This is a genomic window from Prauserella sediminis (assembly GCF_014195435.1).
GTDB lineage: Bacteria > Actinomycetota > Actinomycetes > Mycobacteriales > Pseudonocardiaceae > Prauserella > Prauserella salsuginis.
Genome location: NZ_JACIBS010000006.1, coordinates 1 through 57,671, shown reverse-complemented (window position 1 = coordinate 57,671; position 57,671 = coordinate 1). Strand labels below are relative to the sequence as shown.

The window sequence follows — 57,671 nt, the reverse complement described above, 5'->3', positions numbered from 1 at the left end:
AGGCGGGCCAGCCCTACGGCATGCGCCCGATCGGACCGTGCCACATGCGCCGCATCGAAGCGGGCATGCTCGCCTACGGCTGCGACATCACGCTCGACACGAATCCGCTTGAGGTCGGCTACGACTACCGGTGGATGGTCGACCTCGATCAGGAGGCCGACTTCATCGGCAAGGAGGCCCTCACGCGGGCACGGTCGGAAGGGATCTCACGTCTCATGGTGGGCGTGGAGATCTCCGGCGAACCGCTCGGCACCTACAACGACGGGTCGATGATCGAGCCGTTCGACGTCTACGCCGGGTCGGACACTCCGGTCGGCCGGGTCACCAGCGCGTGCCGGTCGCCACGGCTGGAACGCAACATCGGGCTGGCGATGGTGCCGATCGGGCTCAGCGAACTTGGCACGCCCCTGCAGATCCACACACCGTCCGGCATGCGTGAGGGAACGGTCGTCGAGAAGCCGTTCATCGATCCGCGGAAGGAGACCCCGAAGCGATGAGGCGCAGGCGGGAGTCCGGGAACGCGCCGGTGCCGACAGCGGCACCGGCGGGTGTCCTGGCGCGCCCGCGCTTCGAGGTGCTGCCACTGCGCGGGGTGCTCGAGGAGACCGGCACGCTGCCGGAGCACACGGTCGTCACCGTGACGGCCTCCCCGCGCCGCGGCACCGAGGCGACCGTCGAGCTGTGCGAGAAGCTCGCGGCGCAGCGACTCCGGCCCGTGCCGCACCTGGCCGCCCGGCAGCTGACCGGGCGCAGCGAGCTGATCGACGTGCTCGACCGGCTCGCCGGTGCCGGCGTGGACGACGTGTTCGTCGTCGGCGGCGACACGCCGGAACCGGCGGGGCCGTACCCGGACGGCGCCGCGCTGCTGCGGGAGATGGCCGATCTCGGCCGGCTGCCCGCCGAAGTCGGTGTGCCGTCGTACCCGGAGGGGCATCCTTCGATCGACGACGCGACGCTGTGGGCGTCCCTGCGGTCCAAACAGGACCTGGCGACGTACACGGTCACCCAGTTGTGCTTCGACCTGGCCGCGATCCGGGAGTTCCTGCGGCAGGCCGGTGAGCACGGCATCACCCTGCCGGTCGTCATCGGCGTGGCGGGTGCCGTCGACGTCACGACGCTGGCGCGGGTCGGCAGCCGGATCGGGGTCGGTGACTCGCTGCGGTTCTTGACGTCTCACCGGTCCATCGTCGGACGGTTGCTCCGTCCCCGCCGCGGACGGGACGCCGTGTTGCGCGGCGTGGTCGACCTGGCCGCCCGGCCCGGCGAACCCACTCCTGCGGGGGTGCACTGCTACACGTTCAACAAGGTGCGGGCGACCGCCCGCATGATCGCCGACCTGTCCGCCGCGACCGGCGGTACGGGTGGGCCGGCGTCCGGCCCAGGAGGGGAGGGGTGAGTCATGCCGTCGATGCCGTCGGACCTGGAGATTTCCCGGGCGACGTTGCGGAAGCCACTGTCGGACGTGGCCGGGGACATGGGGATAGAACCGCGGCTGTTCGAGCCGTACGGGCATGCCGCCGGCAAGATCGCGCTGGAGGCGATCGACGAGTTCGCGACCAGGCCGCGGGCGAAGTACGTCGTGGTCACGTCGATCACGCCGACCCCGCTCGGCGAGGGGAAGACGACCACCACGGTCGGCCTGGGGCAGGCGTTCGCCCACATCGGCAAACGTGGCGTGATCGCCGTCCGGCAGGCGTCGATGGGGCCGACGTTCGGCATCAAGGGCGGCGCCGCGGGCGGCGGCTACTCCCAGGTCGTGCCGATGGAGGCCGTGAACCTGCACCTGACGGGTGATCTGCACGCCGTGACGTCGGCGCACAACCTCCTCGCCGCGATGGTCGACAACCATCTGCACAAGGGCAACGCGCTCGACATCGATCCGCTGGCGGTCGCGTGGCGGCGGGTGCTGGACGTCAACGACCGCGACCTACGGCAGATCGTGACCGGCCTCGGCGGCCGCCAGGACGGGATACCGCGGCAGACGGGGTTCGACATCACGGCGGCCAGCGAGGTGATGGCGGTCCTCGCGCTGGCCTCGTCGTTGCCGGACCTGCGCACACGGCTCGGCCGGATGGTCGTCGCCTACGACCGGCGGGGCGAGCCGGTGACCGCCGAGGACGTACGCGGCGCCGGTGCGATGTGCGTGCAGCTGCGTGATGCGCTGAAGCCGAACCTGCTGCAGACGACGGAACAGACGCCCGCCCTCGTCCACTGCGGGCCGTTCGGCAACATCGCCCACGGCAACTCGTCGGTCGTGGCCGACCTGATCGGGATTCGCTGCGGCGACTATCTCGTCACGGAGGCCGGCTTCGGCGCCGACATGGGCGCGGAACGGTTCTTCAACATCAAGTGCCGCGCCTCCGAACTCACGCCCGACGCGGCGGTGGTGGTCGCGACGGTCCGCGGACTGAAGGCACACACGGGGCGCTACCACGTCGTCGCGGGCAAGCCGTTGCCGGAGGAGATGCTCGCCGAGAACCCCGACGACGTGCGGGACGGTGCGACGAACCTGCGCAAGCAGATCGCGAACGTGCGCGCGCACGGCGTGACGCCTGTCGTGGCCGTCAACGCGTTCCCAGGGGACTACGACAGTGAGAAGCAGGCCATTGTGGACGTCGCCGCGGAGGAAGGGGCGCGTGCCGCGATCACCACGCACGCCACCGAAGGCGGCAAGGGGGCCGCAGAACTCGCCGAGGCCGTCGCGGAGGCGTGCGCCGAGCCCGCCGGGTTCTCCTACCTGTATCCCGACGACGCCTCGCTGACCGAGAAGATCGAGACGCTCGCCCGCCGGATGTACGGCGCCGACGGTATCGAGCTCAGCACCACCGCCCGCAGGCAGCTGGAGGAGTGCGAGCGGCACGGATTCGGCCACCTGCCTGTGTGCGTGGCGAAGACGCACCTGTCGCTCTCGGCCGACCCGTCGCGCAAGGGCGCACCCGTCGGCTGGACGCTGCCGGTGCGCGAGGTGCGCCTGTCCGCGGGCGCGGGTTTCGTCTACCCGATCTGCGGGGACATGCGCACCATGCCCGGTCTGTCGTCGCAGCCGGCGGCGGAGAACATCGACATCGACGAGGCGGGCCAGGTCGTGGGGCTGTCCTGAGGAGTGATCGAGATGACCGAGATTCCCGAACGCGCCGACGTGGTCGTTGTCGGAGCCGGCATCGTGGGCAATTCGGTGTGCCACCACCTCGCCGAACTGGGGTGGCGGAACATCGTGCTGATCGAGAAAGGGCCGCTGCCCGATCCCGGCGGGTCGACGGGGCACGCGTCGAACTTCATCTTCCCCGTCGACCACTCCCGCGAGATCACCGCGCTGACGACGGATTCCATGCGCCAGTACGAGAAACTGGGCACGCTGATCACCTGCGGCGGTGTCGAGGTGGCGCGGGAGCCGGAGCGGGTCGAGGAGCTGAAACGGCGGATGGCCTCGGCGCGCGCCTGGGGTGTGGACTCCGAGTTGATCGAACCGCGCCGTGTCGCGGAACTCGTGCCGTTCGTGGACCCGGACATTCTGCTCGCCGGGTTCTGGACCCCGTCGGTGGCCGTCGTCGACCCGTTGCGGGCCGGCGCGCTCATGCGGGAACAGGCCATCGCCGACGGCGCGCTGACCGTGTCGGCGAACACGGCGGTCACCGGCATCCGCACGGACCGAGGACGGGTGCAGGCCGTGTGCACCGATGCCGGGGACGTCGAGACACCGGTCGTGGTCGTCGCGTGCGGCGTGTGGAGCCCGCGGATCGCGCGACTGGCGGGCGCGCAGATCCCGCTGACACCGGCGGTGCACCAGATGATGGACGTCGGTCCGATCCCGGAGCTCGAATCGACCGGAACGGCCATCGCCTATCCGATCGTGCGCGACATGGACGCGCTCATGTACGAACGGCAGAGCGGCGCAGACCTCGAGATCGGGTCGTACGCGCACCGGCCGATCCTGCACGAGCCCGACGAGATCCCGTCGCTGGAGGCGGCGGCCCTCTCGCCCACGCAACTGCCGTTCACCTCCGACGACTTCGACCCGCAACTGGAGCAGGCACTCGAACTGTTCGGCAGCATCCTCGACCGGCCCGACGCCGGCGTGCGGCACGCCATCAACGGCCTGCTGTCCCTCACCCCAGACGGTGCGCCCGTGCTGGGCCCGTCGCCCGAGGTGAACGGGCTGTGGTCGGCCGCGGCCGTGTGGATCAAGGAGGGGCCGGGCGTCGGCCGGATGGTGGCCGAATGGCTCACCCACGGCGACTGCGAGTTCGACATGCACGGCGCCGACATCGCCCGCTTCTACCCGCACCAGCGCACGCGTGAGCACGTGCGTGCCCGCGCGAACGAGGGCTTCAACAAGACGTACGGCATCGTGCATCCACGCGAGCAGTGGGAATCCGCCCGTGGCAGGAAGCTCTCGCCGTTCCACGCGCGCGAACGCGAGGCCGGTGCCGTGTTCTTCGAGGTCGGTGGCTGGGAACGGCCGCACTGGTACGAGTCCAACCGCGGCCTGCTCGACGAGTTCGGCGACCGGATCCACGAACGTCCCCACGAGTGGGACGCCCGGTGGTGGTCGCCGATCGTGGAGGCCGAGCACCTGGCCCTGCGGCAGCGCGCCGCCATGATCGACCTGACGGCCTTCGCCCAGTTCGACGTACGCGGGCCAGGGGCACTCGACTACCTGCAGCGCATGACCATGGCCCAACTCGACCGGCCCGTCGGCAGGCTCTGCTACACGCCGGTGCTGACACCGGGCGGCGGGTTCCGCAGTGACCTCACGGTCGTGCGTCTCGGCGAGGACCACTTCCGCGTCATCACCGGCGGTGCGGACGGCGCACGCGATCGGTACTGGTTCGAGAGCCACCTTCCCGCCGACGGCTCGGCGTCACTGGTGGACGTGACCTCGGCCGTGTGCACCCTCGGCCTGTGGGGGCCGAAGGCGAGGGACGTCCTCGCCGCGGCGACCGAGGACGACGTGTCCGGGGAGGCACTGCCGTTCGGCACGGCACGGTGGATCGCCGTCGACGGGATTCCCGTGCTCGCCCTTCGGGTGTCCTATGTGGGCGATCTCGGCTGGGAGCTGCACGCGCCGTTCGAACACGGCCAGGCGCTGTGGGACGCGATCGCCGAGGCGGGCAGCCCGCACGGCATCGTGCCGGCGGGCATCGGCGTCTACGGCACGACGGGACGGCTCGAGAAGGGCTACCGGCTCATGGGTGCCGAGCTCGACGGCGAGTACGACCCGGTCGAGGCCGGACTCGCGTTGCCGAAGGTCAAGGCGGCCGACTTCATCGGCAAGGACGCCTACCTGGCCGCACGCGAGGGCACCCCCGCGGCGACCCTGTGCACCCTCACGGTCGACGATCACACCAGCGCGGACGGCATCGCGCGGTACCCGCAGGGCGGCGAGCCGATCGTGACGCAGGGCGGGGAACGCATCGTGGACCGCAAGGGCCGGGGTTCGTTCGTCACGAGCGCCGGGCCCGCACCGTCGCTGGACGGCTATCTGCTCATGGCCTACCTGCCGCCCGAGTTCGCCGTCGAAGGAACGTCGCTGCAGGTCGAGTACATGGCCGAGCGGTACCCGGTCACGGTGGCACGGGTGGGCAGGACGCCGCTGTTCGACCCGGAGGACACGCGCATGAAGGCGTGAACCGGCCGGAGACACCGAAGCCGAACCCGCCGGAAGGAGGCGGACGTCGTGGACATCGTGGTCTGCATCAAACGGGTGCCCGCGTTCGGAGCGCAGGTACCGCTGACCGACGACGGGAGCGCCGTCGACACGCGGCACCTCGGCTTCACCATCGGCCCCCACGAGGAGTGCGCGGTCGAGGAGGCCGTGCGTCTCACCGCGAAGTACGGGGGCCGCGTCACGGTCCTGACGGTGGGGCCGCAGGACGCGGGCGAACAGCTTCGGTACGCGTTGGCGATGGGAGCCCATCAGGGTGTGCTCGTCGACACGGGCACGACCGAGCTCGATCCGGAGGCGACGGCGACGGCCGTCCTCGCGGGACTGGCGGACGAGCCGGACCCGGACCTGCTGCTGTTCGGCGACGCCTCGGCCGACGCGGGTCATGGGCAGGTCGGCGTCCGGGTCGCGCTGGCGCGCGGCCTACCCGTCGTCGGCGGCATCACCGGTCTCGACGCCGAGAACGGGAGCACCGACGGGAACGGTGACGCAGCGGGGAACGGTGCGGTGTCGCTGCGGGCGAGCCGCGACACCCCCGACGGCACCGAGGTGTTCCGACTGCCGGTGCCCGCGGTCGTGGCGGTCAAGGAGGGTTTGAACCTGCCTCGGTACCCGACGTTGCCGGGCCGGCTCAAGGCGAAGAAGGCGGCGTTGCGCACAGTGGCGTGCGACCCCGAACCGGGCGGTCTGCACACCGTCGGCCTGCGCAGGCCCGCGGACGACCGGGCCGGTGCGATTCCGCTGGGACGCGGGGCCGACGCGGCGCCGGCGGTCGTCGACGTGTTGGCCGAGTTGGGGAAGGTGTGACGACGATGCAACTGGTCGTGGTGGCCGATGCGGCCGTGGTTCCCGAGCTGCCCGCGGTGGCGCGGTCGGTGGCCGGCAGGGACGAAGCGGTCGAGGCGGTGACGTTCGCCGGCGTCGAGGTCCCCGCGGGGGATCTGGCCCGCGAACTCGGCGGGCACGGTGTCGCGAGGCTTCACGTGGTACTGCACGAGCTGCTCGACGAGTATGCGCCCGAGGCGTGGGGGAGTGCGCTGGCGACCCTGATCGACCGGCTCGGGCCGTCCGGGGTGCTGGCGCCCGCGACGCACCGCGGAACCGAGATCCTCACGCACGCGGCCGCCCGTGCGGGACTGCCGCTGGCGACAAACTGTGTGCGCCTCACGGCCGACGACGCTTCGGGTCACGGCGGTGCCGGCGACGGGACGTGGCGGCTGACCCGGACGCGTAGTGGTGGTGTGCTCCTGGAGGATGCCGAGCTGACGGCGCCGGTGAGGCTGGCGACGGTGGCTGCGGCCGTCGAAACCCCACAGGTACCGCTCCAGGCTGCCGACTGTGAGGTCGTCGAATCCGCAGTGGACGTTCCGCCGGAACTGGCCCGTACGCGGGTGGCCGAACGCGTCGCGAGTGAGACCGGACTGTCGCTGTCGACCGCTCCGGTCGTCGTCTCGGGCGGCCGGGGCGTCGGCGGTGCCGACGGGTTCGTCGTCCTGGAGGAACTGGCCGAGCGACTCGGCGGTGTCGTCGGCTGTTCGCGGGTGGCCACCAACAACGGCTGGCGGCCGCACCGGGATCAGGTGGGGCTCACCGGCACGAAGATCGCGGCCGACCTCTACATCGCCTGCGGTATCAGCGGCGCCACGCAGCACTGGGTGGGCTGCATGGACTCGGCGGTGATCCTGGCGATCAACACCGACCCCGAGGCGCCGATGATGCAGCGAGCCACCTACGCCGTCGAAGGCGACGTGCACGAGGTGGTGCCCGCCGTGCTCGCCGAGATCCGGCGGCGGGGCGGCGCCGCAGCGGCAGCCGGGTCGGACCGGTCCGCGGCCGAGGAGTCCGAGCCGGCCGCGGCACCGCCGGTGGGCTAGTCGCGCGGTAGCGCGGCGTTGGAGGCCGGGCGACGAGTGGCCTGATGTCGCTGTGATCTGCCGCACTCGGGTGACTGGGTCCCGGGTGCGGCATTCGTGGGTGCGACGGCGAATTCTGCCCGGTCGAGTGGTGGTTCGGCACGCGCCGTGACGTTGAGGGCCGCCATCACGCCTTCGGGGCTCGCGCCGTCGGGTCATGTACGCTAAGTCGCACGCCGTAAGATACGAGCCGTATCTTACGGCGGGGTGTTGACCGAGGCGCCCGCCGAGGTCGCCGGCCGGGGGATCACCGTGGCGGATGCGTGGCCCGAATCGCGCATCGTGGATGTGGCCCGTTCTGCGGGAGGGCCTGCCGCGCCACCCGCATGTGCTCCGGGCTGCGGCCTCACCGATGCGGGTGTGCGGCAACCGCGCCCGAACCGACCGCATGCGGCAGCAGCGGGCGGATTCGTGCCGACCAGTCCGGCAACGGGGCCGGCGATCGTGTGACACGAGCCCCAGTCCGTCACGTATCCAGGAGCCGAAGACCGCGCATGGCCAAACTACTCTTCCGCCTCGGCAGGACCGCCTACCGCCGATGGCCGTTCTTCCTGATCGCCTGGCTCGTCGTGCTCGCCGGAGTGGGCACGTTCTCCGTCACGCAATCGCAGCCGATGTCGGACCAGTTCACGATCCCCGGGATCGAGTCCGTCGAAGCCGCCGAGACGCTGCCGGAGATCATGGACGGCCAGTCCTCGCCGATGGACGAGGCCAACGTCCAGGTCGTCGTACAGGCCCCCGAAGGTGAGCAGCTCGCCGCGCCGCAGCACATGCGGGCGGTCGACCAGCTGATCGCCGATCTGCGCGGCATCGACACGGTGCCGCAGGGCGAGCAGTCGATCGTCGGCCCCGTGCAGGCGGACGCGGGTCTCGAGCAGCAGGCGCTCCAGCAGGCCCGGCAACAGGCCGAGGCCAACGGGCAGCCGTTCAACCGCGAGGCGGCACTCCAACAGGTCGAACCGCAGCTCGCCGCGTCCTCGCCGCTGTCGGAGGACGGCCGCACCGGTCTGGTCGACTTCGCACTCGACGTCGAGCAGGTCACCGACGTCGAACCGGAGACCCAGCAGGAGATCCTCGACGTCGTCGAGCAACACGCCGACTCCTCGGACCTCGCCATGGAGGTCCGCGGCTCGGGCATGCAGGTGATGGAGATCGGTGGTGCGACGGCCGAGCTCATCGGCATCGTCATGGCGCTGATCATCCTCGCGCTGACGTTCGGCTCGCTGGTGTCCGCGGGCATGCCGGTTGTGACCGCGGGGATCGGCGTCGCGATGGGATCGATGGGCATCACGGCGATGACCGTGTTCACCGACATCTCGTCGACCACGCCGATCCTCGCCACGATGATCGGCCTGGCGGTCGGCATCGACTATGCGTTGTTCATCCTCGCGCGCTATCGCAGCGAACTCGAGCACACCGACGACCGGTCGGCCGCGCTCGGCATCGCCGTGGGCACAGCCGGGTCGGCGGTCGTGTTCGCCGGCCTCACGGTGATCATCGCGCTCGCCGCGCTCAGCGTCGTCGGCATTCCGTTCCTCACCACGATGGGGCTGGCCGCCGCGGCCACCGTCGCCATCGCCGTGCTCGTCGCCCTGACGCTGCTGCCCGCGGTGGTCGGCATGCTCAAGGGCAGGACGTTCGGGCTGAAGTTCCGCAAGTACAGCCCGAAACGCGAGGACTCCGGACTGGTCCTGAACAACGGCGTGCGTTGGTCGCGGTTCATCGGCAAGAAGCCGCTCGTGTGGACGCTGCTCGTGGTCGTGGCACTCGGCGCGCTGGCGATCCCGTTCAAGGACCTGCGCCTCGGCATGCCGAGCGACTCGACGGCCCCCGGCGACTCCTCGCGCAGGCAGGCCGCCGAGATGATCGGCGACGCGTTCGGCCCCGGCAAGCTCGATCCGCTGATGCTGGTCGTCGACGCCCGCGGCATCTCCGACGACCCGCAGGCCCAGCAGGCCGCCTACCAGGAGGCCCAGCAGTGGGCCGCCGAACAGGACGGCGTGAGCCACATCGTGCCGGCGCCCGGCAACGACAAGGGCACGATGGTCATGCTGCAGCCCGAGTTCGGGCCGGACGACCCGCGTACCGCGCAGCTGCTCGAGAGTCTTCGCGCGGGCGAGGCCGGGTTCGAGGACCGCACCGGTGTGGACCTCGGCATCACCGGCACCGTCGCGATCATGGAGGATATCTCCCAGCAGCTCAACGACGCGCTCGTGCCGTACCTGGCCACCGTCGTCGGCCTGGCGTTCGTCCTGCTGGTGCTGGTGTTCCGCTCACTGCTCGTGCCGTTGACGGCGACCATCGGCTTCCTGCTGTCGGTGCTGGCCACGCTCGGCGTGACCGTGGCGCTGTTCCAGGAGGGCTGGTTCGGCATCTTCGAGGGCGGGCCGATCATCAGCTTCATGCCGATCATCCTGGTCGGTGTGGTGTTCGGACTGGCGATGGACTACCAGGTGTTCCTGGTGACCCGGATCCGTGAGGCGCACGTGCACGGCGCGTCGTACAAGGACGCCATCGTCGACGGCTTCCGCAACTCGGCCCGCGTCGTGACCGCCGCCGCGCTGATCATGACCTCGGTGTTCGCCGGCTTCATGCTCATGGACGACGTGATCATCAAGTCGATGGGCTTCGCACTCGCCGTGGCCGTCGTGTTCGACGCGTTCGTGATCCGGATGCTGCTCATCCCGTCGCTGATGTACCTGATGAAGGAGAAGGCGTGGGCCATGCCCAGGTGGCTCGACAGGATCATCCCGAACGTCGACGTCGAAGGGGAGAGCCTCGAGCGGCCCGGCACCGCCCGGGATCACGCCGACTCCGAACGGGAACCGGCGAACGTGTAGCACCGCCGTCGGCGGGCAGAGCGGCAGGGCCCCTCGGACACCTCGACGTCCGAGGGGCCCTGCCGCGTCCAGGGGCGCTTCAGCGTCCGAGGGTGCTGCGGTATCCGAGGGTCCTGCGATGTCCGAGGGGTTCAGCCGTACGCGGGGAACCGTTCCGTGCGGCCGGAGTCCGCGAGGGAAGTCAGGCCCGGCGGGTCAGCAGGGGCAGGCAGATGCGGTCGACGATGTCGGCGACCGCGGCCTCGTCGACGTGCCCGATGAACAACATCTCGTGATGCCACAGGGCCAGCGGCAACATCGCGATGCGTTCCGGTAGCGGTTCCGGGCCGAGTTCGCCACGGGCACGCGCGGCGTCCAGCACTCGTTGCAGCGCGGCTTCCGCCGGAGCCGTCGCGAGTTCGGCGAGCTGCGGCAACAGGTCGTCGTCGACGTCGGCGATGAGCCGCCGCACGGTGGTGATGCCGATCTGCTCGAACCGCCTCCCGAGGGCGAGGCCGAGCGCCATCAGGTCCGAGCGCAGGTCGCCCGCGCTCGGCGACGGCAGATCCGCCGGTGCGCGGCGGACGAGCGCGTCGAGGACCAGCTGGGCACGCGTCGCATACCGACGGTAGATCACCGGTTTGCTGGTGTGCGCGCGGTGGGCGATGCCGTCGAACGTCAGGCCCGCGTAGCCGCGTTCGAACAGTTCGGACAACACGGCGTCGAGGATCGCGTCCCGCAGCTGTTCGCCGCTGCGGCGGGTCGTGCGCGCCGGATCGCTGTGGTCAGTCATGCCGACCCAGCACTGTACCGGGCGTGGTGCGGTGCGCGTCCCGGAAGGCCCGGCCGGAACGTCGTCGCCCGCAGCCGAGCGGGACGGCCCGGAGGCGTTCACATGCGTGTTTCGCCGTCCCGGATGGCCTCGCGAATGCGCGTGTAGGTGCCGCAGCGGCAGATGTTGCGGATGCCGTCGAGGTCGGCGTCGGTGATCGTCCTGCCTTCGTCACGGACCTTCCGCACCAGCGCGACCGCAGCCATGATCTGGCCGGGCTGACAGTAGCCGCACTGGACGACATCGCGTTCGAGCCAGGCCTCCTGCATCGGGTGCAGGCCGTGCTGCCCGCGCGCCCCCTCGGAGGCCTGCGCAGGCAGGCCCTCGATGGTGGTCACCTCGTCGTCGGCGGACAGATCACCGACCTGTACGGCGCACGGGTTGAACGCCTTGCCGTTGATGTGCGACGTGCAGGCCTTGCAGACGTTGATGCCGCAGCCGTACTTCGGGCCGGTGACGCCGAGCAGGTCGCGCAGCACCCACAGCACCCGCACGTTGTCCTCGACCTCGACCGTCACCCGCTCACCGTTGACGATGAAAGTCTGTTCAGGCATCTGGGGTCTCCGTGTTTCCCATCGGTGCTGGAAAGTAGGTGGTCAGTAGGTGTGGTCAGTAGGTGTGATCGAGGCCGTCGGTCGGTGACTGCGGCACCGGCGGTGTGTACGGCTTCGGATCGAACGACAGGGTCTGGTGGTTGATCGGGAACTCGGTCGGCATCGTGCCGGTGGCTCGGGCGTAGGCGCACGCGGCCGCCGCGGCCGATGCGGCGACGCCCGCCTCGCCGACCCCGCCCGGCGGTTCGGTGGACTCGAGCACGACCACGTCGAGTTCCGGCGGGGTGTTCCACTGCCGGGTGTAGAAGTAGTTGTCCCAGCTGGCTTCCTGGAAGTGCCCGTCGCGCAGGTGGAGGCTGCTGGTGAGCGTCATCGCGATGCCGTCGTTGACGCAGCCTTGCATCTGCGCCTCGACCCCGCGCGGGTTGATCGCCCTGCCGCAGTCGATCACCATCGTCGCCTTCGTGACGCGCGGCCCGGTCACGGCGTTGCGGACCTTGCGATTGACCGTCTCCGGGCGGCAGTCGATCTCCATGATGCAGGCGGTGACGCCCTTGTACTCGACATGCACGCCGATGCCCTGCGCCATGCCCTCCGGCAGCTCCTTGCCCCACTCGGCCTTCTCGGCTGCCGTCTCGAGCGCGGTGCGGAGTCGGCCGTTGCGCAGGTGCGAGAGCCGGAACTCGAGCGGATCCGTGCCCATACGCTGCGCGAGCTGGTCGACGATCAGTTCGTTGGCCGTGCGGACGTCGGGGGAGTAGATGTTGCGCATCGAGCTGGTGTTGAACCGCGTGTCGGTCTCGACCAGCGATTGGCCGACGGCGCCGAAGTCGTACGGCAGGATCGTCGTCAGGTGGAAGATCACCTGGGCGAACGGGAGATTTCCCAGGCCGGCGGGCAGGTCGGCGGCCTTGGCGGTGATGATGTCGCCGAGGCCGTGCCGGAAGTCGGTCTCGATGCTGGTGTGCGCCTGCTGGAAGCCGAGCACGGTGTCGCCGGAGTAGCAGGCGCGGATGCGGGACGTGGCGAGCGGATGGGTACGGCCGACGCGGGCGTCGTCGGCGCGGTGCCACATGAGCTTGACCGGCACGCCCATCGCGTGGCTGATCCGCGCCGCTTCGATCGCGGGTTCGTCGAACAGTCGCCTGCCGAACGAGCCACCGCCCTGGACCACGTGGACCGTCACGTTGTTCAGGGGAATGCCGAGGGCCTCGGCGATGCGGCCCTGGGCGACGTTGGGGTTCTTCAGGCTCGCCCAGATCTCGGCGCGGCCTTCGCGCACGTCGGCGACCGCACTGTTGGTGTCCATCGCGGAGTTGCTGCGGAACCAGAACGTGAAGTCGCCCGAGACGGTCTCGCCCGCGGGAAGCGCGGGGACGGGCCCCTCCGCGGCGCGGACACCGGCGAGCGCGTCCTCGTCGGACATGCCTGCGACCGGACCGTCGTTCCAGGACACGTCGAGTGCTCGGACCGCGTCGATGCACTGGCCGAACGTCGAGGCCCGTACCGCGACTCCCGTCGGGACCGTCGCCACGTGCGTGACACCCGGCATGTCGCGCACCTCGTCCGCGTTGTGCACCGCGTTCGGGGTGCCGTTGAGTGTCGGGGCGCGGCACACCATCGTCGGCAGCGCGTCCGTGACGTCGAGGTCGGTGGCGAACCGCTTGGTGCCGGTCACGGCGTCGAGCGCGTCGATCCGGTTGACCGGCGTGCCGACGACGCCGTGGGAACCCTCGTCCTTGAGCTGGACCTCGACCGCTTCGGGCTGTTCTTTCGCCGCGAGGGCGGAGAGCCTGCCGTAGTCCACGCGGCGGCCGTCGGGCGCCACGATGTGGCCGAGGTGCGAGGTCAGCTTGTTCGCGCTGTCGCCGAGCACGGTCGCCGCGGCCTGCAGTAGTGCACCCTTTGCGACCGCGGCGGCCACGCGGATCGGTGTGTACATCGCGTGGATCGTGTTCGACCCACCGGTGATCTGGTTGTACAGCAGCTCGGGCCTGGCAGGAGCCAGCGTGACGTGGACCTTGTCGAGGGGCAGGTCGAGCTCTTCGGCGATGAGCATCGCGGCAGCCGTCGTGATGCCCTGGCCGACCTCGGCGCGAGGCAGCTCGAACGAGGCGGTGCCGTCGTCGTTGATCGTGACGGTGATCAGCTGCGACGTCGGCGCGGCGGCGAGGGTGAGCAGGTCGCTGAGATCGGCGATCTCGGCGGGCTGGGGAAGGGTCGGCAGTTCGCCGGCATCGGCCGTGGCGCCGCGGCCGAACATCCCGAGGTCGGCGGCGGCGACGACGGTCGCACCGCCGAGCAGATAACCGATGAACTTGCGCCGGTTGACCGTGCGCGGGCCATCCGTGGTGGTCACGAGGCACGCTCCTTTGCGTGTTTTCGTGCGGCGGTGCGGCGGGTACGGGAACGGACGCGGCGCGGGTCGGGCGCGGTCCCTTGATCCACCGTTCGTGGTACGCCTGTGTACCGGAGCGGAACGGTACACAGGCGTACCATTGAGGGGCAAACATCGTCATCCGTTAGGGGACATGAACCGTTGTCCACCAGAGCGGCCCCCGGCGACGCGGCCGGAGTGAATTCGCCCGCGGTGAGCTCGCCCGCCACGAGTTCCGCGGCCACCACCGGCGGTGTGCCGGGAGCCCGCAGCGACGGTGAGCGGCGCTCCGGTCCGGGGGCCTTCCGCAGGCGCCTGCTCGACGGCCTGGCCGCCGAGCTCGCGGCCGGCAGTTACCGCGACGCCACCGTCGCCGGGATCGTGCGCCGCGCCCGGACCTCGCGCCGCACCTTCTACCAGCACTTTGCCGACCGCGACGAGTGTTTCGTGACGCTGATGGCCGAGACCACGGGCGAGATGGTCCGCTACGTCTCCGAGGCCGTCGACGAGACGGAGCCGTGGCCCGAGCAGGTGCGCAGCGCCGTCGAAGCGTGGTTCGCCTACGCCGAGGCCGAACCGGCGATCGTCGTCAGCTGGATCAGGGACGTGCCCGCACTCGGGGACAAGGCGCGGCAGCTGCAGCGGATGCAGCTCGATGGTTTCGTGACGCTGGCGCAACGACTCCGGCAGCGCGCGGAGCTCCGCGGCGCCGGCGCGCCGGTGCCGCGCGAGAGTGTGATCATCCTGCTCGGCGGGCTGCGGGAACTCGTGGCGACGACCGTCGAGGACGGCGGGAGCCTCGACGGCGTGGTCGAATCGGCGGTCCACGCGGCCGTGTCCTTGCTGACTCCCCAGTGACGCGCCGTCCCGTCGGCGGCACGATGACGGCCGGAGGGCGGCACGATGACGTCCGCCACGGGACGCCCGCCAGAGGCGAAGACGACGAGAGGATCGGCCATGCCCGGCACACAGACACCGCTCGGCCTGTTCGGCACCGAGGACCTGATCGGCGAGGACGACAGGGCGATCCGCGACACGGTGCGGGCGTTCACCGCTGACCGGATCCGCCCGCACCTGGCGGACTGGTTCGACAGCGCGTCGATCCCTGCGCGCGACCTGGCCCGCGAACTCGGCAAGCTCGGTGTGCTCGGCATGCATCTCGAGGGGTACGGCTGCGCCGGTACCACGGCGACGGCCTACGGCCTGGCCTGTATGGAGCTCGAGGCCGCCGATTCGGGACTGCGGAGTCTCGTGTCGGTGCAGGGGTCGCTCGCGATGTACGCGATCTGGCGCTGGGGCTCGGAGGAACAGAAGCAGGAGTGGCTGCCGCGGATGGCCGCGGGGGAGGCGATCGGGTGCTTCGGCCTGACCGAGCCCGATTTCGGGTCGAACCCCGGCGAGATGCGGACCTACGCGCGCCGTGACGGGGAAGACTGGGTGCTCAACGGCACGAAGATGTGGATCACCAACGGTTCCGTGGCCGACGTGGCCGTGGTGTGGGCGCAGACCGACGACAAGATCCGGGGCTTCGTCGTGCCCACGGACACACCCGGATTCTCGGCTCCGGAGATCACGAAGAAGCTGTCGCTGCGGGCTTCGGTGACCAGTGAGCTCGTGCTGGAGGACGTCCGGCTGCCCGCGTCCGCCATGCTGCCGGAGGCGCGCGGCCTGTCCGGACCACTGTCGTGCCTGAACGAGGCCCGCTACGGCATCGTGTTCGGCGCACTCGGCGCGGCCCGGGACTGCCTCGAGACCGCGATCGCCTACGCGCAGGAACGCGACATCTTCGGCAAACCCCTGGCCTCCTACCAGGCCACCCAGCTCAAACTCGCCGACATGAGCCTCGAGCTCGGCAAGGGAATGCTGCTGGCGCTGCACCTCGGAAAGCTCAAGGATGCCGGCACGCTCACGTCCGAGCAGGTCAGCACCGGCAAGCTGAACAACGTGCGGGAGGCCATCGCGATCGCGCGGGAATGCCGGACGCTGCTCGGTGCCAACGGCATCAGCCTCGAATACCCGGTCCTGCGGCACGCCAACAATCTCGAATCGGTGCTGACCTACGAGGGCACGTCGGAGGTGCACCAGCTCGTCATCGGGCAGACCCTGACGGGCCACTCGGCGTTCCGGTGACGGCCGGCGCCGGCCTGTGAGCGAGGTCTCCACCCGCGGCAACGATGCAGGCCGGCGCCGATCCCGGGGTGGGCGAGCGGTCTTCACCGCGTCGTCGCCGGGCGCGACGGCGGGCCGCGGGAGGCTAGGGTGGCCGTGCTGGTGGTTCACCCGCGCCGGGCCCGCACGGGCCTGCCGGGTGAGGCAAGAGGGAACCCGGTGCGAATCCGGGACTGCCCCGCAGCGGTGAGCGGGAACGACCGCCGTCAACAGCACTGGACCCCGGGTCCGGGAAGCGACGGCCAGTAGGACCTCCGGCCCAGGCCGGGAGTGCCCGCGAGTCCGAAGACCTGCCACCGGCGCGCGCACCACCCGGTGCGCGCGGGTCCGAGGTCTCGCGGGTGGACCGGGCGGACGGGCCGGGGTGTGTGCCCCGATCGGCGTGCGCCCCTCCGGCGGGACCGTCGGCACCCGTGTCGACGAGCTCGCGAGGAGAGAGCATTGACCGGCATCATCGGTTCCACCGTCCTGGGATATCCCCGCATCGGCCCCGGCAGGGAGCTGCCGCGGGCGCTCGAACGTTACTGGACCCACCGCGCGGACGAGTCCGAACTCCGTGCCGTCGCCCGGGAACTGCGGGCGCGCACGTGGCGGGAGCTGTCCGCCGCGGGGCTCGACTCGGTGCCGGGCGGCACCTTCTCGTACTACGACCACGTCCTCGACACGGCCGTGATGGCCGGTGCCGTGCCCGAGCGGTTCCGTGCGCTCGGCCTCGGCCCGTTGGACACGTACTTCGCCATGGCACGGGGCACCGACTCGGTGTCACCGTTGGCCACCGCGTCCTGGTTCGGCACGTCCTACCACCACCTGGTGCCGGAGATCGGTCCGGACACCCCGCTCACGTTCGCCGACCGAACCCCGGTGCGGGACTATCTCGAGGCGTTGCGGCTCGGCGTGCACACCCGGCCGGTGCTGCTCGGCCCCGTGACGTTCCTGCTGCTGTGCGCCCCGGAGCCGGGGTCGCCGCCCGGTTTCCGGCCCCTCGATCGCCTCGGCGAACTGCTCGGGGTGTACGCCTGGGTGCTCGGCGAGTTGCAGGCGGCTGGAGCCGACTGGGTGCAGCTCGACGAACCGGCGTTCGCCGCCGACCGCACCGCCGCCGACCGTGACGCCCTGCGGGACGCCTACGACGTCCTGGGCGCCCGGACGCGGCGCCCGGCCCTGTTGGCCGCCGTGCCGTACGGCGACCCGGGGCCGGCACTCGGCGCCCTCGCCGCCACACCCGTCGAGGGCGTCGCGGTCGACCTCGTGTCGGAGACGTCCACGGCGAACACGGTCGTCGCCGCGCCGGGCCTGTCGGACAAGACGCTCGTGGCCGGGCTGGTCGACGGGCGCAACGTGTGGCGCACCGACCTCGACACGGCGCTGGTCACGGCGGCCACGCTGCTCGGTTCGGCACGGGAGGTCGTGGTGGGCACATCGTGCTCGCTGCTGCACGTGCCGTACGACCTCGACCGGGAGACCGCGCTGGACCCGCAGGTCGCGCCGTGGCTCGCGTTCGCCTCGCAGAAGGTGCGGGAGGTGGTGGCGCTGGCCACGGCGTTGCGCCGCGGCCCCGACACCGCCGCAGCCGAGCTGACCCGCACCCGGGAGATCCTCGCCCACCGCGGTGCGAACCCGCCTACCGACCGGCGCGTCCGGGCGCGGCTGGCCACCCTGCGGCCTGCGCATCTCCGGCGCGCCGCGTACGCCGACCGGCGCGCGGCGCAAGACCGTAACCGCGGGTCGGACGAACCGATCGACCCGCTCGTGGCGGCCGTCGACCGGCGGGCGCGCACCGACAGCGGCGGCGACGAGTCGTACGCCGAACGGATGCGCGCGGGCCTGCACGACGTGGTGCGCCTGCAGGAAGTGCTCGGACCGCACGCGGCAGACCTCGCAGCGCCCTCGGCCGACCAGCGGCGCTACGACGACCTGGTGTGTTTCGTCGCGCAGCGGCTGCGCGGCGTCGTGACCCCCGAACACGCGTGGGTGCAGCACAGCGGCGCCTACTGTGTCCGGCCACCGATCGTGGTGGGTGACGTGAGTAGGGCGGCGCCCATGACGGTCGAGTGGGTCACGACCGCCCAGCGGCTGACCACGGCTGCGGTGAAAGGCGTGTTGCCCGGTCCGGCGACGGCGATCGCGGGGATGTTCGTACGCGACGACGTCCCGGTGCTCGACACGGCGGCGCAGCTGGCGCTCGCGCTGCGCGACGAGGTGCGAGACCTGGAAGCGGCCGGCATTCGCGAGATCCAGGTGGACGAGCCCGCGTTGTGGCGGCGGCCGCCGCTGCGTGAGCGGGCCCGCCGTGACCGGTGGACGTGGGCGACCGAGGCGTTCCGGGTGGCGACGTCGGGCGCCGCGGCGTCGACGCGGATCCGCACACAGCTGGGTGATGCGGGGATCGAGGAGACGCTGCAGGTCACCGCGGCGCTCGACGCCGACGTGACGACGACCGCCGCGGCGACGGCGGGGTCTCGTGCCCATGCGGACGCGCTCGCGATGCTGCGGAACGCGGCGGCCGGACCGGAGTCGGCCGGCAGGCCGTTGCCGTAACGCCCGTGACCGACGATGCCCGGCACCACGGCGGGCCGGGCATCGTCTGCCGCGGTGCGGGTCAGTCCGCCGTCGCCGGCCGGCGGCCGAGCGCGGCCGTGAACGCGACGACGAGGGCGAAAGCGACGGCGATGCCCTGTACCGCAGGGATCCCCACGTCGAACAGTGATCCGACCAGTGCTGCGGCCGTGCCGCCGACATAGGCGAGCAGTCCGGGCCACACCACGAGCGGGACGTCCTCGACCGCGGTGCCGGGATCGCGGCGTCGCCACGCGAACAGGAACATGCCGATCAGCACTCCGCCCAGCGGGGGAACGAACACTCCGAGCAGCGTGAGGAAGGACGTGATCGCCTCGTCGATACCGGTGAGTGCCATCCCGATGCCGATGGCCACGCCACCGACGATGAACGGCCGCTTGTCGGGTTTGCCGAACAGCTCGGCACCCGCGACGCCGAACGCGTACGCCGTGTTGTCGTTGGTGGTCCACAGATTCGTCACGATGAGCAGGACCGCCAGACCTGTCGAACCGAGCCCGAGGAGCACGTTCGCGAAGTCCGGTTCGCCGTAGCCGATCGCTCCCAGCCCGCCGAAGGCGAGGAGTCCGAACTGGACCAGCAGCATCGTTCCGGCCGTCATCGCGAAGGCGAGCGTGCTGCCCGGGGCGAACCGCGTCCAGTTGCCGATCTGCGAACCACCGCTGACGAACGTGCCGATCATCATGGTCAGCGCCGTGCCTGCGCTGATCGCTCCCGTCCCCTCGTAGGACACCACGGCGTCCCACCCGCCCGCCTCGCCGACCGCCGAGATCGCGACCCAGAGGCACAGCGCCGTCATGAGCGGTACGGAGATCCACGACAGCAGCTCGATGCCGCGAAACCCGGTGTAGGCCGTCACGGCCATGGCGATTCCGCCGACCAGCACGAGTGGCCAGGTCACCGACAGGTCGAACGCACCGCCCAACAGGGTGGCGAGCACACCGACCGTGATGCCGTACCAGCCGATCTGGGTGCCGCCGAGCAGGAGCGAGGCCCATTTGCCGCCGGCTTTGCCGAGCGCGAGCCGTGCCAGCAACACGGTGGTGAGACCGGTGCGGGCGGCGGCGATGCCCAGGGTCGCGATGTAGCCGGCCAGCACGAGCGCCGAGATCAGCGCCAGTACGAGGAACGTCGGGAAGCCGAACGCGCCCGCGACCTGTCCGCCCGTCGCCATCGTCGGGGTGAAGAACCCGAAGCCGGCGATGACCACGGCGAGGGAGGCGATGCCTTTGCGGGCGTTGTCGGGAACCCTGCTCAGCGGATGATCGCGGTCGACCGGTGCCGGGGCGGCGCCCGGGTCGGCGGCGCCCGGATCGGATGGTGTCTGCGACGTCGTCACGGAGCACCTCTCGGGAGGGGACGGGGAGAGGGGAGCACCGCTCCACGGCGACGGGGAGCGTACGTGCGCACAGCGGCGGACGTTAGCCCGACAGCGTACCGCCGTGTTGCGTGCGTTCGGCACGGGCGCCCGCGGGCACGCCCGTGGAGGTCACGGTGACGACGTCAGGGGTTCGGGGTGCGTCGGCCGGGTGGAGGGCAGGGAGTGGACGCCCGGCCGGTTCCGGCGGTGCCCGTCCCGCGCTCGGCGCGCGGGCCGGGCACCGCCGGAAGGGGTCAGCGCCGGCTGCGTGCGGGCGCGCGGGTCAGCGTCAGCACGATCAGGCCGAGCACGATCATCGCGGCGGCGAACACGATCAGCCGCGGCAGGTCCTGCTCGGCGCCCGTCTCGGCGAGCTTGTCCGGACCGTCGTCCTGCGTGGCCACGTCGCCGCCAGCCTTCTGCTGTGACTGCTGCGGAGCCTGCTCGGCGGCCTGCTTCGGTGCTTCCTCCAGCACGAGCTGGTCGCTGCCGGTGCCGTCCGCGACGGCGTTCTGGTCCGCCGCCCCACCGGCGTCGTCCGAACCAGTGCCGGCGCCATCCTGTCCCTGGTCACCGTCGTCGCCGGCCTGCGGGTCGGTCGCCTCGTCCCGGCCGTCCGCCGCGTCGTCATCGGATGGTGCGTCGTCATCGGACGGCGTGGCGGGAGCGTCGGACTCCGGCGTGGACGGTTCCGGCTCCGGGCTCGGCTCGGGATCGGGTTCGGGACTCGGTTCCGGGCTCGGCTCCGGTTCCGGTTCCGGGCTCGGCTCGGGGTCGGGGTCCGGTTTCGGATCGGGCTTCGGGTCCGGGTCCGGCTTCGGGTCGGGCTTCGGCTCCGGTTTTGGCTCCGGTTTCGGTTCGGGGTCGGACTTGTCGTCGTCGCCGCGGGCCAGCTGCTTCAACTGAGCCATCGAGCCGTTGAAGGTGTTCTGGTCGCCGGGCATCGGGCCGTGATCGTTGTACTGCCACAGCGTGTAGTGGGTCCAGCCGTTCGGCAGTTCGCCGACGCGATCGTTGTAGCGGGCGATGAACAGCGGGTGGTCGCTGCCGAATCGGGGCGAGTTGCCGGTGCAGTTCTTCCACCAGTCCGTGGTCGTGTAGATCATCGGCCACCGGCCGGTCTTGGTGTGGACCCGCTCGGAGAAGCTCTTGATCCACCGGACCATCTCGCCGTGCGACCGGCCGTAGCACGGGTCGGCGCCGTACGGGTTGTACTCCATGTCGAGCAGCGGAGGCAGTGTCTTGCCGTCCGCCGACCAGCCGCCGCCGTTCGCGACGAAGTAGTCGGCCTGCGGCGCCGCCGGGCCGACGTCCGGGCGGGCGAAGTGATAGGCGCCGCGGATCATGCCGACGTCGTGGGCGCCGTTGTACTGCTGGGCGAAGTACGAGTTGGTGAATCCGGTGCCCTCGGTGGCCTTGACGTAGGCGAACCGTGCGCCCGTGTTCCACGCGTGCTGCCAATCGACGTTCCGCTGGTGCCCGGAGACGTCGATGCCCGGAACGCCGTCCGGGGCCGCCGCGGCGCGCGATCCGCCCAGCAGGGTCAGTGATCCGAGCAGCATCGCCGCGAGTGCGGCCAGGGTCAACGAGATCCGCGAGGCGGTGCGCAGGCCGTTCGCCGGCATGGTGTTCCTCCCAAGCCGCACCTGCAGGGCCGGGCGCGGCGTTCGGTTCGGGCCGCGCTCGGCATGCGCGCGGCCCTGGTCTGCACAAGCGCCTTCAGGATCGGTTCACATGGTGCTGGTGTAAATATGTGGGTCGGGTGTGACTCGTGTGACTTCTGTGGTTTACGCAGGTCAGGTGACCGTCCGCCCTGGCGCAGTGCAGGCGAAGTCACCTTCGTGGGTGACGTCTACGAGGGGACGTGCCTTGCGCTCACCGGGGGTATCGGGTGGGTCCACGGTGTCGCGGTCGTGCGGATCTGACGGATTCGTGACATCGGCGCCGGTCCGGCCGCGAACGTCCGCGGCCGCTCCTACGGTGTCGGCATGCGTGTTCTCATCACCGGTGGCGCCGGATTCGTCGGATCGCACGTGGCGGACGTCCTGACCGAGCGCGGCCACGAGGTGCGGCTGCTCGACCTGCTGGTCGACACCGCCCACGGTGGTGGCAGGCCGCCGGCCTGGGTGCGTGGTTACGACACGGTGCTCGGAGACGTGCGCTCCGACGAGGTCCTCGACTCGGTGCTGTCCGATGTGGATGTCGTCTGCCATCAGGCCGCGGTCGTCGGGCACGGGCTCGATCCGTCGGACGCGCCGCGGTACACCGCCCACAACGATCACGGCACGGCTGTGCTGCTCGCGGCGATGTTCCGGGCCGGGGTGCAGCGGCTCGTGCTGGCGTCGTCGATGGTCGTGTACGGCGAGGGTCGTTACGCGTGCCGCGAGCACGGCGTGACGCCGCCTGCGCCGCGGCGCAGCGACGCGATCGCCGGCGGGCGGTTCGAACCACCGTGCCCCCACTGCGGCTCCGACCTGGAACCGTTGCTCGTGCCGGAGGACGCTCCGCTCGACCCGCGCAGTGTCTATGCGGCGTCGAAGGTCGCTCAGGAGCATCTCGCGAGCGCGTGGGCGCGGCAGACCGGCGGCGACGTGTGGGCGTTGCGCTACCACAACGTGTACGGCCCGAGGATGCCGCGAGACACCCCGTACGCGGGCGTGGCGTCGCTGTTCCGCTCCCGGCTGGAACGTGGCGACGAGCCGGTGGTGCTCGAGGACGGCGGGCAGCGGCGCGACTTCGTCCATGTGCGCGACGTGGCGCTGGCGAACGCGCTCGCGGTGGAACGGCCGACCGAGGGCCTCACCCCGGTCAACGTGTGCTCGGGTGAGCCGCACACGGTCGGCGAGCTCGCGGCCGAACTGTCCCGTGCGATGGCGGGCCCGGAGCCGCGGATCGTCGGCGGTGCCCGGCCCGGGGACGTGCGGCACGTCGTGGCGGACCCGGCGCGGGCGCGCGAGCTGCTGGGCTTCCAGTCGTCGGTGCCGTTCGCGGCCGGTGTGACGGCCTTCGCGACTGATCCGCTCCGTTCCTCCGCCGGTCTCGGCTGAGCGCACCGGCATCGCGACCGGCGCGGGTCAGCCTGCCAGGGGCAGCCGAACCTCGAACCGGCACCCCGGCCCGTGGTTGCGCACCTCGATGCGGCCGGAATGCGCCTCGACGAGGCCTTTCGCGATCGCCAGGCCGAGGCCCGCGCCGGCCGGCTGGTCACCGGACTCCGGCGTGCGGGCGGCGGTGCCGCGGTAGGCCACGTCGAACACCTTCGGCAGGTCGGATTCGGCGATGCCACCGCAGGCGTCGTCGATCGCGAGTACGCCCCGGCCCTCGTCGACACCGGCGTGCACCACGACCGTGCCGTCCTGCGGTGTGTGGCGGATGGCGTTGGACAGCAGGTTGCGCACGACGCGGCCGAGCTCGGTGTCGCTGCCGAGTACGACGGGCCAGGCCGCGGCGTCGGTGTGCACCCGGATCCGTTTCCGGTGTGCGACGGGCCCCTGTGCGGCCAGGGCGTCCTCGACGACCTCCCGTAGCGGCACGGCCGCCAACGTCAGGTGGAGCGCGCCGGCGGTGATGCGGGAGAGCTCGAACAGGTCGTCGACCATGCCGGACAGCCGCGCGCTTTCGGTGCCGATCCGGTTCGCGTAGTCGGCCACCTCCTCGGGCCTGCTGACCACCCCGTCGGACAGCGCCTCGGCCATCGCGCGAATCCCGGACAGTGGGCTGCGCAGGTCGTGGCTGATCCACGCGACGAGCTCGCGACGCGATTCCTCGGCGGCCCGTTCCCTGCGGCGCGCCTCGCGTTCCCACACACTGCGGCGCGCGATCAGGCGTCCGAACAACACGGCCACTGGCACGGTCACGAGCGCCACCAGCAGGCAGACGAGCCACATCGTCGTGAGGGTCGCGTCGAACATGAACCCACTGATGCCGAGCACGCCCGCGAACATGGCGATCACCGGGATCAGGACCAGCACGGTCATCGTCGTGGCCAGGGTGCGGCGGCGCACCGCGCGGAGCACCAGCGCGCCGGCCAGCACGACGGGAATCACCAGCGCCAGTGCCACGGGCAGAATGTGGAGTGCGTGCTCCAGCATCGCTGCGAAGGACTCGTCGGGCGTGATCATGAGCGGAGGCCCGCGTCGTAGCGGTAGCCGACGCCCCACACGGTGGCGATCCGGGCGGGCTCGGCGGGCACCCGTTCGATCTTCTCCCGCAGCCGTCGCACGTGGACGGTCACGGTGGACTGGTCGCCGAAGTCCCAGCCCCACACGCGTTCGAGCAACTGCTGCCGCGTGAACGCCTTGCCGGGATGGGTGAGGAAGAACCAGAGCAGGTCGAACTCGCGGGTGGTCAGTGCGAGTCCACCGCCGTGCAGTGTCGCGGTGCGCGCTGCGGGGTCGAGCGTCAGCGGCCCGTCGGTGACCACGTCTCCGGAACCGGCGGTGTCGGCCGCGGGCCTGACGCGCCGCAGCACCGAGGTCACCCGCAGCGCCAGCTCGCGCGGACTGAACGGTTTCGTCACGTAGTCGTCCGCGCCGAGTTGCAGCCCGGCGATCCGGTTCTCCTCCTCGCCCAGGGCGGTCAGCATCACCACCGGCACGTCCGAGGCCTCGCGTGCGCCGCGGATCCGGCGGCACACTTCCAACCCGTCGAGGTCCGGGAGCATCAGATCGAGCACGACGAGGTCGGCGGGGCGCTGCTCGTGGGCGCGGAGCGCCTCCTGTCCGGTGCCGGCGAGCGCGACCGTGTATCCGGCGAGTTCGAGATATCGGCGGACGACGTCGCGGACGGTCACGTCGTCGTCGACGACGAGGATCGTGCCCTCGGAATCGGCCCGCGCGGCCGCGCTCGTGGTCATGGCGATCCTCCTCGTCTCACGCGGGCAGCCGTCCGCGTCACCAGTTCGTTAGGAACAGATGGTTCACCGCGAGTGCGGTCGCCGCTTGCAGCGCCAGCCACCAGCGTGCACTGCGTGCCGGTAGGAACGCCGCGGCAGCGAGGAGCCACACGGCGAACGGCAGCCAGATGCGTTCGACCTCGGCCTTCGACAGGCCCGACAGGTCGGCGGCGGCAACGGTCACGACGGCACCGGCCACCACGGCCACGAGGCGAGGTGCGGCACGCAGCCCGCACGCGGCCCGGCGGAGCGCCGGCCCGATAGCCGGACCGGTCGCCAGGGCCAGGCAGCCGAGGTTGGCCCACACCCAGAAGGTGTACGGCCGGTCCGCGGCGATGCCTTCGTAGTAGCGGTCGACCACGGCGTGGTACCCGTCGAGCCACCAGAACCCGCCGAGCGCGAACAGCCCGACCACGGCGAGAGCACCGGCCACGGCGAGGCCGAACGCCCGCCAGGCGCGGGTGGCCACGACGACGGCGAGCGCGATCGCGCCCAGCGTGATCAGCCCGTACGAGAGGAAGATGCCGAACCCGAGGATCGCGCCCGCGGGCAGGGCCCACGCCGGGTGGCGCACCGCAGCGAGTGCGAGCAGCGCGATGCCGGTGGCGGTCACACCCGCGAACAGGGCGTCGGCCGAGACCCCGAGCCACACCGCGCCCGGGAACAGCACCAGCAGCGGCAGCGCGGTGCGGGCGCGGTCGCGGTGACCGAGCAGCGACACCGTCGCCGGGACGGCCACCGCCGTGAGGGCACCGGCCAGCACGCACACGGTCGACGCGGCGACCCCGCCGCCGAGCCCGATGCGGTCGAGCCAGACGAACACCAGCGTCGCACCGGGCGGATGGCCTGCCACGTGGACGGTCCACGAGTCCGGTTGACCGTGAGCGATGCGGTCGGTGAAGCCGGCGAGCATCGCGGGGATGTCGGTGATGCCGGGGACCTCGGCCAGATACTCGGTACCGGGGGTGAGCCGGCCCGCGAAGCCCCGCTGCCAGCCGTCCACGAGCGCGAGCGAGGTGATCCAGCCCAGCGCCGTGACATAGCCGAGCACCAGAGCCCTGCGCCAGGGCAGGCGCGCCGCGAGTGACGGCCCGTAGCAGATGGTGAGGACGGCGAGCAGCACCGCGGGCACCGTGCCGGGCCCGGCGTGGGCCAGCGGCGTGCCGAGGAGCGGCCACTCCCCGAAGTCCTCCGGGGCTCCCTTGAAGGAACTCGGGCCGAGCTGGCGAGCGGGATTCCACCAGAGGGTGCCCGCCACAGCGGCACCGACCAGCGCGACGACCACGGTGGCGGCGAGGAGGTCGGCGGGAGGCACCGGCCGGCTGCGGGTGGCCGGGCCGGAGGGTTCGCCACCGGGGTCGTCGCGCTGGTCGGCGGTCATCGCCGTCGAATCTAGCGGCGCGGCCGCCGGCGGCCCAGCCGACGCGGCGTGACGTCAGGACTTCGTAAGACGTTCCGGGTGAGGCGACGGCCGGCAGCGCGCCGGCGGCCGCGACGTCAGGGTTTCGTAAGCCGCCGCTCGGTTTCCGCGCCGCGTCCGGTCGTCCTAGCGTCGGAGAGGTGGACGACGACGCAGAGGGGACCGAACTCGCGGCCCCGAGTAGCCCGGCGGACGGCGCGGCGCACGCCACGGTGGACGTGGTGCTGCCGTGCCTCGACGAGGCCGCGGCGCTGCCGGGCGTGCTGGCCCGCCTGCCTGCCGGATACCACGCACTGGTGGTGGACAACGGTTCGACCGACGGCTCGGCGGACGTGGCACGGGCCCATGGCGCGACGGTCGTCCCCGAGTCCCGGCCCGGTTACGGAGCTGCCGTCCACACCGGACTCGTCTCGGCCACGGCCGACATCGTGTGCGTGATGGACGCGGACGGCTCCCTCGACGCCGCTCGGTTGCCGGATCTGGTGGCGCACGTCCGGTCTTCCCGGCTCGTCGTGGGTGCGCGGCGACCGGTGACCGCGACGGCCTGGCCGTGGCACGCGCGGACGGGTAACCGGGTGATCGCGGCGCTGCTGCGGCGGCGCGGTGTGCCGGTGACCGACCTCGGCCCGGTGCGGGTGGCGTACCGGACGTCGTTGCTGGCGCTGGACGTGCGCGACCGTGCGTTCGGCTATCCGCTCGAGGTGCTGTTGCGGGCGGCGGAGGCGGGCTGGTCCGTGGTGGAACTACCGGTCGACTACCACGAGCGAGCGGCCGGCACGTCCAGCAAAGTGACGGGCTCGGTCCGGGGCACGTGGCGAGCGGTCCGCGACATGGCGAGGGTCCTGTGAGCGGCGCGGTCGTGCTGGTCGTCGCGAAAGCGCCGGTGGCCGGAGCGGCGAAGACGCGGCTGGCGGCGTCGGTCGGCGCCGTGGCGGCGGCCCGGGTGGCCGCGGCATCGCTGCTGGACACGATCGAGGCGGCGGTGCACACCCCGGCCGCGACGACCGCGGTCGCGTTCACGGGTGACGTCTCGGCCGCGGAGGAGCGTACGGAGCTGGTGGGGTTGCTCGGCCGGTGCGTGGTGTTCGGTCAGCGGGGCCTCGGGTTCGCCGAGCGGCTGGCGGCCGCGCACGCGGACGTGGCCGACCGGTACGCGGGGGCATCCGTGGTGCAGATCGGCATGGACAGTCCCCAGGTCACGCCGGGGCTGCTCGCATCGGCGCTGTCCCGGTTGGACACCGTGGATGCGGCGCTGGGCCCGGCCGTGGACGGCGGATGGTGGGCCCTCGCGCTGCGGAATCCGCGCCACGCCGCGGTGCTCAGGGGAGTTCCGATGTCCACTGCGGACACGGCGGCGGCCACTCGTGCGGCGTTGGCGGGCATCGGCCTCGACGTGGCGGCCCTGCCGCTGATGTCCGACGTGGACACCGAGCAGGACGCACGCGCGGTGGCGCGCTCGGTGCCGGGCAGCCGGTTCGCACGCGCCGTCGAGACCGAACTCGGCGCAGGCAGCGCTGCGCAGTGGCAAGGGCCGCAGTGGCAAGGGCCGCAGTGGCAAGGGCAGCGGTGGGAAGCGCAGCGGTGGGAAGAAGGGGAGCGGTGAACGGGTTCGACACCGGCCTGCTGGGCGGCCCGGCCTGGCTCGAAGCGGCGAGTGGTGCCCGTATCGCCCTGCCCGCAGAACGGTGGCACGCGGCACCGGCCGACGGCGACGAACTGCTGCTCGGCGCCTGCACCGGGCCGACCGTCGACATCGGGTGCGGCCCCGGACGGCTCAGTGCCGCTCTCGGTGACCTGGGGGTGCCGGTACTGGGGGTGGATTCGTCGCCGGTCGCGGTGGACCTGACCCGGCGGCGCGGCGCGCCCGTCGTCCTGCGCAACGTCTTCGAGTCGTTGCCGGCCGAAGGCCGTTGGCGCCACGCGCTGCTGGCGGACGGCAACATCGGGATCGGTGGCGATCCGGTGGGCCTGCTGCACCGGGTGGCGAGGCTGCTGGCCCCGGGCGGGAGCGCGCTCGTGGAGCTCGACCCGCCTGGCGGTGGCCTGCGGCGGGGCCGGGCACGGGTCTCGACAGGGGAGAGCGCGCCCGGGACCTGGTTCGATTGGGCGTGGGTCGCCGCCGACGCCGCTCCCGGACTCGCCTCCGACGCGGGCCTGCGGTTGGACTGGGTGGTGGGCCGCGGTGGCCGGTGGTTCGCGGAGTTCCGCAAACCCGGCAGGGCGTCGGATCCGCCGGGCGATGCCGAGCGGCAGGCCGGGTCCTGAGCCGGGCCGACCGCGCGGCCGAGGCTTGTCGGCCCGGTCGTGGCGGAGCTACCGTCGCCGCGGACCGAGTGTGCCCGTCCGCGTGGGCACCGGCACGACCTGGAGGGGCAGCGTGGCCCAGAAGGCATTCGCCTCGTCGGCGGACCTCGACGAGAAGGAACGGACGCTCGAGGTGCTCGCCGACGGCGTGTACGCCCTCACCGCCGAGGGCGACCCGAACGTGGGCGCGATCGAGGGCGAGGACTTCCTCGTCTGTTTCGAGGCCCTGGCCACGCCCGTCGTCGCCCGCGAATGGCTGGCCATGCTGCGCGAGTACACGGACAAGCCGGTGCGATACCTGGTGCTGTCGCACTACCACGCGGTGCGGGTGCTGGGTGCGTCGGCATTCGACGCCGACGTCATCGTGGCCCACGAGAACACCCGCGCACTGGTGGCCGAGCGCGGAGTCGAGGACTGGGAGAGCGAGTTCGGGCGGATGCCGCGGCTCGCGAAAGGTGCCGAGTCGGTGCCGGGGTTGACCTGGCCGACGCTGACCTTCTCCGACCGGCTGACCATCGACCTCGGCGGCGACCGGGGAGACCTGGTGCTCGACCATTGCGGCCGCGGGCACACCGAGGGCGACCTCGTGGCGTGGCTGCCGCAGCAGAAGATCCTGTTCGCGGGCGATCTCGTGGAGGCCGAAGCGGCGCTGTACACCGGCGACGCGTTCCACCGCGAATGGGCGTCGTCGACGTTGGATCGAGTCGCGGCCTACGGTGTCGAGCAGTTGGTCGGCGGCCGCGGCGGCGTCACGAGGGGCCGCTCGGCCGTCGACGCCGCCATCGCCCAGACACGGGAGTTCCTCAGCGTGATGCTCCGCGAGGTCGGTGCGGTGCACGAGTCCGGAGGCACGCTCAAGGAGGCTTTCGACCGCGCCCACGCCGCACTGGCACCCGGCTACGGGCACTGGCCGATCTTCGAGCACTGCCTGCCGTTCGACGTCTCCCGGCTGTGGGACGAACTGTCCGGCGTCGAGCGCCCGGTGATCTGGACGGCCCAGCGCGACCGTGAGGTGTGGGACCGGCTGCAGGACTGAGACGGGCGGAGGATGAAGCGTGGCAGACCTCGACGACGCGGTCGCCACCCGTGGTGTCGCGGTGATCGGTGCGGGCCCGGTCGGACAGACGACGAGCCTGCTGCTGGCCCGCCGGGGCGTGCCCGTGGTGCTGCTCGACGGCAGACCGGAGCGTGACCCGGTCGGCTCGAAGGCCATCTGCCAGCAGCGCGACGTGCTCGACGTGTGGGAGTTCGCCGGCGGCGGACGGCGCATCGCGGCCGAGGGCGTGACGTGGCGGACCGCACGGACGTTCCACCGTGACCGCGAGCTGTTCGCCGACCACCTGCCCGACGCGGGGGTATCGGAGTTCCCTCCGTTCGTGAACATCTCGCAGGCGCGGGTGGAGGAGATCCTCGACGAGGAGATCGCGCGGCAGCCGCTGATCGCGGTCCGGTGGGACCGGGAGGTGGTGGGACTCGCGCAGGACTCCTCCGGGGTGACGATCCGGTGCGCGGGTGGCCGACACGTGCGTGCCGCGTATGCGGTGGCGTGCGCCGGTGCCCGCGCGGAGTCCGTCCGGCGGGCACTCGGCGTGACCTTCGGCGGGCGCTCGTTCGACGACCGGTTCCTGATCTGCGACATCCGCGCTGACCTGCCGGACTGGGCCGGTGAGCGCCGGTTCTACTTCGACCCGGCCTGGAATCCGGGCAGACAGGTGCTGATCCACCCGTGTCCGGGCGGCGTGTTCCGGATCGACTGGCAGGTGCCCGAGGACTACGACCTGGCGGCGGAGCAGCGGTCCGGAGCGCTGGACGAGCGGATCCGCGCGATCGTCGGCGACGTCGGCTACGACGTCGTCTGGTCATCGGTGTACCGGTTCCATTCCCGCGTGGTGGACCGGATGCGGGTCGGCCGGGTGTTGCTGGCCGGCGACTGCGCGCACCTGTACGCCCCGTTCGGCGCCCGCGGGCTGAACTCGGGTGTCGGCGACGCCGACAATGCCGCGTGGAAGCTCGCGTGGGTGCTGCGGGGCTGGGCGGGCGAGGCGCTGCTGGAGAGCTATCACGCCGAACGTCACGCCGCTGCGGAGGAGAACCTCGCGGTGACGACGGCGACCATGGATTTCCTCGTCCCGCACGACGAGGACCGGCGGTGCAGGCGGGAGGCCGTACTGACCGGCGCGGCGTCCGACCCGGGGCTGCGCGGGCAGGTCGACTCGGGGCGGCTCGCGGAGCCGTTCTGGTACGTCGCCTCGCCGCTGACCACGGTCGACGAGACTCGTCCGTTCGCGGGCAGGCCGCCGCGTGCGACGGTGCCGTCGCCCGGCCCCGGCATTCTGGTTCCCGACGTTCCGGTGTCGGTGGCCGATTGCACCCGACTGCGGGAACTCGCCCGCAGCGGCTTCCTCGTCCTGGCGGCGCCGGAGGCGGACCTGGCTGCGGCGGAGGCCGTGCTGACGGCAGGGAACAGGCGCGGCGGGACGGACGAGGGGGAGTGGACGGGACCGCTGCGGGTGCTGGCGGCCGACGACGTCGACCCGACCGGATCCGTGGCGGCCGAGCTGGGCATGCGCAGCGGGGAGCTGTGGGTGCTGCGACCGGACGCGTACGTGGCCGCGGTGATCACCGACCCACGGGACCTCGGGCCCGTCCTGCGCCGGGCGTGCGGCCGCGCGGCCACCCCTGTCCGGTGACGGCAGCGCAGGCCGGGAATCGGCCCCGCCGAGGGCTGGCGTCACGCCGTCCGATGCCGCATTCTCGTTCATCGCCGCGCCCCGCCTGCCGGGCGAGGTGCGGTGCGCCGGCAGGCGACCGCCTCCCCGGCACGGTTCGAACAACGGAGTTCACATGGAACCGCAGTCCCCACTGCACGGATCCGCAGCGGCCGGCGACCGCCGACCGGAACGGCGGAAGTTGACGACCGGCGAACGGAAGGTGCTGGCCAGCACCCTCGCCGGTACGTCCATCGAATGGTTCGACTTCTTCATCTACGCGCAGGCCGCCGGTCTGGTGCTCGCGCCACTGTTCTTCGGCCCGCTCAGCGAGGAGTCACCCGGGCTCGCCGCGGTCGTGTCGCTGGCGACGATCGGCATCAGTTTCCTGTTCCGGCCGCTCGGCGCGATCATCGCCGGACGATACGGTGACCGCCTCGGCCGCAAGAAGATGCTGGTGCTCACGCTCGTCACGATGGGCGGGGCGACGACCCTGATCGGCCTGCTCCCGACCTACGCGGAGATCGGTGTCGCGGCCCCGATCCTGCTGATGCTGTTGCGGATCCTGCAGGGATTCTCCGCGGGCGGCGAGTGGGGCGGCGCCGCCCTGATGTCGGTGGAGCACGCGCCGGTGAACCGGCGAGGGGTGTTCGGAGCGTACCCGCAGATCGGCGTCCCGATCGGCCTGATCCTCGCCACCGGCATGCTGTGGGCGGTCACGTCGCTCACCACGGCGGCGCAGTTCGAGGCGTGGGGCTGGCGGGTCCCGTTCCTGTTCTCCGTGGTGCTGGTCGGCGTGGGCTACGCGATCCGGCGGGCCGTCGAGGAGAGTCCGGTGTTCCAGGAGATGCTGGAGCGGCGGAAGGAATCGTCGGCACCGCTGCGGGACCTGATGCGCGGCCACAAGCGGGAAGTCGTATTGACCGCGCTGATCTTCGTGGGCAACAACGCGGCCGGGTACCTGGTCATCGCGTACTTCCTGACCTACGGCACGAACGTGCTCGGGCTGGAGCGGTCCGCGATCCTGACCGTGATCGTCATCGCCTCGGTGGCCTGGCTGCTGTCCACACTGTGGGGCGGGATGTTGTCGGACCGCATCGGCCGCGTGCGCACGTTCCAGTTCGGCTACGCGTTCATGTTCGTGTGGATGCTGCCGATGTTCCTGCTGGTCGACACCGGTGACCTGATGCTGTTCGCCGCCGGGATCGTGATCCTGGCCCTGGGACTCGGCTTCTCCTACGGCCCGATGTCGGCCCTGTACGCCGAGATGTTCCCGGTGAGTGTGCGCTATTCGGGCGTGTCGATCGGGTATGCGCTCGGTGCGATCCTCGGCGGTGCGTTCGCCCCGACGATCGCCGAACTGCTGGTGCAGGGCACCGGATGGGGCGGTTCGGTCGGCCTGTACATCATGCTGCTCGCGGTGATCTCGGGCGGCGCGGTGTCGCTGGTGAAGGAGCCGAAGGGGGTCGACCTCGGGGTCGACGCTGCCGCAGGGCGGGCGTCCGCCGACCGCGCAGGCACCTGACGGGGCACGACGACCGGTGCCGCATTCGGACGGTGTGGCGTCGTGGCCCGGCCTCGTCCAGGGCGGGCCACGACGCCACGCGACGACGGAGGCCGCCGGCCAGGACATGAGGGCCCGCCAGGTCTTCGGCCCGCACACCCTGTCGGTGACGAGCCGGTTGACCGACTGGGCTTCTCGACGGCCGACTTGGGACCGACCCGAGCCGGCCGTCGACGCGCAGATCGGCGAAGTTGCGGCTGCGCAGCAGCCGCTGAATGACCTTCACCGAGTCACCCGAGGCGCCCGGGTCGAGGCGGCATGCGCGATCAGCGGCCGAATCAGCAGACGCCATCGCTCGGCCGGGGGACGCCGAGCCCGAAGAGCGGACGGAGCTTGATGCCGACCCAGGTACCGAACAGCGCGAACGCGCCCCACAGCCAGCCGTGCAGGCTGCCGGTGGAGATGCCGCCGAGATAGGCGCCGATGTTGCAGCCGCCGGCGAGGCGGGCGCCGAGTCCCATCAGGACGCCGCCGAGGACCGCGGCGACGGCCGTGCGCCACGGGATCTCCGCCCTGATCTTCCAGGCGCCCGCCGCGGCGGCGGCGACAGCCGCACCGAGAATGATCCCCACGTTCGTGAGCGTCGTCTTCTCCGTCCACACCGAGTCGCTCAGCATCTCGGCGAACCGTGGCTGCTGCCAGAAGTCCCACGTCTCGGGATGCAGACCGATCAACTGCAGCAGCTTCGCGCCCCACAGGGCGAACGCGGTGGTCACACCCCAGATGCCGCCGGAAACGAGTACGACCGCGGCGGCCAGCACGCCCAGCACGAGGGCTCCGACCAGCATCGGCCAGGAACCACGGAACACCCGGGCGACGCCCCTCGCGGTGGGAGGAGTGCCGACGGGCGGCGGGTTGCGCCGGGCCTGGACGACCCGGGTCGCCACGACGATGAGCAGCAGGACCGCGAGCGTGATCGCCCAGGAACCGAACCATCCGACGTGGTCGGACAGCAGCACGCCCGGTACCGCGGGCCAGCCGTCGAGTACGGGGAAGGCGAACGTGTAGAGGACCGAGCCGATGACGAACCCGCCCAGCGTGAGCACGATCGTCGACTGGCCCGAGCCGACGGCGAACAACGTGCCGGATGCGCACGCACCACCCAGTTGCATGCCGATCGCGAACAGGGTGGCGCCCACGAACAGCGCGAGCCCGATGGGTCCTGCACTGGCCTCGGGCGTGGTGCCGAACAGCCCGGTGCCGGTGCCGATGACGAGGGCGATGAGCGTGGCCGCGGTGCCGAGCAGCAGAGTGTGAGCGCGCAGCCCCTCGCCGTTGCCGACGCCGATCAGCTGCCTCCAGGCGGAGGTGAAACCGAATCGGGAATGGAACAGCGCCGCCCCGAGCAGCAGCCCGATGACCAACAGTGCGCCGAACTGGGCGCCGTGCACGGACCAGACGTACCAGGCGAGTGCGAGGGCGCCGATTCCCGCGACGACGAGGGGCACCGGCCGCACGGGGCCTTCGGGTTCCCGGTGCGGCGCCGGCCCGGAGGTCGGCGACGTGGTCAGGAAGGTGCGTACGGGGGTGGGGTCGGTGTCGGTGGACACGGTCGCTCCTGCGTCGATGCGATGCCGCGGCCGCGGCGATCCACAGTGGAACCACCGGGCCGCCCGGTTGATGGGTGGCAGGCCCGCGGCCGCTCGGAATCCCTCGGCGGCGGTCATGCGGTGATCGTCACGCGGCGATCGTGAGCGGGGACGGGGGCCGGGCTCGGCGCCGGTGCCTGCCGTTCTGCAGCCTACGTCCGTGCGCAGGAGACGCGACCGGCGTCCACTATCCGGGACGCCCGGAAGGCAGTGTCGTGGGCGCGTGCCCTGTGTCGTCGTCGACGATCTCGGGCGGATCGAACGCACGGACGTCGGGCACGTCCGGGCCCGCCGGTTCGATCTCGACGAGCGTGGTGCCGGAGGTCGGCCCCTGGGCGAGCCGGGACGTCCCGACGTCGCGGGTCAGCACGTTCGGGTTGCCGTGCCGGCAGAGTCCGTCGGCGTCCGGGTCGTACCACGCGCCCGTCGCCAGCACCGCCACGCCGGGCCGCACCGCGTCGGTGAGCCGCGCACCGGCGAGGCAGGCGCCGCGGTCGTTGTGAATTCGCACGGTGTCGCCGTCGGCGATGCCGCGGGCACGAGCGTCGTCGGGGTGCAGGTCGACGGGCTCGCGGCCGCCGACCTTCGACTCCCGGCTGACGCGGCCGCCGTCGTACTGCGAGTGCAGCCGGGTCTTCGGTTGGTTCGACACCAGGTGCAGCCCGTGGCGCTCGGCCGCCTCCGTGCCGAGCCGCTCGTAGGGTTCGAGCCACATGGGCATGCCGGGACAGTCCGGATACCCGAACGCGGCGACCGTGTCGCTGACCAGTTCGATCCTGCCCGACGGCGTGGCGAGGGGAGCGGCCGCGGGGTCCGCGCGGAGGGCGGCGAACGAACCGCCGTCGGGCGTCATGTCCTTCTCCGGCAGTGCCGCCGAGCCCGCGTTCCAGAACGCGTCGAAGCCGGGCAGGTCGACGCCCTCGTCGCGCAGCCGATCGCGCGTGCGGTCGTACAGTTCGCGCACCCACTGCCACTCGGAGCGGCCCTCGGTGAACCGCTCACCGAAGCCGAGCCGCTCGGCCAGTCCGGCGAAGACCGCGTGGTCGGTGCGCACCTCCGCGGGCGGCGGCACCGCCCGGTGCATGGCGCTGATGGTGGAGTCGGCCGAGCCCAGCGCGAAATCGTCCCGTTCGAGCGTGGTGGCCACCGGGAAGACGATGTCGGCACGCGTGGCCGTCGCGTTCCACCAGGATTCGTGGACGATCACCGTGTCCGGTCGCCGCCAGGCCCGTTCGAGCCTGCCGAGATCCTGGTGGTGGTGGAACGGGTTGCCGCCGGCCCAGTACACGAGCCGGATGTCCGGAAACGTGATGCGCTCGCCGTCGTAGTCGATCGTCGCGCCCGGGTCGAGCAGCATGTCCGCGACGCGCGCGACGGGAATGCGAGCCACGGCACCGCCAGGGGGCTGGGGGAGCGCAGCGATCCGCCGATGGCCGCGGGTCCCGTGCTCGGCGATGCCCAGTCCGCCCGCGGGTCCGCCTCCGGGCAGGCCGCACGACCCGGACAGCGCCGCCAGCGCGATGCCCGCCCAGTACGGCTGTTCGCCGTGGTCGTGCCGTTGGATCGACCACGCGAGGTTGATCACCGTGCGGTGGGCGGCGATCGTGCGGGCCAGGTCGCGGATGTCGCCCGCAGGCACTCCGGTGATGCCGGTTGCCCACGCCGGATCCTTCGCCGTGCCGTCGCCGCGGCCGAGCACATAGTCGCGGAGCCGGTCGAAGCCGCTGCAACAACGGTTCGCGAAGTCGGTGTCGGCGAGGTCCTCGGTGAGCAGCACGTGGATGAGCGCGAGCATCAGCGCCGTGTCGGTTCCGGGCCGCAACGGCAGCCACTGCGCGCCGAGGTCGGCCGCGGCGTCGTCGCGCACGGGGGAGACGTTGACGAATCGCACCCCGGCCTCGGCCGCGGCCCGTTGCCACGAGGTCTGCGTGTGCCTGCTCGGACCTCCCGGCACCATCTGGGTGTTCTTGGCTGCCAGCCCGCCGAAGGAGACGACGAGGCCGGCGTGTTCGGTGATCTTCCGCCACGTCGGGCCGCGCTCGTGCAGGCTGGTCGGCCCGCCTCCGATCACGTGCGGCAGGACGACCTCCATGGCCGCGAAGCTGTAGGTGTTGACCGACGCGGTGTACCCGCCGGCCATGGCGAGGAACCGGTGGATCTGGCTCTGGGGATGGTGGAACCGGCCGGCGCTGCCCCAACCGTACGAACCGCCGTAGATCGCCGCGGGCCCGTGCTCGTCGCGGACCCGGGCCAGTTCCCCGGCCGCCAGGTCGGACGCGCGGTCCCAGCTCACGGCGACGAACCGGTCACGCCCGCGCTCCGAGCCGTGGTCGCCCCGGAGCCAGCTTTCGCGCACCATCGGACGGGTGATCCGGTACGGCGCGTGGTTCACCTCGGGCACGCCCGCGCCGATCGGGGACGGATCCGGATCGCCCGGATGCGGTTCCAGCGCCACGACCCGGTCGCCCGAGGACAGGACGTCGTAGCGGCCCCAGTGAAAGGTCGTCGGGGTGCGGATGGTCTCGCCTGCCGAACTGTCGCCAGTCACCCCGGCGACGGTACTCGTGTGCCGGGCGGGCGGCGGCTGCCACGGTCGTGTGAGTCCGGGGCGCGTGTCCTGGGCTCGCGGCCGGGCGAGCGCACTGCCGAACCGGATGGTCGCGAGTAATCTCCGACTCGGTGACCGGACGTGATCGTGGTCACGCAGGCCGGGCCGGCGGCAGGCACCCGAGGGGAGCGCAGTTCATGGCAACGATCGTGGCGGGCATCGACGGGTCGGCATCGGCGATGAACGCGGCCGTGTGGGCGGCCCAGGAGGCGGCGCGGCGCGGTGACACGGTGCGCCTCGTCCACGCATACGTCGTCCCGACCAGCGCCTACCCGGCGTTTGCGACGTCGTCGTCCGACGTGCGGGAGAGCGCGGAGCAACAGGCCCAGACCGCGCTGGACGTCGCCCGTACCGAGATCGCCCGGACGGTGCCGGGTGTCGAAGTCGAGGCGCAGCGGACCGAGGGTCAGCCGGGCCATGTGCTCACCGGTGAATCGCGTGGGGCGCGGTGCGTGGTGATCGGATCGCGCGGCCACGGCGGGTTCACCGGCATGCTCGTCGGCTCGATGGCGGTGACGCTGGCCTCGCATGCGCACAGCAACGTCGTGGTGGTCCGCGGCGAGCACCACGACGACCCGCCGCCCACGACCGGGCCCGTGGTTGTCGGCATCGACGCCTCCGACCACGCCGGGCCGGCACTGGGGCATGCGTTCGATGCGGCGCACGAGCGTGCGGTGCCGCTCGTGGCTGTGCACACGTGGAACGACCTGGTTGCCGCGGAAGGGCCGTACGCGCACCCGTTCTCGACAGACCTGTCGGATGTCGAGACCGCGGGTGACGAACTGCTCGACGAAAGGCTCGCACCGTGGCGGAAGCGCTACCCCGACGTCGAGGTGCGGGAAGTGCTCGAACCTGGTCGGCCGGCGCGGGCCCTGCTGCAGCAGGCCGACGGCGCGCAGCTGGTGGTCGTCGGTACCCGGGGCCACGGTGGGTTCGCCGGCATGCTGCTCGGATCCACGAGCCAGGCACTCGTGATCCACGCACCGTGTCCGGTGCTCGTGATCCGCCACGAGGATGCGGGAGCCTGACCCTCACCGGGTCGCGACACGCGAGGGGCCGCGTCCGGTGACGTCGAAAGGAGCGCCAGGTATGGACACCGAACCGCCAGTGCTGCGCGACGGCCCGGTGGTGGTCGGGACCGACGGGTCGGACGGTGCGACCCGTGCACTGGACTGGGCCGCCGACATGGCCGTCCTGAGCAACCGGCCGCTGCGCATCGTGCACGCCTTCACCTACGTGCAGGGGTTCTACGGCGGGGACCTGCCGGCGAGTCCCGAGGTGTATCAGTCGATGGAGGACGAGGGGCGCAAGTTCCTCGACGAGGCGGTCGACCACGTGACGGCCCGGGCGCCCGAACTCGCCGTCGAGACCGACATGCCCCTGCAGGGGTCGGTCCCGATGCTGGTGGACGAGTCGGAGCGGGCGAGCGTGCTCGTGGTCGGCACCTCCGGGCGTGGCGGCTTCACCGGCATGCTGGTCGGTTCGACGTCGGTCTCGCTGACCGCGCACGCGCAGTGCCCCGTGGTCATCGTGCGGGGCGGCGGCAGCGGGTTGGCGACCGAAGGGCCGGTGGTCGTCGGCGTCGACGGCAGCGGGGTGAGCACGGCCGCTGTGACCGCCGCGTTCCAGACGGCCTCCCTGCTGGGCGCCCCACTGACCGCCGTACACGCGTGGGCGGACGTCGAGTACGAATGGGGCATGCCGGAGATGGTCGAGAGCTCGTCACGGGAGCAGTCCGAGCAGATCGTGCTGTCGGAGGCGCTGGCCGGCATGCCGGAGCGGTATCCGGACGTGGCCGTGGAACGTGTCGTGGTGCCGGGCAAACCACGGCAGCAGCTGCTGGAACGCTCGCAGGGCGCGCGGTTGCTGGTTGCGGGCAGCCGCGGGCGCGGTGGTTTCCGCGGGATGCTCCTGGGATCGACGAGCCAGGCGCTCCTCCATCATGCCTCGTGCCCGGTCATGATCGTCCGGCCGCACCGGGGTTGACCGGGAACGAGGCGGTGCGGCCGCCGGTCAGGCCGGGCGCGGCCGTGGGCCGAGCGGCGGGTGCGTGAAATCGACGACGCGGTCGTGCCGCACCCACGTCGGTTCGACGTCGTCGGCGGCACCGTCCGGCCGGGTCGGCAGCCAGACCACGGCGGTGTAGGGATCGGGCACGGGCGGTGCGACGACGTGCCCGTGGACGACCTTCTCGTGGCCGACGTTCTGCTGGAGACAGTGCCGCGTGGCCGGCGCACCGCCCGGCAGATAGGTGACGCGGTCTCCGACGCCGATGTCGTTCGCGCGTTCGATCATGGCGACTCCCTTCGCGTGCGTGCCGGTACCCGAAAGCCGGCGTCCGTCGGCGCCGCGGGAGGTGTCGGAAGTGTCCGACGGTCCGGTTCGCCCGGAACACCCCTGCCGTGTCCGGTTCGGGTCCCGCCGTGGCCGTCCTACCCCAGCCGTGTGCGGCGCTCGGTGTGTGCACGTTTCCCCGCACGGCAAGCTACACCCGGGAGCGCGGTGCGGGAACGGCTCGACGGCACCGGGCGAACGGGTGGTCTGCGCCGGAGTTGCGGCGGCCGGTCAGGATCGTCGCCGGTACCCGCTGGTCCACAGTGGACTGAATGACGCCTACCCGGCAGTCAGTGATATAAGTCACAGATCTAGGGTTTGGCGTGTGACAGCCGCATGAACGGGGTGCTCGAAGGGTTCCTGGTCATCGGATTCGTGGTCGCGGTCGGATACGTCCTCGGCCGATCCGGTGCACTGGGCGGATCGGCCATGCAGGTGCTGTCCCGTACCGCGTTCTTCGTCGGCAGTCCGGCACTGCTGTTCGGCACGCTCGCGCGCACCGATGTCGGCTCGGTCTTCTCCACCGCGCTACTCGTCACGGGTGTCACCAGCACGCTGGCGTGCGCGCTGTACCTGCCGTTCGGGCTGATGCGGCGCAGGGCGGCCGGTGAGCTCACCGTCGGCTCGATGGCCAGCGGCTACGTCAACGCGGGCAATCTCGGCATCCCGATCGCGACCTATGTCCTGCACGGCGTCGCCGACGTGGCGCCCGTCCTGCTGTTTCAGCTGGCGGTGCTGACACCGGTGTTCACGTCGGTGCTCGACGTCCTGTCCGAACGTGCCGGCGGCGGCAGCCCGAACTGGCTGCGGGCGTTCAGCGCACCACTGCGCAATCCGCTCGCGCTGGCGAGTGCGGCCGGCATCGCCTGCTCCGCGACGGGCTTTCTGCCGCCCGAGGCCGTGATGGACCCGATCGACCTCATGGGCAATCTGGCGGTGCCGGCGATGTTGCTGGCCTTCGGCATCTCGTTGCACGCCTCGACCCTGCCGGGTCGTGACCGTGACCTGCGCTCCTCGCTGGTCACGGTGGTGGTACTGAAGAACCTGGTGCATCCGCTGCTCGCGTGGGTGCTCGCCACCGCGATCGGTGCAGGCCAGCACGCGCTGCTCGCGGCGGTGGTGTGCGCCGCGCTGCCCACCGCGCAGAACGTCTTCGGCTACGCGGTCCGATTCGACCAGGGTGTGCAGCTCGCGCGCGATGCCGCACTCACGACGACGATCGTGTCGCTGCCGATGCTGTTCGCCGTGGTCGCGGCAGTCGGCTGACGCCGCTGAAGCGAGCGCGACGGCCCACCGGCGACCCTGTCGAGGAGGTGGCGTGCGGGTCGTGGCGCGCTGCGGCGTCACCCGCGGCCAGTCGTACGAAGCGCCGGAACGGCGCAGCCGTGATACAAGAGAAGACCCGATGTGCACACGGCTTGGTGACGGAGAGCATATGGAACTGGTGATCACGGCCGACCGAAGTGACGATGCCTTGTTCGTCCGTGCGAAGGGCGAGGTGGACCTGGGTACGGTGGCCCAGCTCAACTCCGCCCTCGACGCCGCGTGCGAGGAGGCCTCGCCCCCCATGGCCGTGGTCGCAGATCTGAGCGGGGTCACCTTCCTGGCCTCGTCCGGGCTCAGCGCCCTCGTCCGGGCCCATGAACGCTGTGAAAAGGCCGGCACGCCGCTGCGCGTGATCGTCGGCAACCGCGCGGTGCTGCGCGGCTTCGAGGTGACCGGTCTGGACAAGTTGCTCGACCTGCGCGAGAGCGAATAGCGCCCGCGGCGCATAGGGTGTCGCCCATGGCGGTCTACTACGACGTACATCAGGACAATCCCCAGCCGCGGTCAATCGGTAAGGTCGTCGACCTGCTCCGCTCCGGCGGGCTGATCGCCTATCCCACCGATTCGTGCTTCGCGCTCGGCACCTCGCTCGACAACCGCGAAGGACTCGACCGGATCCGGAGCATCCGCAAGCTGGACGACAAGCACCACTTCACGCTCGTGTGCCAGGACTTCTCCCAGTTGGGGCAGTTCGTCCACGTCGACAACAGCGTCTTCCGGGCGATCAAGTCCGCGACACCCGGCCAGTACACGTTCATCCTGCCCGCGACGAAGGAAGTGCCGCGGCGGTTGCTGCACCCGAAGAAGAAGACCGTCGGCGTGCGCATTCCGGATCATGTGACGACGCAGGCGCTGCTCGAGGGGCTCGGCGAGCCCCTCGTGTCGAGCACGCTGCTGCTGCCGGGCGAGGAGGAGCCGCTCACCCAGGGATGGGAGATCAAGGAGGCCCTCGATCACGTGTTGGATGCGGTGATCGACTCGGGCGACTGCGGCGTCGAACCGACCACCGTCGTCGACTTCTCCGGCGACGAACCCGAGATCGTCCGGGTCGGTGCCGGCGATCCCGCACGGTTCGAATAGCGGGCGCCCCGCCACTCACGCGGGCGGGGCCAGCACGCACCGGGTGCGGCTGTAGATGGTGGGCATGCACTTGTTGCAGTGCACGCACAGGGAACGGTGCCGCGGTTCGGACCGCAGCCGGTTCGGCAGATCGGGCTCGCGCAGCAGTGCCCTGGCCATCGCGACGAATGCGAAGCCGTGGCGCATCGCCAGGTCCATCGTGTCGCGGCCGGTGATGCCGCCCAGCAGGACGAGCGGCAGGTCGAGGGCGTCTCGGAACTGGAGCGCACGGTCGAGCAGGTAGGCGTCGCGGTAGGGGTAGCTGCGCAGGAAGGCCGAGCCGGCCAGGCGCAGTCCCGTTCGCAACGGTTGCCCGAAGGCGCGCGCGAACTCCGTGACGGGGGCGTCGCCGGTGAACAGGTACATCGGGTTGAGCAGCGAGCTGCCCGCGGTGAGTGCGAGCGCGTCGAGGGTGGCGTCGGCTTCGAGCCAGCGCGCGATCTGCAGGCTCTCCTCGAGCCAGAGCCCGCCCGGTACGCCGTCGTCCATGTTGAGCTTGGCCGTGACGGCGACACGGTCGCCCACGGCCTCGCGCACCGCTGCGGCCGTGTCCCTCGCCAGTCGCGCGCGGCGGGTGAGGGAACCGCCGTAGCCGTCGGAGCGGTGGTTCAGTGCCGGACTGAGGAACGAGCTGATCAGGTAGTTGTGCCCGAAGTGGAGTTCGACGGCGTCGAACCCGGTGGCCACCGCGACACGCGCGGCGTCCGCGTGGGCGACGACGATCCGGGCGAGGTCGGCCTCGCTCGCCCTCCGCATCATGCGCATGCCGAGTGGGCTGGGCAGCGCATGGGGAGCGAGCGCGGGAAGGCGATTCGACGCGCCGTTGGCGACCGGGCCGGCGTGGCCGAGCTGGGCGCTGACGGCGGCCCCTTCCGCATGCACCGCATCGGTGAGCCGGCGCAGGTCCGGCACGGCCTCGGGTCGCATCAGGATCTGGTGGCGGTCGGTCCGGCCCTCAGGGGCGACCGCGCAATAGGCGACGGTGGTCATGGCTGCGCCGCCGCGGGCGACCTCGGCGTGGAAGTCGACGAGGTCGTCGGTGATCACGCCTTCCGGTGTGCGGCCTTCGAACGTCGCCGCCTTGATGATGCGGTTGCGCAGCGTGACTGGTCCGAGTCTCGCGGAGCTGAAGACATCCGGGGCAGTGGTCACGATCCCTCCGGTGCGGCTGGTGCGGAACGGGCTGTGCGTGGGCCGGGGCGGTTCACCGCGGCGGCGCCGAGAGCCCGGCGACGGTGAACGCGCGCAGCGAGCGGAAGCTGTCGCGTGTGGGAGGCTCGGCCGGTCCGGCCGCGGACAGGGTGTGGAGGATGAGGTCGAACGCCAGCAGCAGCCTGCGAGCGGCTTCGGTGCCGCCGAGTCCGGGTATCGCGCCTCGCAGGAGTGCGATCCACGGCCGTAGTCCGAACCAGCCGGAGGCGAACCCGACGTCGCGCCGCGCCAGTACCACCCGGGCCAGCAGTCGCAGCTGCAGCCGGCCGTGCTCGGTGCGGGTCAGCTCGCCGAGCGGGGTGAGCACGACGTCGACGAGTTCACCGACCGCCGGTGGATCGCCCGCACGGTGGCGTCCGGTGAGCCGGGCGAGGCCGTCGTGCCAGTGGGGTGCCAGGCGCCGTTCGAGCAGTGCGCCGATCAGGGCGTCCTTCGAACCGAAGTGGTAGTGCACGGCTGCCGGGTTCATCCCCGCGGCGGCGTTGATGGCGCGGATCGAGACCTCGTCGATGTCGCGCGCGAGCAATAGGGATTCGGCTGCCTCGAGGAGCCGGTCACGGGTGGTCGGCCGGTTCCCGTCGGCTGCGGGCGCGGACCTGGCCGAGGATGGGGCCGTCGTTGGCATGCCGCCAGTAGAGCGCAGCGGTGGTCTCGCCTCAAGTGGTGTTTCAATCAGTGATGGGTTCCGATCGCCCGCACTCGTCGTCCCGGAGGCGTCCGCCGAACAGTCGCCGGCGGGCCGGGCGGGGACTACCGTCACGGGTATGTGCCGGAACATCACGACCCTGCGGGGACTCGAACCGTCCGCAACGCCCGAGGAGATCGAGGCGGCGGCGCGGCAGTACGTGCGGAAGGTCAGCGGTGTGCAGAGCGTGTCCGATGCGACCCGCGAACCGTTCGAACAGGCCGTCGCGGAGGTGACCGCCACGACGGCACGTCTGCTCGCGCAGCTGCCGGAGCGGCGCCAACCGCCGCGCACCGTACCGCCCCTTCGCCGCCCGGAGGTTCAGCGCCGTCTCGAGGTGCAGGCCGGGGAAGCGGCGGAACGCGCCTGACGGGTGCCGGCGCACGGTGGCCGGCACCCGTGGGCGGTCATTCGACCCTGTCGAGGTCGCTTCCGCGGGTCTCCTTGCTCGTGGCGACGGCGATCACGGTGATCAGCATCGTGACGACGAGGTAGCCGACGACCATGCCGACGCCGAACGAATCGATGAGCCACACGGCGATGAACGGAGCCGGGGCGCCGGCGATGATCGACGATCCCTGGAACACCAGCGACGATCCCGCGTACCGGCGCCGCGTCGGGAACAGCTCGGTGATCCACGCGGCTTCCGGCCCCGCGAGCATGCCGTGCAGGAAGGCACCGACACACGTGCCCAACCACAGCAGCGACAGGCTCTCCTGCTGCACGAGAACGAAGAACAGCGGTGCCCAGACGACGAGCAGCGCCGAAGGGACGAGCATCGCCTTCTTCCTGCCCACCCGGTCCGACCAGGCACCACCGCCGATCATGCCGGCGAACTGCGCGGCCGACGCGAACGTGACGGCCAGGACGACGTCGCCCCGTTCGTAGCCGAAGTACGTGGTGGCGTAGGCGATGACGAACACGGTGTAGATGTAGAACGCGATGTTCTCACCGAGCCGCATGCCGAGGCCGTGGAGCACCGGCCGCGGATTGCGGAGCGCCTCCTGCACGCTGGACCGGCGCGGCGCGGTCGCGGCGGGTTCTTCCGACGTGGTCTCGGGTTCCAGCGCGGCGCGTTCCTGCGCGGCCTGGAACACCGGTGACTCCTCGACGCTGCGGCGCACCCAGAAGCCGACGACCAGCAGTGGCAGCGCGACCAGGAACGCGAGCCGCCAGCCCCACTGGTCGAACGCGTCACCGGGCAGGGCCAGGGCGATGGTGCTGACCACGACGGTGGCGAGCACGGTGCCCAGTGGCGCGCCCGCCTGCGGCCACGACGCCCAGAACCCGCGGCGCTTCGGATCGCCGTACTCGCTCACCATCAGCACGGCCGCGCCGAACTCGCCGCCGAGCGCGAATCCCTGGGTCAGGCGGAGCAGCACGAGCAGCACCGTCGCGCCGAGGCCGATCTGCTCGTAGGTCGGCAGCAGGCCGATGGCCGCGGTGGAGGTGCCGAGTAGCAGGAAGGTCGTGACGAGCATCGGCTTGCGGCCGAACTTGTCGCCGAGATGGCCGAACACGATCCCGCCGAGCGGCCGGGCGATGAACCCGATGCCCTGCGTGGCGAGCGCGAGCAGCAGTTTGATGATGTCGCTCTCGCCCGGGAAGAACAGCGGGCCGAGCACGGTCGCGGCGAGCACGCCGTAGATGGCGAAGTCGTACCACTCGAGCACGGCGCCTGCCATCGATCCGGTCAGGACACGGCGGAAACTCGTGCCGCGTCTGCCGGGCAGGCCGTCGACGCGCGGGGAGGCCGATGACGTCATTGTCGGACGGTCCTTTCGCAAGGGGGGAGAACCGAGTGGGAAGACGGGGAGGGGAGCGTGGGGTCAGAGGCCGAGCGTGAGCGAGGCGCCGCAGGCGCGGGAGCAACAGGTCATCATCCTGGTGCCCGCCGACCGCTCGGCCCGGGTCAGCACGACGTCGCGGTGGTCGACCTCGCCGTCGAGCACCGGTGCCTCGCACGTGCCGCAGAGGCCTTCCTCGCAGTCGCTGGGCACGTCGATGTTGGCGGCGCGCAGTGCTGCGAGCACGGTCTGATCGGGCGCGACCCGCACGGTGAGGCCGGAGTCGGCGAGGCTTACGTCGAAGGCGTGCTCGACGGCCGGGTCGAGTTCCCGGCCCGCCGTGGTGAAGTGTTCGACGCTGAGGGCGTCCTCGGGCCAGTGCGCGCTCGCCGCGTCGAGGGCGGACAGGAGTCGCTGCGGGCCGCACGCGTAGATCCGCGTGCCGTCGGCGGGCTCGGCCAGGAGCGTGGTGACGTCGAGCCGGGTGCCGGCGTCGGAGACGTGCTCGTGCAGCCGTGGCCCGTGGTCCCGGCGTACGCGGTCGAGCAGGGCCATCGTGTCGGCCGAGCGGCCGCAGTAGTGGAGTTCGTAGCTGCCGCCTGCGGCGCGGACGGCGTCGGCCATGGCGAGGATCGGGGTGATGCCGATGCCGCCGGCGACGAACACGTGGTGGCGGGTGGCGGCGTCGAGGCGGAAATGGTTCCGCGGTCCCCGGACGGCGACCGAGGTCCCGGGGCGCAGCTCGTCGTGCACGTACCGGGAGCCGCCGCGGCTGTCCGGGTCACGCAGCACGGCGATGCGGTACCGGCTCCGGTCCTCGGGATCGCCGCACAGTGAGTACTGCCGGGAGACGTCGTCGCCGAGCTGCAGCTCGATGTGGGCGCCGGGGGACCACGAAGGGAGCGGTGTGCCGGCCGGTGCGGCGAGCGTGATCTCGACGACGTCGCGGGCGGCGGGTTCGGCCCGTTCCACGGTGAGGGTGCGACTGAGGCCGCGGGTGGTGGGCTCGCCGATACGCACCGGGTGCCGGGTGTGCAACAGCGCCGGGTCGGTGCGTTCGGGGTTGGCGGCGGGGTCCCACTGCACCCACAGGTGCTCCGGGCCGCGGAACGACGTGTTCGGGACGTAGGTGAAGCGCTCACCGGGCACCAGGTCCAGATGCGGCAGCCTGCGGGTGAGCTCTTCGAGGAACACCTGCAGTTCCATCCGCGCGAGGTTCTTGCCCATGCACTGGTGGCTGCCGTAGCCGAACGTCAGGTGCTCGGTCGCGTTGTCCCTGCGGATGTCGACGCTGTCCGGGTCCTCGAAGTGCCGTTCGTCGCGGTTGGCCGAGGAGTTGACGATCAGCAGCTTCGCGCCCGCCGGGATAGGCACGCCGCCGACCGTGGTGTCGGAGGTGACGAGCCGCCGCCATGCGGCCACCGATCCGGAATGCCGCAGGCACTCCTCGACCGCGTTGGGGATCAGTCCGGGGTCGGCGCAGAGCTCCTCCCACACCGTGCGGTTCTCCAGCAGCAGCTTCAGTGCGTTGGCGGCGGCGTTGGCCGTCGTCTCGTGGGCCGCGACGATGCCGGCCATCATCATCGAGTGCAGATAAGAGTCGGTGATGACGTCGGGGAACTCCCGCTGTTTGCGGATGCTGTAGGGCATCCAGCCGTCGCCGGACGGGTCACGCCGGAGCTTGTCCAGCACGGTGCCCGCGTACTGCCAGAACTTGCCGACGTTCTCGGCGACCGTGAGCTGCTCCTCGGGGGACGGTCTGCCCCAGGTGTTGACCGTGTGGGCGATCGAATACTTCCGCAGCGTCGCCATGTCCTCCTCGGGTACACCGAGGAAGTGCAGCGCGACCGTGAGCGGCACCTCCCACAGCATCTCGTCGACGAGGTCGGCCTTGCCCGCATCGACGAACCGGTCGACGTACTCCCGGGTCAGCCTTCGGACCATCGGTTCGTGGTGGGAGAGCCGGTCGGGGGTGAAGGGGTCCATGAGCACGCGGCGGCGCGGCATGTGCTCCGGCTCGTCCTCGTTCACGAGGGTCCGGTTCATCGCGTAGTCGTAGCGTTCGAGGGTGGCTATGGCCTCGTCGGAGACGGGCGTGATCTTCTCGAGTGCGATCGAGGGGGAGAACGTGATGTTGTCGCGGAAGACGGCCTTCACGTCGTCGTAGCGCGTCACGACCCAGTAGCCGAGCGACGGGCTGTAGAACACCGGCTCCTCGTCGCGGGACCAGCGCACGGCCTCCGGCGGATCGGCCTGGTACGCGTCGCCGAACGGATCGAACGCCGCCGCGCCGACGCTGACGGGACAACCCGAGACCGGATCCGTCGGACGGTCGGCGTGGTCGACGGGACACGACTCCGTGCTCATCGGCGCCCTCCTCGGCGTCTCTGCTTCGACTCGCGCAGTTGCTATGACCTGGTATGTTACTAATAACGCACACGCTGAGTCGAATAGCGAACACCAGGAAGGTAAGCGGGTCCGGTGGGGGCGTCAAGTGGGGCAGCGACGCGGCAGTACGTCGGCACGGCGGCCGGCGGGATCCGCGGTGACCGTCGGCCGGGAGAACGGGAACGGACGCCTGACGCGCCGGGGTGGCCGCTGCGTCAGGCCGTGAGGAGCTCTTCGAGTCGTCGTGCCGCGCGGGTGACGGCGTGGGCGGCCCTGTCGGTGTCGAGGCCCTCGATCGCCACGACGCCGACCGACCGTTCGGCGTGCCCGACCGCATGCCTTCCCTCGGGAACGCCGATTCCCGCCGCGACACCGACGGCGCCGTGCTCGAGTTCGCCGCGGGTGAGGCTGTAGCCGTCCCGGCGGGCGCGTACCACCGCGGCGGGGTCGTCGGGCTGTTCCGGGCGCCGGGCGAGGATCGCGATGCCGGCGGCACCCTTCGACAGCGGATGCCTGCTGCCGACCCGGTAGCCGACCGTCAGGAGTTGCGCATCCGGCTCGGCGACCTGCAACGCGACACAGTCGCCGCCCTCGGCCGCGGACAGGAAGGCCGTCGCCCGCGTCTCGTTGGCCAGTTCCTGCAGCAGGGGCCGCACGTCGTGATGGAGCTGGGGTTCGAAGCGGGCCGCGAGCACCGACACGCCGACGGCGAGGCGCAGTTTCCCGTCCTCGGTTCTGGCGATGAGCTGGTGTTCCTCGAGCGTGGACACGATGCGATAGCAGATGGCGCGGTGCACGTCGAGCCTGCGCGCGAGCTCGGCGACCGACATGCCGCCGGGTGCCTGGGAGATCACGTCGAGCGCGCGCAGGCCTCGGTCGAGCGTCTGCAGCGTGCTCATCGGCGCATGTCCTTTCCTCGGCGGCGGTGTCGGATTCCGCCCGCGGCACGTTCGGGTGTGGTGGATTCGGTGTGGTGCTCGAGCGTAGCGGCGCCGGGCCTAGGCTGGACGTGGCCGTCGGGCGAGTCGGATCCGGTGGATTCGGGCGGTCGGTGCGGTACCGGTGATGTGGTTCCGGTGACCCGCGTACCCGAACACGCAGTATCGAGGATTCAGGGGAGAGCGTGACTGAGGAGTCCACACCGGACGGGCAGTTCCGGGACCGGCTGCGGGCGGACTGCGGCCGGTGCTACGGAATCTGTTGCGTGGCGCCGGGTTTCGTGGCCTCGGCCGATTTCGCGATCACCAAGCCCGCGGAGACACCGTGTCCGCATCTCAGGGACGACTCGTGGTGCGGTGTCCACGACACACTGCGCGAGCGGGGATTCCCCGGCTGCACCGTGTACGACTGTTTCGGTGCGGGGCAGAGCGTGGCCGCACGGGCGGGTGGCGATTGGCGGGGCGATGCTGCGAGGGCGCGGCGTATGTTCGCGGCCTATCCGGTGCTCCGCGATCTGCACGAGCTGCTGTACTACCTCCACGAGGCGCGAGGCATCGCGGCGGCGGCCGAGGTGCACGCCGAGCTGGACGGGACGATCACCGCGACCGAACGCCTTGCCGGACGCGGACTCGACGAGCTCGCGCGGACGTCCCTCGCCGAGCACTGGGCCGGGGCCAACGCGGTTCTCTCGCGGGCGAGCGAGCTGGTGCGGGCGCAGGCCGCGGGACGTGAGCTGCGAGGCGCCGACCTCGTCGGGGCGGGCCTCCGTCGAGCGGACCTGCGGGGCGCGAACCTCCGGGGTGCGGTGCTGCTCGGTGCCGACCTGCGGGCAGCGGACCTCGCGCTGGCCGATGTGACGGGCGCCGACCTGCGCGGTGCCGATCTGGCGGGTGCTGCGGTGGCCGAGACGCTGTTCCTGACCCAGGCGCAGCTGGACGCCGCCCGCGGGGACGCGGCCACCCGGCTGCCCGACTGGGCACGCGTCCCCGCGCACTGGGCGGGTTGACCCCGCGGCTTCGGTGCCGGAGCGGTCCGATTGCAGAGCGCTTCGGTGTCAGAGCGGCCCGGTGTCAGAGCACGTGCGCCGCGGAGGTGGCTTCCGGTGCGGGGACGTCCGCGGTGGCGGCGGCCGCGGACAGCCGCCGGGGCAGGTCGGGCAGCGTGGCGAACTCCGGTGGGTCGAGATGTCCTGGCATCGCACCGTCGTGAACCCTGCGAGCGAACCGTGCCACGCGTTCCGGCTCGGGCACGGGGTCGTTGCCGCCGAGGTAGGACACCATGAGCAGGTCCTCACCGCAGTGGGTCTCGATCGCGACGCCCCAGCCGTGCCGTTCGTCCCAGATGAGAGCGACGTCGCGGTCAGGGAAGCCGGGAAGACTCCCGTCCACGGCGATGTACGCGCCCGCAGGAGTGGTGGAGGCGTCGCAGGTGTACTGCGCGGCAGCGGCGTCGGCCGGTGCGAGTGCGGTGGCGACGGCCGAGATGTAGGCGTGCAGTGCCGGTTCCGTCGAGTGCCAATCGTAGACGTCCACTGATGATCACCTCGATTCGTTCTGGCCGGCGTGTGTGATGCGCCGGCGGTTCACGCCCGGGCCGGCCGGGTTCGGCCCGCCCGGTACGCGGTGTCCGCAGTCCGGCGGTGCCGGTGCGCGGTGTGGGATGCGCTGGAGTGCTGCGGTGGTATGGGGTCGCGCCCGTGCTCAGGCGTCAGCGGAGGCGCTGTCGGGCGGCTCTCCGAGTCGCCTGCGCAGCGCCGTGATCTCCCGGCGGGCCGCGTCGAGTTCGTATTCGAGCGCGAGGATGCGCTGCGCCGCGTTGAGGTTCATGCCTTCGTCGAACAGCGCGCGCATGCGACTCGCCTGGCCGAGCTGATGCCGGGAGTAGCGCCGGTGGCCGCCGCCGGAACGTTCGGGGGAAACCACGCCTGCCGTGTCGAGGCTCCGCAGGAACGGCTGCTCGACGCCGAGGATGTCGGCCGCCTGGCCCGTGGTGAACGTCGGCCGGTGCTCGTCGTCCAGATCGTTCAGGGTCATGCGCTCTCGCTCCGGAAAACTGCCATTTGGGGTTCAGTAACTCGGCTGTTGTAGTGAAGTTTTAGTGGCCGGTACAGGTTTCGTCAAGTGGTGGATGTGGGCCCCGGCGCCGGCGTGACCGATGTAGGCCGTGGCACCGTGCGGGCGTGATCGGTAGCGTCGACCGCGGTCGGGCGACGGCGGTGTCGCCCCGGGTGCGGAGGAGCGCCATGCCCGCCGAACACAGCGCCATGCCCGCCGAACACGTGGACGTGCTCGTCGTGGGAGCAGGGCTGGCAGGCATCGGCGCGGCCTGCCGGCTACGCCAGCGGCATCCGCGCCGCACGGTGGCCGTATTCGAGGCGCGCGGTGCGATCGGCGGCACCTGGGACCAGTTCCGCTATCCCGGGGTGCGGTCCGATTCGGACATGTTCACGCTCGGCTACGGTTTCCGCCCGTGGCGACGGGCCGAGGCGATCGCCGACGGGCCGTCGATCCGGGAGTACATCCGCGACACCGCGCGCGAGTTCGGGATCGACGAGCGGATCCGGTTCCATCACCGGGTCGACGCGGCGTCCTGGTCGAGCGATCGGGCACTGTGGACGGTCACCGCACATCGGTCCGACACCGGCGAGCAGGTCACGCTGACGTGTTCGCTGCTGTACGTCTGCTCGGGTTACTACCGCTACGACGAGGGATATACGCCGCAGTTGCCGGGCGTGGACCGATACGAGGGCAGGCTGGTCCACCCGCAGCACTGGCCCGAGGAGCTCGAACACCGCGGCCGCCGCGTGGTGGTGATCGGCAGCGGTGCCACCGCCGTCACACTGGTGCCCGCAATGGCGTCCGACGCCGCACACGTGACGATGCTGCAGCGGTCGCCGAGTTACGTGATGGCACTGCCCTCGGTCGATCCACTCGCGCGGCTGCTGAAGCGCGTGCTGCCCGACAGCGTGACCTTCCCGGTGGTGCGATGGAAGAACGCGCTGACCATGGGCCTGTTCTTCCGGCTCAGCCGCCGCGCGCCCGGACTCGTGCGCCAGTTGATCGAGCGGGGTGTCCGGTCGGCGCTGCCCGACGGGTTCGACGTCGACCGGCATTTCTCACCCGAGTACCGCCCGTGGGACCAGCGGCTGTGTTTCGTGCCGGACGGCGACCTGTTCCGCACACTGCGGCGCGGCGACGCCTCGGTCGTCACCGACACCATCGACACGTTCACCCCCGACGGCATCCGGCTCACCTCGGGCGCCGAACTGGCCGCGGACATCGTCGTGACGGCGACGGGTCTGAACCTGCTCGCCATCGGCGGCATCGCCCTCGACGTCGACGGCGAGCCGGTCGACGTCGGCAAGGCCGTGACCTACAAGGGCATGATGCTCGACGGCGTGCCGAACTTCGCGATGACGATCGGCTACACGAACGCGTCGTGGACGTTGAAGGCCGATCTCGTCGCCGAGTACGTGTGCCGGCTGCTCACGCACCTCGACGAGCACGACCTCGACAGCGCGACCCCGGTGCTGCCGCCCGGTGACCGGCCCGCGGAGCCGTTGATCGACCTGCAGGCCGGGTACGTGCTTCGCAGCATCGACCGGATGCCGAAGCAGGGGCATGCGGCCCCCTGGCGGCTCCATCAGAACTACGTCCGCGACGTGTGGCACCTGCGCCACGGCAGCGTCACCGAGGACATGGACTTCGGCGTCGCGGCCGGACGGCGTCAGTCGTCGCTGAGCGGCGGCGGCGCGCAGCGATAGGACGGCGGGGTGGCCGACAGGCCGATCGGGTTTCTGGGGAGGCGAACCTCGGTGCCGTCGGGACGTGCGATCCCGACGACGGGATCGAGCCCGAGTTGGGCGGCGAGGTGGAACGCGCCCGCCATGTCGTTGACGACCCCCGCGGGAACCCGCGCCTCGGTGAGCAGGTCGGCCCACGTGCGCGCATCGCGGGCCTTCAGCAGCCGGATCAGGTGCTCGCGCAGTTCCTCCCTGCGGTCGACCCTGGCGGTGTTGGTGGCGAACCGGGCGTCGGTGCCGAGCTCGGCCTCGCCCAGCTGCTCGCACAGGGTCCGGAACTGCCGGTCGTTGCCGACGGCGAGGACGAGCTCCCCGTCGCCGCAGGGCAGCACCTCGTACGGTGCGACGCTGGGGTGCGCGTTGCCCATCCGCTGGGGCACCACACCGCCCGAGGTGTAGGCCGAGCTCTGGTTGACCAGCGCCGCGAGCAACGACGACAGCAGGTTCACCTCCACGCGCTGGCCCTCGCCGGTCGCGTCGCGATGTCGTAGCGCGGCGAGCATGCCGACCGTGGCGAACTGCCCGGACAGGACGTCGACGAGGGCGACGCCGACTTTCTGCGGTTCACCGTCGGGCCGACCCGTCACGCTCATCAGGCCGCCGAGCGCCTGGATCAGCAGGTCGTATCCCGGAAGCTGCGCACCGGCACCGGCCCCGAACCCGGTGATGGAGCAATAGATCAGCCCGGGGTCGGCGGCCCGAAGCTCCTCGTAGCCGAGCCCGAGCTCGTCCATCAGGCCCGGGCGGAAGTTCTCGACCACGACGTCCGCGCCCGCGGCGAGCTCCCGTGCGCGGGCGATGCCCTCATCGGTGCGCAGATCGAGCGTCACCGACTCCTTGTTGCGATTGACGGCCTGGTAGTAGGTCGCCTCACCGAGGTCGTCGTACGGCGGGCCCCACGCCCGGGTGTCATCGCCCGTGCCGGGGCGTTCGACCTTGACGACGGTGGCGCCCAGGTCGGCCAGCAGCATCGTGGCGAACGGCCCGGCGAGGACCCGGGAGAAGTCGACGATGCGCAGATCTCCGAGGGAGGAGGACATCGGGGGAGTGCTCCTTCGCTGGAACGGGGCGCCGCGAGGGCGTGCTGCGGAGGTCAGGCGCCGGTGTGCTCGTCGGGCGCCGTGGCCGCCGACGACGTGGGACGGCGAGCCCAGAACGTCGCGAGCAGCGCGCCGGAGAGGTTGTGCCACACGGAGAACAGCGCGCCGGGCAGTGCGGCCGCCGCGGTGAAGTGGGTCGTGGCGAGGCTCGAGGCGAGCCCCGAGTTCTGCATGCCGACCTCGACGCTCACGGCGCGCCGTGCGGACTCGTCGAGACCGGCGAGCCGCGCGGCGCCGTAGCCGAGTGCCAGGCCCACCGAGTTGTGGGCGACGACCGCGAGCATGAGCAGCACCCCGCTCTCTGCGATCGTGCCGGCGTTCGCGCCGACGACCGCCGTCACGACCAGCGCCACGCCGAGCACCGACACCAGGGGCAGATAGGGCAGCACCAGGCGGACGTACCGGTCCGCGAGCGCTCTGATGATCAGGCCCGCCATGACCGGCAGGAGCACGACCTGTGCGATGGAGACGAACAGGTCGCCGAAGCCGACGGGCAGATCGGATCCCGCGAGGAGCAGCACGAGCAACGGGGTGAGCAGTGGTGCCAGCAGCGTCGACACCGACGTCAACGTCACCGACAGCGCCACGTCGCCCTTGGCGAGGTAGACGACCACGTTGGACGCCGTGCCACCCGGTGCGGAACCGACCAGCACCATGCCCACGAGCAGGGCTCCGGAGAGTCCGAACAGCTGACCGATGCCCCATGCCGTGAGCGGCATGATCAGGAACTGTGCCACGAGTCCGAACAGGACGGCGAGGGGGCGGCGTGCGACGAGGGCGAAGTCGGCTCCCCGCAGCGTGAGCCCCATGCCGAACATGATCACGCCGAGCAGCAGCGGCACGTGTTCCACGAGCGTCGCCGACTGGTCGGGCGCCAGTAGACCGACGGCCACTCCGAGTACGACGAGAAGTGCGAACCACCGGCTCGCCGCTTCCGCCAGCTTGCGCACCGCACCGTGCCGCTCTGTCATGTTCGCCTCCAGCTCGTGGTCCGGAGGCACTGTAGGCGAAGTGCCCTGCCGGTGGTGGCCGGGACGCGGTGGTGGTGTCGCGGGCCACGCCGGACCGGCTTCCGTGCGGGGCGCTGTCCGGCGTACCGGGCGGCTCTGGGGTAAGCAGGGCGCGTGCGGTATTCCTCGGAGACGGCCGACGCCGTGGTCATCGGTGCGGGGCCGAACGGGCTCGTCGCGGCGAACCTCCTCGCCGACGCGGGCTGGGACGTCCTCGTGCTGGAGGCGACTGCGACCCCGGGCGGTGCCGTGCGCAGTGCCGAGGCGATCGAACCCGGCTTCGTGACGGACCTGTTCAGCGCCTTTTACCCGATGGCCGCCGCCTCGCCGGTCATCGCCGGTCTGGGGCTCGAAAGCTACGGGCTGGCCTGGCGGCACGCGCCAGCCGCGCTGGCGCACGTGCTGCCGGACGACCGGGCTGCGCTCGTGTCCCGCGATCTCGACGAAACGACGGCGTCGCTGGCGGCGTTCGCGCCGGGAGACGGGGCGGCATGGCGCGAAGAGGTTGAGCTGTGGCACCGGATCCGTGAACCCCTGCTGGAGGCGTTGCTGTCGCCGTTCCCACCGGTACGCGCGGCAAGCCGGCTGGCGCGGGCCGCGGGCACGGCGGACGGGATGCGACTCGCCCGGATGGTCGCGATGCCCGTGACGGCGTGGGCGCGCGAGCGATTCCGCGGCGCGGGCGCCCCGGTCCTGGCTGCCGGCAACGCGCTCCACACCGACCTGGGCCCGGCGCAGGCGGGCAGCGCGGTCTTCGGGTGGCTGCTGTCGATGCTGGCGCAGGACGTCGGATTCCCCGTACCGGACGGCGGGTCCGGTGCGCTCACCGCGGCACTGACGCGGCGGCTCACGGCCCGCGGCGGGCGCATCGAGTGCGGCAGGCCCGTGACGCGGGTGTTCACGGGCCGAGGTCGGGCGATGGGAGTGCTCGCCGGCACGCCGGTGCGGGCACGCCGTGCGGTGCTGGCGGCCGTGCCCGCGCCGCTGCTGTACGGCCGCATGCTCGACGAGGACGTGCTACCTGCCCGCCTGCGCGGTGATCTTCGCCGGTTCGAATGGGACGCGGCCACGGTCAAGGTGAACTGGACGCTGTCGGGGCCGATTCCGTGGACGGCCCCGGAGGCGGCACGAGCGGGCACGGTGCACCTCGGTGGTGACCTCGACGGCCTCGCCCGGTACGGACTCGATGTCGAGCTCGGCACCGTGCCCGCCGACCCGATGTTGGTGATCGGGCAGATGGCCGTTGCGGATCGGTCGCGGGCACCGGAAGGGAGCGAGTCCGCGTGGGCCTACACCCACGTGCCCCGCGGACTCGTCTGGGACGGCGATCGGCTCCGCAGGTTCACCGATCGGATGGAGACGCTCCTCGAACGGCACGCCCCGGGCTTCCGTGCCCGCGTCCGCGGCAGGCTGGTGCAGGGGCCGGGGGAACTGGAGCGCGCGAACCCGGCGCTCGTCGAAGGCGCGGTCGGCGGGGGCAGCTCGGCGATGCACCAGCAGCTCGTGTTCCGGCCCGTTCCGGGGCTGGGCCGTGCCGACACGCCGGTCGACCGGTTGTTCCTGGCCGGCGCGTCCGCTCACCCCGGCGGTGCGGTGCACGGCGGTCCCGGCGCGAACGCTGCGCGGGCCGCGGTGGCCCGCGCCGGTGCGAGTGGCGGTGCCTATGCCGCAGCGGTCGCCGGTGTGCACCGGCTGCTGTACGGCTGAGCCTTACTCGGGCAGGTCGCGGATCGTGTCGTCGGCGACGGTGCGCATGGCGTTCCGGATGCCGCTTGCCGCTGCGCGGCGCTGACGCTGTGCACCCGAACCCTCGGAGAGCACTCGGCGGGCGAGTGCATCGACGAGGTCGGCGTCGCCCGAGCGTTCCAGCGCGGGACGCACGTGGCCCAGCAGATCGTCGACGAGCTCGGCCGCGGGGCGGGTGTGGCCGGTCCACGGGTCGACACCGCGGCCGCTGAGGCCGTACCGGGCGGCCGACCACACCGCTGCGGGGAGTATCTCCTCGAGCGGCGCTGCCTCCCCGGCCTGCTGCTCCCCGGCCGGCTCACCGCTTCCGGTGCCGGCCGAACCCGGGGCGCCGAGGGCCGTGTCGACGAGGGCGCGGCACAGCAGCGCCTGCAACAGGGCTTCGTCGGGTGTGGTCGCGGTGTCGGCGACGCGCACCTCGACGGTCGGCAGCACGGGGGAGGGGCGGGCGAGCCAGAACGTCGTGTACTGGGCGCCGAGGGCTCCGGACGTGACGAGGCGGTCGACCAGCGCGTCGTGTTCTGCGACGCCGGCGAACCGGGGAGGGACACCCGCGGTGGGGAAGCGTGAATGCTGCACCGTCCGCCAGCTGGCGTATCCGGTGTCGTGTCCGCGGTCGTACGGCGAGTTGGCCGACAGCGCGAGCAGCGTGGGCAGCCACGGGCGCAGGTGGTTCACGGCGACGACGGCTGCCTCCCGGTCGGGCACGCCGACGTGCACATGGCAGCCGCAGCCCTCGTAGTCGCCGATCAGTCCCCGGTAGAGGCCGTCGAGTTCGGCGTACTGGGGGTCCGGCCCGAGCGGAACGGTGGGGCCGGCGAGCGCGGGGGTTCCGGACGCGACGAGCGCGAGGCCCTCGGCCTGGGCGGCCGT

47 protein-coding genes and 1 riboswitch (1 of these 48 running past the window's edge) are annotated in these 57,671 nt (G+C 71.6%); of the genes, 26 read left to right on the top strand and 21 right to left on the bottom strand.

The window, feature by feature from the left end; genetic code table 11:
• From FB384_RS22775 to FB384_RS22745, 7 genes are all read left to right on the top strand, one after another.
• Window positions 1-497, top strand: the end of a protein-coding gene (locus FB384_RS22775) for a glycine cleavage T C-terminal barrel domain-containing protein (protein WP_183786881.1). Its footprint begins 727 nt before the window's first position; 497 of the gene's 1,224 nt are visible here — the last part of the coding sequence; its start codon lies beyond the left edge, outside the window; its stop codon occupies window positions 495-497.
• On the top strand, window positions 494-1,396 hold the full coding sequence (locus tag FB384_RS22770; RefSeq protein ID WP_183786880.1) for a methylenetetrahydrofolate reductase: 903 nt from the start codon (window positions 494-496) through the stop codon (window positions 1,394-1,396). The genes FB384_RS22775 and FB384_RS22770 overlap by 4 nt, the downstream gene beginning before the upstream one ends.
• A 12-nt stretch (window positions 1,397-1,408) precedes the next feature.
• On the top strand, window positions 1,409-3,100 hold the full coding sequence (locus FB384_RS22765) for a formate--tetrahydrofolate ligase (RefSeq protein ID WP_183786928.1): 1,692 nt from the start codon (window positions 1,409-1,411) through the stop codon (window positions 3,098-3,100).
• 12 nt (window positions 3,101-3,112) lie between these two features.
• Window positions 3,113-5,629, top strand: coding sequence for a GcvT family protein (locus tag FB384_RS22760; protein ID WP_183786879.1), 2,517 nt, complete (start codon window positions 3,113-3,115; stop codon window positions 5,627-5,629).
• A gap of 48 nt (window positions 5,630-5,677) precedes the next feature.
• The gene (locus FB384_RS22755; protein WP_183786878.1) at window positions 5,678-6,472 is read left to right on the top strand and encodes an electron transfer flavoprotein subunit beta/FixA family protein; all 795 of its coding nucleotides are present in this window, start codon (window positions 5,678-5,680) and stop codon (window positions 6,470-6,472) included.
• 5 nt (window positions 6,473-6,477) lie between these two features.
• Window positions 6,478-7,539, top strand: coding sequence for an electron transfer flavoprotein subunit alpha/FixB family protein (locus tag FB384_RS22750; protein ID WP_183786877.1), 1,062 nt, complete (start codon window positions 6,478-6,480; stop codon window positions 7,537-7,539).
• 533 nt (window positions 7,540-8,072) lie between these two features.
• A complete protein-coding gene (locus tag FB384_RS22745; RefSeq protein ID WP_183786876.1) occupies window positions 8,073-10,418 on the top strand; it encodes an MMPL family transporter in 2,346 nt (781 codons plus the stop codon).
• 181 nt (window positions 10,419-10,599) lie between these two features.
• Here the strand turns inward: FB384_RS22745 and FB384_RS22740 are convergent, their stop codons facing one another.
• From FB384_RS22740 to FB384_RS22730, 3 genes are all read right to left on the bottom strand, one after another.
• On the bottom strand, window positions 10,600-11,190 hold the full coding sequence (locus tag FB384_RS22740; RefSeq protein ID WP_183786875.1) for a TetR/AcrR family transcriptional regulator: 591 nt from the start codon (window positions 11,188-11,190) through the stop codon (window positions 10,600-10,602).
• 98 nt (window positions 11,191-11,288) lie between these two features.
• Window positions 11,289-11,783 carry a (2Fe-2S)-binding protein gene (locus FB384_RS22735; RefSeq protein WP_183786874.1) on the bottom strand — a complete coding sequence of 165 codons (495 nt, stop codon included), beginning with the start codon at window positions 11,781-11,783 and terminating at the stop codon, window positions 11,289-11,291.
• A 55-nt stretch (window positions 11,784-11,838) separates the two neighbouring features.
• Window positions 11,839-14,142 (bottom strand): molybdopterin cofactor-binding domain-containing protein, encoded by a 2,304-nt coding sequence (locus tag FB384_RS22730; protein WP_323985409.1) that lies wholly within the window; start codon window positions 14,140-14,142, stop codon window positions 11,839-11,841.
• Between the two features lie 180 nt (window positions 14,143-14,322).
• Between FB384_RS22730 and FB384_RS22725 the strand changes: the two genes are divergently transcribed.
• The 3 genes from FB384_RS22725 to metE all read left to right on the top strand — a co-directional run bounded on the left by FB384_RS22725 (window position 14,323) and on the right by metE (window position 18,867).
• Window positions 14,323-15,018, top strand: coding sequence for a TetR/AcrR family transcriptional regulator (locus FB384_RS22725; protein ID WP_228726621.1), 696 nt, complete (start codon window positions 14,323-14,325; stop codon window positions 15,016-15,018).
• A 99-nt stretch (window positions 15,019-15,117) separates the two neighbouring features.
• Window positions 15,118-16,290, top strand: coding sequence for an acyl-CoA dehydrogenase family protein (locus FB384_RS22720; RefSeq protein WP_183786873.1), 1,173 nt, complete (start codon window positions 15,118-15,120; stop codon window positions 16,288-16,290).
• A 125-nt stretch (window positions 16,291-16,415) separates the two neighbouring features.
• Window positions 16,416-16,641, top strand: a riboswitch (cobalamin riboswitch).
• 129 nt (window positions 16,642-16,770) lie between these two features.
• Window positions 16,771-18,867 (top strand): 5-methyltetrahydropteroyltriglutamate--homocysteine S-methyltransferase, encoded by a 2,097-nt coding sequence (metE, locus tag FB384_RS22715; RefSeq protein ID WP_183786872.1) that lies wholly within the window; start codon window positions 16,771-16,773, stop codon window positions 18,865-18,867.
• Window positions 18,868-18,928: 61 nt separating this feature from the next.
• Here metE and FB384_RS22710 read toward each other — a convergent pair whose 3' ends face one another.
• Window positions 18,929-20,242: a cytosine permease gene (locus tag FB384_RS22710; RefSeq protein ID WP_183786871.1), complete on the bottom strand. Its 1,314-nt coding sequence runs from the start codon at window positions 20,240-20,242 to the stop codon at window positions 18,929-18,931.
• A 275-nt stretch (window positions 20,243-20,517) separates the two neighbouring features.
• Window positions 20,518-21,888 carry a lysozyme gene (locus tag FB384_RS27395; protein WP_183786870.1) on the bottom strand — a complete coding sequence of 457 codons (1,371 nt, stop codon included), beginning with the start codon at window positions 21,886-21,888 and terminating at the stop codon, window positions 20,518-20,520.
• Window positions 21,889-22,251: 363 nt separating this feature from the next.
• Between FB384_RS27395 and FB384_RS22700 the strand changes: the two genes are divergently transcribed.
• On the top strand, window positions 22,252-23,310 hold the full coding sequence (locus FB384_RS22700) for an NAD-dependent epimerase/dehydratase family protein (protein ID WP_183786869.1): 1,059 nt from the start codon (window positions 22,252-22,254) through the stop codon (window positions 23,308-23,310).
• 27 nt (window positions 23,311-23,337) lie between these two features.
• On the opposite strand, the gene FB384_RS22695 is transcribed toward FB384_RS22700, so the two are convergent.
• From FB384_RS22695 to FB384_RS22685, 3 genes are read right to left on the bottom strand one after another with little or no spacing between them, the layout of a single operon-like run.
• The gene (locus FB384_RS22695; protein WP_183786868.1) at window positions 23,338-24,384 is read right to left on the bottom strand and encodes a sensor histidine kinase; all 1,047 of its coding nucleotides are present in this window, start codon (window positions 24,382-24,384) and stop codon (window positions 23,338-23,340) included.
• Window positions 24,381-25,118 carry a response regulator transcription factor gene (locus FB384_RS22690; RefSeq protein ID WP_183786867.1) on the bottom strand — a complete coding sequence of 246 codons (738 nt, stop codon included), beginning with the start codon at window positions 25,116-25,118 and terminating at the stop codon, window positions 24,381-24,383. The genes FB384_RS22695 and FB384_RS22690 overlap by 4 nt, the downstream gene beginning before the upstream one ends.
• A 37-nt stretch (window positions 25,119-25,155) precedes the next feature.
• Complete coding sequence (locus FB384_RS22685; RefSeq protein ID WP_183786866.1) at window positions 25,156-26,538, bottom strand: 6TM ABC transporter family protein; 1,383 nt, start codon at window positions 26,536-26,538, stop codon at window positions 25,156-25,158.
• Between the two features lie 251 nt (window positions 26,539-26,789).
• Between FB384_RS22685 and FB384_RS22680 the strand changes: the two genes are divergently transcribed.
• From FB384_RS22680 to FB384_RS22655, 6 genes are all read left to right on the top strand, one after another.
• Entirely contained in the window at window positions 26,790-27,425 is a 636-nt protein-coding gene (locus FB384_RS22680; RefSeq protein WP_183786925.1) for a glycosyltransferase family 2 protein, read from the top strand.
• Entirely contained in the window at window positions 27,422-28,180 is a 759-nt protein-coding gene (locus FB384_RS22675) for a TIGR04282 family arsenosugar biosynthesis glycosyltransferase (protein ID WP_183786865.1), read from the top strand. The genes FB384_RS22680 and FB384_RS22675 overlap by 4 nt, the downstream gene beginning before the upstream one ends.
• Entirely contained in the window at window positions 28,177-28,842 is a 666-nt protein-coding gene (locus FB384_RS22670; protein ID WP_183786864.1) for a methyltransferase domain-containing protein, read from the top strand. Before FB384_RS22675 ends, FB384_RS22670 begins: the two co-directional genes overlap by 4 nt.
• Window positions 28,843-28,954: 112 nt before the next feature.
• Complete coding sequence (locus FB384_RS22665) at window positions 28,955-29,917, top strand: MBL fold metallo-hydrolase (protein WP_183786863.1); 963 nt, start codon at window positions 28,955-28,957, stop codon at window positions 29,915-29,917.
• 19 nt (window positions 29,918-29,936) lie between these two features.
• Window positions 29,937-31,571 (top strand): FAD-dependent monooxygenase, encoded by a 1,635-nt coding sequence (locus FB384_RS22660; RefSeq protein WP_183786862.1) that lies wholly within the window; start codon window positions 29,937-29,939, stop codon window positions 31,569-31,571.
• Window positions 31,572-31,725: 154 nt separating this feature from the next.
• Window positions 31,726-33,114, top strand: coding sequence for an MFS transporter (locus FB384_RS22655; RefSeq protein ID WP_183786861.1), 1,389 nt, complete (start codon window positions 31,726-31,728; stop codon window positions 33,112-33,114).
• 317 nt (window positions 33,115-33,431) lie between these two features.
• Here FB384_RS22655 and FB384_RS22650 read toward each other — a convergent pair whose 3' ends face one another.
• A complete protein-coding gene (locus tag FB384_RS22650) occupies window positions 33,432-34,703 on the bottom strand; it encodes a YeeE/YedE family protein (protein ID WP_372497696.1) in 1,272 nt (423 codons plus the stop codon).
• A gap of 226 nt (window positions 34,704-34,929) precedes the next feature.
• Window positions 34,930-37,290 carry a molybdopterin-dependent oxidoreductase gene (locus FB384_RS22645; RefSeq protein ID WP_183786859.1) on the bottom strand — a complete coding sequence of 787 codons (2,361 nt, stop codon included), beginning with the start codon at window positions 37,288-37,290 and terminating at the stop codon, window positions 34,930-34,932.
• Window positions 37,291-37,487: 197 nt separating this feature from the next.
• On the opposite strand from FB384_RS22645, the gene FB384_RS22640 reads away from it, so the two are divergent.
• Window positions 37,488-38,378, top strand: coding sequence for a universal stress protein (locus FB384_RS22640; RefSeq protein WP_183786858.1), 891 nt, complete (start codon window positions 37,488-37,490; stop codon window positions 38,376-38,378).
• 61 nt (window positions 38,379-38,439) lie between these two features.
• Window positions 38,440-39,336: a universal stress protein gene (locus FB384_RS22635; protein WP_183786857.1), complete on the top strand. Its 897-nt coding sequence runs from the start codon at window positions 38,440-38,442 to the stop codon at window positions 39,334-39,336.
• 27 nt (window positions 39,337-39,363) lie between these two features.
• Here FB384_RS22635 and FB384_RS22630 read toward each other — a convergent pair whose 3' ends face one another.
• Window positions 39,364-39,645: a hypothetical protein gene (locus FB384_RS22630; protein ID WP_183786856.1), complete on the bottom strand. Its 282-nt coding sequence runs from the start codon at window positions 39,643-39,645 to the stop codon at window positions 39,364-39,366.
• A 375-nt stretch (window positions 39,646-40,020) separates the two neighbouring features.
• Between FB384_RS22630 and FB384_RS22625 the strand changes: the two genes are divergently transcribed.
• From FB384_RS22625 to FB384_RS22615, 3 genes are all read left to right on the top strand, one after another.
• Entirely contained in the window at window positions 40,021-40,950 is a 930-nt protein-coding gene (locus FB384_RS22625) for an AEC family transporter (RefSeq protein WP_183786855.1), read from the top strand.
• Window positions 40,951-41,119: 169 nt separating this feature from the next.
• Window positions 41,120-41,443, top strand: a complete 324-nt coding sequence (locus FB384_RS22620; protein WP_183786854.1) for an STAS domain-containing protein — start codon at window positions 41,120-41,122, stop codon at window positions 41,441-41,443.
• Between the two features lie 26 nt (window positions 41,444-41,469).
• On the top strand, window positions 41,470-42,090 hold the full coding sequence (locus FB384_RS22615; protein WP_183786853.1) for an L-threonylcarbamoyladenylate synthase: 621 nt from the start codon (window positions 41,470-41,472) through the stop codon (window positions 42,088-42,090).
• A gap of 15 nt (window positions 42,091-42,105) precedes the next feature.
• Here FB384_RS22615 and FB384_RS22610 read toward each other — a convergent pair whose 3' ends face one another.
• The gene (locus FB384_RS22610) at window positions 42,106-43,281 is read right to left on the bottom strand and encodes an NADH:flavin oxidoreductase (protein ID WP_183786852.1); all 1,176 of its coding nucleotides are present in this window, start codon (window positions 43,279-43,281) and stop codon (window positions 42,106-42,108) included.
• 52 nt (window positions 43,282-43,333) lie between these two features.
• Window positions 43,334-43,966, bottom strand: a complete 633-nt coding sequence (locus tag FB384_RS22605) for a TetR/AcrR family transcriptional regulator (protein ID WP_183786851.1) — start codon at window positions 43,964-43,966, stop codon at window positions 43,334-43,336.
• Window positions 43,967-44,105: 139 nt separating this feature from the next.
• On the opposite strand from FB384_RS22605, the gene FB384_RS22600 reads away from it, so the two are divergent.
• Window positions 44,106-44,396, top strand: a complete 291-nt coding sequence (locus FB384_RS22600) for a DUF2277 domain-containing protein (protein WP_183786850.1) — start codon at window positions 44,106-44,108, stop codon at window positions 44,394-44,396.
• Between the two features lie 37 nt (window positions 44,397-44,433).
• Here FB384_RS22600 and FB384_RS22595 read toward each other — a convergent pair whose 3' ends face one another.
• The 3 genes from FB384_RS22595 to FB384_RS22585 form a co-directional block, all read right to left on the bottom strand.
• Window positions 44,434-45,792, bottom strand: a complete 1,359-nt coding sequence (locus tag FB384_RS22595; RefSeq protein ID WP_183786849.1) for an MFS transporter — start codon at window positions 45,790-45,792, stop codon at window positions 44,434-44,436.
• A 63-nt stretch (window positions 45,793-45,855) separates the two neighbouring features.
• Window positions 45,856-48,180, bottom strand: coding sequence for a cytochrome P450/oxidoreductase (locus FB384_RS22590; RefSeq protein WP_183786848.1), 2,325 nt, complete (start codon window positions 48,178-48,180; stop codon window positions 45,856-45,858).
• 236 nt (window positions 48,181-48,416) lie between these two features.
• Window positions 48,417-49,100, bottom strand: coding sequence for an IclR family transcriptional regulator (locus FB384_RS22585; protein WP_183786847.1), 684 nt, complete (start codon window positions 49,098-49,100; stop codon window positions 48,417-48,419).
• A 224-nt stretch (window positions 49,101-49,324) separates the two neighbouring features.
• On the opposite strand from FB384_RS22585, the gene FB384_RS22580 reads away from it, so the two are divergent.
• A complete protein-coding gene (locus tag FB384_RS22580) occupies window positions 49,325-50,146 on the top strand; it encodes a pentapeptide repeat-containing protein (protein ID WP_183786846.1) in 822 nt (273 codons plus the stop codon).
• 64 nt (window positions 50,147-50,210) lie between these two features.
• Here the strand turns inward: FB384_RS22580 and FB384_RS22575 are convergent, their stop codons facing one another.
• Complete coding sequence (locus tag FB384_RS22575) at window positions 50,211-50,672, bottom strand: DUF6292 family protein (protein WP_183786845.1); 462 nt, start codon at window positions 50,670-50,672, stop codon at window positions 50,211-50,213.
• Between the two features lie 168 nt (window positions 50,673-50,840).
• Window positions 50,841-51,173: a MerR family transcriptional regulator gene (locus tag FB384_RS22570; protein WP_183786844.1), complete on the bottom strand. Its 333-nt coding sequence runs from the start codon at window positions 51,171-51,173 to the stop codon at window positions 50,841-50,843.
• A gap of 230 nt (window positions 51,174-51,403) precedes the next feature.
• Between FB384_RS22570 and FB384_RS22565 the strand changes: the two genes are divergently transcribed.
• Window positions 51,404-52,903: a flavin-containing monooxygenase gene (locus FB384_RS22565; protein WP_183786924.1), complete on the top strand. Its 1,500-nt coding sequence runs from the start codon at window positions 51,404-51,406 to the stop codon at window positions 52,901-52,903.
• Here FB384_RS22565 and FB384_RS22560 read toward each other — a convergent pair.
• Together FB384_RS22560 and FB384_RS22555 are read right to left on the bottom strand one after the other, a co-directional pair.
• Window positions 52,867-53,982 carry a CaiB/BaiF CoA transferase family protein gene (locus tag FB384_RS22560; RefSeq protein ID WP_183786843.1) on the bottom strand — a complete coding sequence of 372 codons (1,116 nt, stop codon included), beginning with the start codon at window positions 53,980-53,982 and terminating at the stop codon, window positions 52,867-52,869. The genes FB384_RS22565 and FB384_RS22560 overlap by 37 nt on opposite strands.
• A gap of 53 nt (window positions 53,983-54,035) precedes the next feature.
• Window positions 54,036-55,013, bottom strand: coding sequence for a bile acid:sodium symporter family protein (locus FB384_RS22555; RefSeq protein ID WP_183786842.1), 978 nt, complete (start codon window positions 55,011-55,013; stop codon window positions 54,036-54,038).
• A 153-nt stretch (window positions 55,014-55,166) separates the two neighbouring features.
• On the opposite strand from FB384_RS22555, the gene FB384_RS22550 reads away from it, so the two are divergent.
• Window positions 55,167-56,759, top strand: a complete 1,593-nt coding sequence (locus FB384_RS22550; RefSeq protein ID WP_183786841.1) for a phytoene desaturase family protein — start codon at window positions 55,167-55,169, stop codon at window positions 56,757-56,759.
• 3 nt (window positions 56,760-56,762) lie between these two features.
• Here the strand turns inward: FB384_RS22550 and FB384_RS27200 are convergent.
• Window positions 56,763-57,671: carboxylate-amine ligase (locus FB384_RS27200; RefSeq protein WP_183786840.1), on the bottom strand; the 909-nt coding region annotated here is incomplete at its 5' end.

Excerpts from the sequence above, each read along its gene's own strand:
- FB384_RS22770 (WP_183786880.1), top strand. The coding sequence starts at position 494 with ATGAGGCGCAGGCGGGAGTCCGGGAACGCGCCGGTGCCGACAGCGGCA.
- FB384_RS22765 (WP_183786928.1), top strand. The coding sequence starts at position 1,409 with ATGCCGTCGGACCTGGAGATTTCCCGGGCGACGTTGCGGAAGCCACTG.
- FB384_RS22760 (WP_183786879.1), top strand. The coding sequence starts at position 3,113 with ATGACCGAGATTCCCGAACGCGCCGACGTGGTCGTTGTCGGAGCCGGC.
- FB384_RS22750 (WP_183786877.1), top strand. The coding sequence starts at position 6,478 with ATGCAACTGGTCGTGGTGGCCGATGCGGCCGTGGTTCCCGAGCTGCCC.
- FB384_RS22745 (WP_183786876.1), top strand. The coding sequence starts at position 8,073 with ATGGCCAAACTACTCTTCCGCCTCGGCAGGACCGCCTACCGCCGATGG.
- FB384_RS22740 (WP_183786875.1), bottom strand. The coding sequence starts at position 11,190 with ATGACTGACCACAGCGATCCGGCGCGCACGACCCGCCGCAGCGGCGAA.
- FB384_RS22735 (WP_183786874.1), bottom strand. The coding sequence starts at position 11,783 with ATGCCTGAACAGACTTTCATCGTCAACGGTGAGCGGGTGACGGTCGAG.
- FB384_RS22720 (WP_183786873.1), top strand. The coding sequence starts at position 15,118 with ATGCCCGGCACACAGACACCGCTCGGCCTGTTCGGCACCGAGGACCTG.
- FB384_RS27395 (WP_183786870.1), bottom strand. The coding sequence starts at position 21,888 with ATGCCGGCGAACGGCCTGCGCACCGCCTCGCGGATCTCGTTGACCCTG.
- FB384_RS22700 (WP_183786869.1), top strand. The coding sequence starts at position 22,252 with ATGCGTGTTCTCATCACCGGTGGCGCCGGATTCGTCGGATCGCACGTG.
- FB384_RS22695 (WP_183786868.1), bottom strand. The coding sequence starts at position 24,384 with ATGATCACGCCCGACGAGTCCTTCGCAGCGATGCTGGAGCACGCACTC.
- FB384_RS22690 (WP_183786867.1), bottom strand. The coding sequence starts at position 25,118 with ATGACCACGAGCGCGGCCGCGCGGGCCGATTCCGAGGGCACGATCCTC.
- FB384_RS22685 (WP_183786866.1), bottom strand. The coding sequence starts at position 26,538 with ATGACCGCCGACCAGCGCGACGACCCCGGTGGCGAACCCTCCGGCCCG.
- FB384_RS22655 (WP_183786861.1), top strand. The coding sequence starts at position 31,726 with ATGGAACCGCAGTCCCCACTGCACGGATCCGCAGCGGCCGGCGACCGC.
- FB384_RS22640 (WP_183786858.1), top strand. The coding sequence starts at position 37,488 with ATGGCAACGATCGTGGCGGGCATCGACGGGTCGGCATCGGCGATGAAC.
- FB384_RS22635 (WP_183786857.1), top strand. The coding sequence starts at position 38,440 with ATGGACACCGAACCGCCAGTGCTGCGCGACGGCCCGGTGGTGGTCGGG.
- FB384_RS22630 (WP_183786856.1), bottom strand. The coding sequence starts at position 39,645 with ATGATCGAACGCGCGAACGACATCGGCGTCGGAGACCGCGTCACCTAT.
- FB384_RS22625 (WP_183786855.1), top strand. The coding sequence starts at position 40,021 with ATGAACGGGGTGCTCGAAGGGTTCCTGGTCATCGGATTCGTGGTCGCG.
- FB384_RS22620 (WP_183786854.1), top strand. The coding sequence starts at position 41,120 with ATGGAACTGGTGATCACGGCCGACCGAAGTGACGATGCCTTGTTCGTC.
- FB384_RS22615 (WP_183786853.1), top strand. The coding sequence starts at position 41,470 with ATGGCGGTCTACTACGACGTACATCAGGACAATCCCCAGCCGCGGTCA.
- FB384_RS22605 (WP_183786851.1), bottom strand. The coding sequence starts at position 43,966 with ATGCCAACGACGGCCCCATCCTCGGCCAGGTCCGCGCCCGCAGCCGAC.
- FB384_RS22600 (WP_183786850.1), top strand. The coding sequence starts at position 44,106 with ATGTGCCGGAACATCACGACCCTGCGGGGACTCGAACCGTCCGCAACG.
- FB384_RS22595 (WP_183786849.1), bottom strand. The coding sequence starts at position 45,792 with ATGACGTCATCGGCCTCCCCGCGCGTCGACGGCCTGCCCGGCAGACGC.
- FB384_RS22590 (WP_183786848.1), bottom strand. The coding sequence starts at position 48,180 with ATGAGCACGGAGTCGTGTCCCGTCGACCACGCCGACCGTCCGACGGAT.
- FB384_RS22585 (WP_183786847.1), bottom strand. The coding sequence starts at position 49,100 with ATGAGCACGCTGCAGACGCTCGACCGAGGCCTGCGCGCGCTCGACGTG.
- FB384_RS22570 (WP_183786844.1), bottom strand. The coding sequence starts at position 51,173 with ATGACCCTGAACGATCTGGACGACGAGCACCGGCCGACGTTCACCACG.
- FB384_RS22565 (WP_183786924.1), top strand. The coding sequence starts at position 51,404 with ATGCCCGCCGAACACGTGGACGTGCTCGTCGTGGGAGCAGGGCTGGCA.
- FB384_RS22560 (WP_183786843.1), bottom strand. The coding sequence starts at position 53,982 with ATGTCCTCCTCCCTCGGAGATCTGCGCATCGTCGACTTCTCCCGGGTC.
- FB384_RS22555 (WP_183786842.1), bottom strand. The coding sequence starts at position 55,013 with ATGACAGAGCGGCACGGTGCGGTGCGCAAGCTGGCGGAAGCGGCGAGC.